Annotated in this window: 42 protein-coding genes and 2 pseudogenes (1 of these 44 running past the window's edge); 26 read left to right on the top strand and 18 right to left on the bottom strand. The window is 72.1% G+C overall.

The window, feature by feature from the left end; translation table 11 throughout:
* On the top strand, positions 1–1,141 hold the 3' portion of the coding sequence (locus AB0M11_RS01290; protein ID WP_365700051.1) for an MOSC and FAD-binding oxidoreductase domain-containing protein. It extends 629 nt beyond the left edge of the window; only the last 1,141 of its 1,770 coding nucleotides appear in the window; the start codon falls outside the window, past its left edge; the stop codon is at positions 1,139–1,141.
* Positions 1,134–1,355 (top strand): annotated as a pseudogene (locus tag AB0M11_RS01285) (hypothetical protein); the annotation flags it as partial. The gene AB0M11_RS01290 and the pseudogene AB0M11_RS01285, both read left to right, overlap by 8 nt.
* Before the next feature lie 27 nt (positions 1,356–1,382).
* On the opposite strand, the gene AB0M11_RS01280 reads toward AB0M11_RS01285, so the two are convergent.
* Complete coding sequence (locus tag AB0M11_RS01280; protein ID WP_365700322.1) at positions 1,383–2,786, bottom strand: HAMP domain-containing sensor histidine kinase; 1,404 nt, start codon at positions 2,784–2,786, stop codon at positions 1,383–1,385.
* Positions 2,787–2,836: 50 nt separating this feature from the next.
* On the bottom strand, positions 2,837–3,532 hold the full coding sequence (locus AB0M11_RS01275) for a response regulator transcription factor (RefSeq protein WP_365700049.1): 696 nt from the start codon (positions 3,530–3,532) through the stop codon (positions 2,837–2,839).
* Positions 3,533–3,683: 151 nt separating this feature from the next.
* Here AB0M11_RS01275 and AB0M11_RS01270 point away from each other — a divergent pair, with 151 nt between their 5' ends.
* From AB0M11_RS01270 to AB0M11_RS01245, 6 genes are all read left to right on the top strand, one after another.
* The gene (locus AB0M11_RS01270; protein ID WP_365700047.1) at positions 3,684–5,021 is read left to right on the top strand and encodes a ferredoxin reductase family protein; all 1,338 of its coding nucleotides are present in this window, start codon (positions 3,684–3,686) and stop codon (positions 5,019–5,021) included.
* A 10-nt stretch (positions 5,022–5,031) separates the two neighbouring features.
* Positions 5,032–5,424 carry an FMN-binding protein gene (locus AB0M11_RS01265; protein ID WP_365700045.1) on the top strand — a complete coding sequence of 131 codons (393 nt, stop codon included), beginning with the start codon at positions 5,032–5,034 and terminating at the stop codon, positions 5,422–5,424.
* A 2-nt stretch (positions 5,425–5,426) separates the two neighbouring features.
* The gene (locus AB0M11_RS01260) at positions 5,427–6,149 is read left to right on the top strand and encodes an FAD:protein FMN transferase (RefSeq protein WP_365700043.1); all 723 of its coding nucleotides are present in this window, start codon (positions 5,427–5,429) and stop codon (positions 6,147–6,149) included.
* A 194-nt stretch (positions 6,150–6,343) separates the two neighbouring features.
* A complete protein-coding gene (locus tag AB0M11_RS01255; protein ID WP_365700041.1) occupies positions 6,344–7,474 on the top strand; it encodes an ABC transporter ATP-binding protein in 1,131 nt (376 codons plus the stop codon).
* On the top strand, positions 7,471–8,121 hold the full coding sequence (locus tag AB0M11_RS01250; protein ID WP_365700039.1) for an ABC transporter permease subunit: 651 nt from the start codon (positions 7,471–7,473) through the stop codon (positions 8,119–8,121). The genes AB0M11_RS01255 and AB0M11_RS01250 overlap by 4 nt, the downstream gene beginning before the upstream one ends.
* Entirely contained in the window at positions 8,118–8,783 is a 666-nt protein-coding gene (locus tag AB0M11_RS01245; protein WP_365700037.1) for an ABC transporter permease, read from the top strand. The genes AB0M11_RS01250 and AB0M11_RS01245 overlap by 4 nt, the downstream gene beginning before the upstream one ends.
* A 68-nt stretch (positions 8,784–8,851) precedes the next feature.
* On the opposite strand, the gene AB0M11_RS01240 is transcribed toward AB0M11_RS01245, so the two are convergent.
* From AB0M11_RS01240 to AB0M11_RS01225, 4 genes are read right to left on the bottom strand one after another with little or no spacing between them, the layout of a single operon-like run.
* Positions 8,852–9,448: an ATP/GTP-binding protein gene (locus AB0M11_RS01240; protein WP_217547088.1), complete on the bottom strand. Its 597-nt coding sequence runs from the start codon at positions 9,446–9,448 to the stop codon at positions 8,852–8,854.
* Entirely contained in the window at positions 9,435–9,851 is a 417-nt protein-coding gene (locus tag AB0M11_RS01235; protein ID WP_089104679.1) for a DUF742 domain-containing protein, read from the bottom strand. Before AB0M11_RS01235 ends, AB0M11_RS01240 begins: the two co-directional genes overlap by 14 nt.
* 52 nt (positions 9,852–9,903) lie before the next feature.
* Complete coding sequence (locus AB0M11_RS01230; protein ID WP_365700034.1) at positions 9,904–10,380, bottom strand: roadblock/LC7 domain-containing protein; 477 nt, start codon at positions 10,378–10,380, stop codon at positions 9,904–9,906.
* The gene (locus AB0M11_RS01225; protein ID WP_365700032.1) at positions 10,377–12,851 is read right to left on the bottom strand and encodes an ATP-binding protein; all 2,475 of its coding nucleotides are present in this window, start codon (positions 12,849–12,851) and stop codon (positions 10,377–10,379) included. The genes AB0M11_RS01230 and AB0M11_RS01225 overlap by 4 nt, the downstream gene beginning before the upstream one ends.
* A 318-nt stretch (positions 12,852–13,169) precedes the next feature.
* On the opposite strand from AB0M11_RS01225, the gene AB0M11_RS01220 reads away from it, so the two are divergent.
* Together AB0M11_RS01220 and AB0M11_RS01215 are read left to right on the top strand one after the other, a co-directional pair.
* Complete coding sequence (locus AB0M11_RS01220; RefSeq protein ID WP_365700030.1) at positions 13,170–14,135, top strand: ABC transporter substrate-binding protein; 966 nt, start codon at positions 13,170–13,172, stop codon at positions 14,133–14,135.
* A gap of 40 nt (positions 14,136–14,175) precedes the next feature.
* Positions 14,176–15,621, top strand: coding sequence for an aromatic amino acid lyase (locus AB0M11_RS01215; RefSeq protein ID WP_365700028.1), 1,446 nt, complete (start codon positions 14,176–14,178; stop codon positions 15,619–15,621).
* 145 nt (positions 15,622–15,766) lie between these two features.
* Here the strand turns inward: AB0M11_RS01215 and AB0M11_RS01210 are convergent, their stop codons facing one another.
* Positions 15,767–16,222: a TerB family tellurite resistance protein gene (locus tag AB0M11_RS01210; RefSeq protein WP_365700027.1), complete on the bottom strand. Its 456-nt coding sequence runs from the start codon at positions 16,220–16,222 to the stop codon at positions 15,767–15,769.
* A gap of 332 nt (positions 16,223–16,554) precedes the next feature.
* Here AB0M11_RS01210 and tatA point away from each other — a divergent pair, with 332 nt between their 5' ends.
* Entirely contained in the window at positions 16,555–16,827 is a 273-nt protein-coding gene (gene tatA, locus AB0M11_RS01205; protein WP_365700025.1) for a Sec-independent protein translocase subunit TatA, read from the top strand.
* 275 nt (positions 16,828–17,102) lie between these two features.
* On the opposite strand, the gene AB0M11_RS01200 is transcribed toward tatA, so the two are convergent.
* Entirely contained in the window at positions 17,103–17,666 is a 564-nt protein-coding gene (locus AB0M11_RS01200) for a hypothetical protein (RefSeq protein ID WP_365700023.1), read from the bottom strand.
* Between the two features lie 23 nt (positions 17,667–17,689).
* Positions 17,690–18,841 carry a S8 family serine peptidase gene (locus tag AB0M11_RS01195; protein ID WP_365700021.1) on the bottom strand — a complete coding sequence of 384 codons (1,152 nt, stop codon included), beginning with the start codon at positions 18,839–18,841 and terminating at the stop codon, positions 17,690–17,692.
* Between the two features lie 270 nt (positions 18,842–19,111).
* Here AB0M11_RS01195 and AB0M11_RS01190 point away from each other — a divergent pair, with 270 nt between their 5' ends.
* On the top strand, positions 19,112–30,073 hold the full coding sequence (locus AB0M11_RS01190) for a LamG-like jellyroll fold domain-containing protein (protein WP_365700019.1): 10,962 nt from the start codon (positions 19,112–19,114) through the stop codon (positions 30,071–30,073).
* Positions 30,067–30,603: an SMI1/KNR4 family protein gene (locus AB0M11_RS01185; protein ID WP_365700017.1), complete on the top strand. Its 537-nt coding sequence runs from the start codon at positions 30,067–30,069 to the stop codon at positions 30,601–30,603. The genes AB0M11_RS01190 and AB0M11_RS01185 overlap by 7 nt, the downstream gene beginning before the upstream one ends.
* A 132-nt stretch (positions 30,604–30,735) precedes the next feature.
* Here AB0M11_RS01185 and AB0M11_RS01180 read toward each other — a convergent pair whose 3' ends face one another.
* Positions 30,736–31,200, bottom strand: coding sequence for a DUF6114 domain-containing protein (locus tag AB0M11_RS01180; protein ID WP_365700015.1), 465 nt, complete (start codon positions 31,198–31,200; stop codon positions 30,736–30,738).
* A complete protein-coding gene (locus tag AB0M11_RS01175) occupies positions 31,200–31,898 on the bottom strand; it encodes a DUF6230 family protein (RefSeq protein ID WP_365700013.1) in 699 nt (232 codons plus the stop codon). The genes AB0M11_RS01180 and AB0M11_RS01175 overlap by 1 nt, the downstream gene beginning before the upstream one ends.
* A 609-nt stretch (positions 31,899–32,507) precedes the next feature.
* Between AB0M11_RS01175 and AB0M11_RS01170 the strand changes: the two genes are divergently transcribed.
* Positions 32,508–33,152 (top strand): Tat pathway signal sequence domain protein, encoded by a 645-nt coding sequence (locus AB0M11_RS01170; RefSeq protein WP_365700011.1) that lies wholly within the window; start codon positions 32,508–32,510, stop codon positions 33,150–33,152.
* A 17-nt stretch (positions 33,153–33,169) separates the two neighbouring features.
* Here AB0M11_RS01170 and AB0M11_RS01165 read toward each other — a convergent pair whose 3' ends face one another.
* Positions 33,170–34,150 (bottom strand): lytic polysaccharide monooxygenase, encoded by a 981-nt coding sequence (locus tag AB0M11_RS01165; protein ID WP_365700009.1) that lies wholly within the window; start codon positions 34,148–34,150, stop codon positions 33,170–33,172.
* Between the two features lie 476 nt (positions 34,151–34,626).
* Here AB0M11_RS01165 and AB0M11_RS01160 point away from each other — a divergent pair, with 476 nt between their 5' ends.
* From AB0M11_RS01160 to cyc2, 3 genes are all read left to right on the top strand, one after another.
* The gene (locus AB0M11_RS01160; RefSeq protein ID WP_365700007.1) at positions 34,627–35,283 is read left to right on the top strand and encodes a ScbR family autoregulator-binding transcription factor; all 657 of its coding nucleotides are present in this window, start codon (positions 34,627–34,629) and stop codon (positions 35,281–35,283) included.
* A gap of 77 nt (positions 35,284–35,360) precedes the next feature.
* Entirely contained in the window at positions 35,361–36,518 is a 1,158-nt protein-coding gene (locus tag AB0M11_RS01155) for a damage-control phosphatase ARMT1 family protein (RefSeq protein ID WP_365700004.1), read from the top strand.
* A gap of 336 nt (positions 36,519–36,854) precedes the next feature.
* A complete protein-coding gene (gene cyc2 / locus AB0M11_RS01150) occupies positions 36,855–39,017 on the top strand; it encodes a germacradienol/geosmin synthase Cyc2 (RefSeq protein ID WP_365700002.1) in 2,163 nt (720 codons plus the stop codon).
* A gap of 4 nt (positions 39,018–39,021) precedes the next feature.
* Here cyc2 and AB0M11_RS01145 read toward each other — a convergent pair whose 3' ends face one another.
* Positions 39,022–39,870 (bottom strand): hypothetical protein, encoded by an 849-nt coding sequence (locus tag AB0M11_RS01145; protein ID WP_365700000.1) that lies wholly within the window; start codon positions 39,868–39,870, stop codon positions 39,022–39,024.
* A gap of 177 nt (positions 39,871–40,047) precedes the next feature.
* Between AB0M11_RS01145 and AB0M11_RS01140 the strand changes: the two genes are divergently transcribed.
* The 3 genes from AB0M11_RS01140 (at position 40,048) to AB0M11_RS01130 (ending at position 42,950) form a co-directional block, all read left to right on the top strand.
* On the top strand, positions 40,048–40,608 hold the full coding sequence (locus AB0M11_RS01140; RefSeq protein ID WP_365699998.1) for a PDZ domain-containing protein: 561 nt from the start codon (positions 40,048–40,050) through the stop codon (positions 40,606–40,608).
* A gap of 204 nt (positions 40,609–40,812) precedes the next feature.
* Entirely contained in the window at positions 40,813–41,940 is a 1,128-nt protein-coding gene (locus tag AB0M11_RS01135) for an aminopeptidase P family protein (RefSeq protein ID WP_365699996.1), read from the top strand.
* A 62-nt stretch (positions 41,941–42,002) separates the two neighbouring features.
* Complete coding sequence (locus tag AB0M11_RS01130) at positions 42,003–42,950, top strand: aminoglycoside phosphotransferase family protein (RefSeq protein WP_365699994.1); 948 nt, start codon at positions 42,003–42,005, stop codon at positions 42,948–42,950.
* A 169-nt stretch (positions 42,951–43,119) separates the two neighbouring features.
* Here AB0M11_RS01130 and treZ read toward each other — a convergent pair whose 3' ends face one another.
* On the bottom strand, positions 43,120–44,865 hold the full coding sequence (gene treZ / locus AB0M11_RS01125) for a malto-oligosyltrehalose trehalohydrolase (protein WP_365699992.1): 1,746 nt from the start codon (positions 44,863–44,865) through the stop codon (positions 43,120–43,122).
* 175 nt (positions 44,866–45,040) lie between these two features.
* On the opposite strand from treZ, the gene AB0M11_RS01120 reads away from it, so the two are divergent.
* The 3 genes from AB0M11_RS01120 (at position 45,041) to AB0M11_RS01110 (ending at position 47,513) form a co-directional block, all read left to right on the top strand.
* Entirely contained in the window at positions 45,041–45,592 is a 552-nt protein-coding gene (locus tag AB0M11_RS01120) for a DUF1707 and FHA domain-containing protein (RefSeq protein WP_365699990.1), read from the top strand.
* 191 nt (positions 45,593–45,783) lie between these two features.
* A complete protein-coding gene (locus tag AB0M11_RS01115) occupies positions 45,784–47,100 on the top strand; it encodes a M14 family zinc carboxypeptidase (protein WP_365700320.1) in 1,317 nt (438 codons plus the stop codon).
* A complete protein-coding gene (locus tag AB0M11_RS01110; protein ID WP_365699988.1) occupies positions 47,097–47,513 on the top strand; it encodes an SSI family serine proteinase inhibitor in 417 nt (138 codons plus the stop codon). The genes AB0M11_RS01115 and AB0M11_RS01110 overlap by 4 nt, the downstream gene beginning before the upstream one ends.
* Positions 47,514–47,702: 189 nt before the next feature.
* Here AB0M11_RS01110 and AB0M11_RS01105 read toward each other — a convergent pair whose 3' ends face one another.
* The 3 genes from AB0M11_RS01105 to glgX all read right to left on the bottom strand — a co-directional run bounded on the left by AB0M11_RS01105 (position 47,703) and on the right by glgX (position 53,884).
* The gene (locus AB0M11_RS01105; protein ID WP_365699987.1) at positions 47,703–48,953 is read right to left on the bottom strand and encodes a M14 family zinc carboxypeptidase; all 1,251 of its coding nucleotides are present in this window, start codon (positions 48,951–48,953) and stop codon (positions 47,703–47,705) included.
* A gap of 304 nt (positions 48,954–49,257) precedes the next feature.
* A complete protein-coding gene (treY, locus tag AB0M11_RS01100) occupies positions 49,258–51,618 on the bottom strand; it encodes a malto-oligosyltrehalose synthase (RefSeq protein ID WP_365699985.1) in 2,361 nt (786 codons plus the stop codon).
* Between the two features lie 157 nt (positions 51,619–51,775).
* Positions 51,776–53,884: a glycogen debranching protein GlgX gene (gene glgX, locus AB0M11_RS01095; protein WP_365699983.1), complete on the bottom strand. Its 2,109-nt coding sequence runs from the start codon at positions 53,882–53,884 to the stop codon at positions 51,776–51,778.
* A gap of 236 nt (positions 53,885–54,120) precedes the next feature.
* Between glgX and AB0M11_RS01090 the strand changes: the two are divergent.
* From AB0M11_RS01090 to AB0M11_RS01080, 3 genes and pseudogenes are all read left to right on the top strand, one after another.
* Positions 54,121–54,309: pseudogene (locus tag AB0M11_RS01090) on the top strand (copper amine oxidase); the annotation flags it as partial.
* A 102-nt stretch (positions 54,310–54,411) separates the two neighbouring features.
* The gene (locus AB0M11_RS01085; protein ID WP_365699981.1) at positions 54,412–55,653 is read left to right on the top strand and encodes an SAV2148 family HEPN domain-containing protein; all 1,242 of its coding nucleotides are present in this window, start codon (positions 54,412–54,414) and stop codon (positions 55,651–55,653) included.
* A 115-nt stretch (positions 55,654–55,768) separates the two neighbouring features.
* Positions 55,769–56,488: a 3'-5' exonuclease gene (locus AB0M11_RS01080; RefSeq protein ID WP_365699979.1), complete on the top strand. Its 720-nt coding sequence runs from the start codon at positions 55,769–55,771 to the stop codon at positions 56,486–56,488.
* A 121-nt stretch (positions 56,489–56,609) separates the two neighbouring features.
* Here the strand turns inward: AB0M11_RS01080 and AB0M11_RS01075 are convergent, their stop codons facing one another.
* On the bottom strand, positions 56,610–57,473 hold the full coding sequence (locus AB0M11_RS01075; protein ID WP_365699977.1) for an aminoglycoside phosphotransferase family protein: 864 nt from the start codon (positions 57,471–57,473) through the stop codon (positions 56,610–56,612).
* Between the last annotated feature and the right edge of the window lie 198 nt (positions 57,474–57,671).

Raw genomic sequence — 57,671 nt, 5'->3', positions numbered from 1 at the left:
GCTCGAACAGGCCGACAAGGGTGCCGCGGTGTCCTCCGGCAGCGCCGGCCTCACCACCGCGTCCAGCGTTCCGCCTCCGGCGTGGAGCGGCTTCCGTCCGCTGACGGTCACGGACGTATACCCCGAGAGCGAGAACGTGATCTCCCTCAGGCTGGCCGCCGCCGACGGCTCCGCCCTGCCCGCCGCCCTGCCGGGACAGTTCCTGACCGTGAGACTGCGCACCGCGGCCGACGAGACGCCCCTGATCCGCAGCTACTCGCTGTCGGGCCGGCCCGGCACGGGCACGTACCGGATCAGCGTGAAGGCGGAACCCCACGGCCTGGCGAGCACATATGTGCGCAGCCGCGTCCGGGCCGGTGACAGCCTGGACTTCGCCGCACCGCGCGGCACCTTCTGCCTGCCCCGCGGCGACACGCCGGTCGTCCTCGTGTCCGCCGGCATCGGGGCGACTCCCGTGCTGGCCATGCTGCACGCGCTGGCGGACGCCTCGCCCAGCCGGCAGGTGTGGTGGCTGCACGCCGCCCGCAACGGCCGCGAGCACTCCTTCGCCCAGGAGGTGCGGGACGTGCTGGCACTGATGGACAACGCGCGGTCCGTCGTCTACTACAGCAGACCCGACGCCACCGACGAGCCGGGCAAGGACTACTCGGAAGCGGGCCGCATCTCCAGCGAGCGGATCACCGCTCTGGGCCTGCCCGCCGATGCCGACGCCTACATCTGCGGACCGGTGGCCTTCATGGACGGCATGACCGACGCGCTGGTCAAGGCCGGTCTGCGGCCGTCCCGCGTGCACACCGAGAACTTCAGCGGCGGCCCCTCCCTCACTCCGGGGATCAAGGGCGCGCCACCGGCCAGGGCGCCGCACCGGCCCGAGGGCGCCGCGGGCACCGGCCCCTCCGTCTCCTTCGCCCGCAGTGGCCTGACCGTTCCGTGGGACGACCGGGACTCCCTGCTGGAACTCGCGGAAGCGTGCGATGTCCCGGTCCAGTGGTCGTGCCGCACCGGCGTCTGCCACACCTGCGAGCTCGCCATGATGTCCGGGGCCGTCGACTACTCCCCGGACCCGGTCGAGCCCCCGGGCGAGGGCAACATCCTCATCTGCTGCAGCAGACCCGCCCAGGACGTGGTCCTGGATCTCTGACGTGGACCGCCGCGAGGACGTGGTGGTGGGGGCGACGTTCGTCGGCGCCGGCATCGCCGAGCTCGTGCACGCGGCGACCCCGGCCGTCGTGGGAGGTGTCCCCGTGACCACCCTCTGGCACGTCGTGCCGAGCTACCCCACCGCGAGTGAGATCTGGCTCCGCCTCCTGGAGACGCTGCGCGGACAGCGTCACGCGGCCCGCCCGGTCCCGTGACGCAGGCCGTGGGGCTGCGGCCCCCGGTCACCTGGGCAGCGTCAGTGTGAACGCCGTGCCGGAGGTGGGGGTGTCGGCCAGGGCGAGGGTTCCGCCGTGGGCCTCCACCAGGGCCCTGGCCACCGACAGACCGAGCCCGCTGCCGCCCCGGTCGCGGCTGCGGGCCTTGTCGACGCGGTAGAAGCGGTCGAAGACCCGGGCGCGGTCGCCGGGCGGGATGCCGGGCCCGTGGTCGGTGACGGTCACCGACGCCGAACCGGCGGCGACCGCGACCGTCACGGACACCGGGGTGCCGGAGGGCGTGTGGACCGCCGCGTTGGTGAGGAGGTTGTCCAGGACCTGACGGACCCGGACCGGATCCAGGCGGACCGGGACCGGAGCCGGGCCCGCGGTCACCGTCAGGGGGTGGTCCGGGTGGGCGGCGCGGAAGGCGTCGGAGGCCTCCCGGACCAGGTGCGTCAGGTCGGCCTCCTCCAGCCGCAGGGGTGCCTCCACCTCGGCCGCGTCGAGGCGGGCGAGGAGCAGCAGGTCGTCGAGGAGGATGCCCATCCGGGCGGCTTCCGCGCGCAGCCTGGCCAGATGGCGGTCGCGCTCTGCGGGCTCGTTGGCGGCGGCGTACTGGAAGAGGTCGGCGTAGCCGCGGACCGACATCAGCGGGGTGCGCAGCTCGTGCGAGGCGTCCGCGACGAAGCGGCGCAGCCGCTGTTCGGCCTCCGCGCGCACGGCGAGGGAGTGGTCGATGTGCTCCAGCATCGTGTTGAAGGCGGTGCGCAGCTCCTCGACCTCCGGCCCGCCGCCCCGTTTCGCCGCGCGCAGCGGCAGCCGCGCCGCCGACTCCGTCAGGTTGTGCGAGGCGATGCCCTGGGCCGTGCGCGCCATGTCGCTCAGCGGTTCGAGGCCGTGCCGCAGCAGTCGGCGGCCGAACACCACCAGCGCCAGCAGCGCCAGCCCGAAGGCGACCACCTGCACGGTGACCAGCTGCCGCACCGTGTCGTCGATGCTGTCCATCGGCGCCCCGCTGACCAGCACCACACCCGGCTCCACCGCGCAGCCGCGCAGCCGGTACTCGCCCTCGCCGGTCAGGTCCCTGGTGCGCAGCACGTCCGTGCCGGCGGCGATCTGCGCCTTCGCCACCGAGGTGAGGGCGCCGATGTCCGGGGGCAGGTCGCCGGCCTCCTCGGGCTTGCGCAGCACCGGCGTGCCGTTCGTGACGTCGTACACGGCGTAGTACCAGCGGTAGTACTTCTTGCCCTGAAGGGTGCCGGTCTGTTCGATGCTCTTCGACTGGGCGGTCTGCGCGAGCCCCAGCTGGTCGTCCAGCTGGGCCGACAGGTAGTCCCGCATGTACGTGGTCAGGGCCGTGCCGACGACCGCGAACACCACCAGCGCCAGCGCTCCGAGCCCCAGCGCCAGCCGGGTGCCCAGGCGCATGGTCCGGTACGAGCGGCGCAGCCGGCCGGCCCCTCTGGAGAGCCCGCCGGTCACTCCGCGGCCTGCTGCCGTATGACGTACCCGAAGCCGCGCACGGTGTGGATCAGCGGCTCCCCGCCGGCCTCGTCCATCTTGCGGCGCAGCCGGCTGACGACCAGCTCCACCACGTTCGAACGGCCGCCGAAGCCGTACTCCCACACGTGGTCGAGGATCTGCGCCTTGGTGAGGACCGTCGGCGACTTGCGCATCAGGTAGCGCAGCACCTCGAACTCGGTGGGGGTCAGCGAGATCAGCCGGTCGCCGCGGCGGACCTCACGGGTGTCCTCGTCCATCGTCAGGTCGGCGATCCGCAGGACCGAGCGCTGGAAGCCGGGGCCCGCGCTGCGCCGCAGCACGGTACGCAGCCGGGCCATCAGCTCCTCCACCGCGAACGGCTTGACCAGGTAGTCGTCCCCGCCCCGGGTCAGCCCCGCGACCCGGTCGGCGACCCCGTCGCGGGCCGTGAGGAACACCACCGGCACCATCGTCCCGGAGCGCCGCAGCCGGTCGAGCACGCCGAAGCCGTCGACGTCGGGCAGCATCAGGTCGAGCACGACGATGTCCGGCCGGAACTCGGCGGCACGGGCCAGCGCGTCCTCACCGGAGTACGCGGTGACCGCCTCCCAGCCCTCGTACCGCGCGACCGTGGCGACCAGGTCGGCGATCGGCGGGTCGTCGTCCACGACGAGGAGTCGTACTTTTTCCACCCGCTCATACTGCGTCACCGGGCCAGGTGCGCCAGACCCCGTCTCACGCAGAAAAGACATCGATAAGCAGTTGAAAGTCGTCCGACAGGAAAACGACAGCGGCCGCGGGTCAAGCTCGACTCCCCGGACCCGATCAAGGAGCTGCCCACCCGTGACGACCGTCCAATCACCCCCTGCGCCCCCCACGGCGATACGCCCCAGGGTGGTGGCCCGCGCGGGCCTGTACGCCGTGCTCGCCGTGAACGCGGCCGTGGTCGCCTGCTTCTTCGCGCAGGCGGGCTTCGCCTCCAACGCGCTGATCGTCATCGGCCGTTTCTTCGGCCTCTACGGCGCCCTCGTCATGGCCTTCCAGCTGGTGCTGGTGGCGCGGCTGCCCTGGCTGGACCGCCGGATCGGCATGGACCGGCTGACCTCCTGGCACCGCTGGACCGGCTTCGCCCTGCTTTGGACGCTCCTCGCGCACGCCGTCTTCATCAGCTTCGGCTACGCCGACGGCGCGGGCGTCGGCCCGGTCACCGAACTGGTCGACCTCGCGGAGACGACGGAGGGCGTGCTCCGGGCCGTGGTCGCGCTGGGCGTCATCATCGTGGTCGGCGCCGTCTCGGCCCGCTGTGCCCGCCGCCGCCTCGCCTACGAGACCTGGCACTTCATCCACCTGTACACCTACGTGGCCGTGGTGCTCGCGTTCAGCCACCAGGTCGCGGTCGGTACGACCTTCACCGCGTCGTCCGCCGCGAAGGCGTACTGGTACGCGCTGTGGGGCGTCGCGCTCGGCGCGGTGGCCCTCGGCCGGGTCGGCCTCCCGCTCTGGCGCAACCACCGCCACCGGTTCCGGGTCTCGGCGGTCGTCCCCGAGTCGGACGACGTCGTCTCGGTGTACGTCACCGGCCGCGACCTCGACCGGCTGGGCGCGCGGGCCGGCCAGTTCTTCCTCTGGCGCTTCCTCACCAAGGACCGCTGGTGGCAGGCGAATCCCTTCTCCCTCTCCGCCGCCCCCGACGGCCGCACCCTGCGCCTGACCGCCAAGGCCGCCGGCGACGGCAGCGCCGCCCTGCGCCACCTGAAACCCGGCACCCGCGTCTTCGCCGAGGGCCCCTACGGCGCCTTCACCACCCTGCACCGGCAGAAGCCCGAGGCCCTGCTCATCGCGGGCGGTGTCGGCGTCACCCCCATCCGGGCCCTCCTTGAGGACCTCGAAGGCCACGCCGTCGTCGTCTACCGCGTCGGCACCGAGCGGGACGCCGTCCTCTACGACGAACTGCGCGACCTGGCCGTCGCCAAGGGGGCCGAGCTCCACCTGGTCACCGGCCCGCCCGTGCCCGACAAGCTGGCCCCGGGCGAGCTGGTCCGGCTGGTGCCGGACATCGCCGACCGGGACGTCTTCCTGTGCGGGCCGCCGCCGATGATGGCCGCGGTGCTGCGCACCCTGGGCGAGCTGGGCGTGCCGGGGCCGCAGATCCACTTCGAGCGTTTCAGCCTGGCGGGATGAGGCGGACACCGTGAAACGAGCCATACCTGTCGTCGCCCTGAGCATCGCGGGCCTGGTCCCCGTCTGGCGCTACGAGCCGTCGGTCGGCGGGACGACGGCCTCCGCCGCCGCACCGACGCCCTCGGTGTCCTCCTCCGCCGCCTCGGGTACGGTCGTCAAGGGCACGACCGTCGACACCGACAAGGGCCCGGTCCAGGTCGAGGTGACCTTCGACGGCGACCGGATCTCCGCGGTGCGGATGCTCCGGCAGCCGAACCACCCGCAGACCACGGCCGCCGTGCCGGTGCTGGTGTCGGAGACACTGAAGGCACAGAGCGCCGACATCGACACGGTGTCGGGCGCCACGATCACCAGCGACGCCTACAAGGAGTCGCTGCAGGCCGCGATCGACACGAAGGGCTGAGCGTGCACCGCGTCGAACACGTCATGGGTTTCCCGGTCTCCCTCCGCGTGGACGACGACGGGGACTTCACCGGGGCCGCGGACGCCGTCTTCGCCTGGCTGCGCGAGGTCGACGAGCGGTTCAGCCCGTTCAGGCCGGACAGCGAGGTCTGCCGCCTCGACCGGGGCGAACTCGCCGAGTCCGGGACGAGCCCGGACCTCGCCGAGGTGCTGGCGCTGTGCGAGGAGTACCGGCTGGCGACCGGGGGCGCGTTCGACGCGCGGCTGCCGGGGCGGGGCCTGGATCCGTGCGCGGTGGTCAAGGGCTGGTCGGTGCAGCGGGCGGCGCGGCTGCTGACGGCTGCCGGGGCGAAGCGGTTCGTGCTGAACGCCGGCGGTGACGTGGTGGCCGCCGGCGGGCCCTGGCGGGTGGGGGTGCGGCACCCCGAGCACGCCGACCGGCTGTGCACGGTCCTCGAACTGACCGACGGGGCGGTCGCCACCTCCGCCCGCTACGAGCGCGGTGACCACATCATCGACGGCCGCACCGGGCGTCCCGCGACCGGGCTGCTCAGCCTGACGGTCGTCGCCTCCTCGCTGACCGAGGCGGACTCGGTGGCCACGGCCGCCTTCGCGATGGGCGCCGAGGGCGTCGCCTGGGCGGCCGCGCGTCCGGGCTGCGAGGTGTTCGCCGTGGACGCCGGACGGCAGGTGCTGCGGACGCCGGGCTTCCCGGTCGCGGCATGACACCGAGGCCGATGCTCGGAATGTGACGCCCTCGCCGTCAACGGCGGCCGACAGGTCACAAACTGAAGAGGATCAGTCAGTCGCCAAAGTGCTGAAACACTTCCGGTTTAGACTCTGTCCGCAACGGCCTGCGCCACGGCGACCGTGGCCGATTACTGGGCACTCGCTGCCAAACCCGAAGGGTATTCGGCGTTTTGATACGGATAGATTCAGTCACCAAGCGGTACCCGGACGGTACGGTCGCCGTCGACCGGCTCTCCCTGGAGATACCGGATCGCTCGATCACCGTCTTCGTCGGCCCTTCCGGCTGCGGCAAGACCACCACCCTGCGGATGATCAACCGGATGGTGGAGCCCAGCGAGGGCCGTATCCTCCTCGACGGCGCCGACATCCAGGCCCAGCCGGTCAACACCCTTCGCCGGTCGATGGGTTACGTCATCCAGAACGCCGGTCTCTTCCAGCACCGCACCATCATCGACAACATCGCCACCGTGCCCCGGCTGCTCGGCTGGACCAAGCAGAGGGCGCGGGCGCGGGCGTCCGAACTGATGGAGCGGGTGGGGCTCGACTCGGCGCTCGCCAAGCGCTATCCCTATCAGCTCTCCGGCGGCCAGCAGCAGCGCGTCGGCGTGGCGCGGGCGCTCGCCGCCGACCCGCCGGTGCTGCTGATGGACGAGCCGTTCTCCGCCGTCGACCCGGTGGTCCGCAAGGGACTCCAGGACGAACTCCTGCGTATCCAGGCCGAGTTGGGCAAGACGATCGTCTTCGTCACGCACGACATCGACGAGGCCATCAAGCTCGGCACGATGGTCGCGGTCATGCGCACCGGCGGCCACCTCGCCCAGTACGCCCCGCCGGCCGAACTGCTCACCGACCCCGCGGACGCCTTCGTCGAGGACTTCCTCGGCGCCGACCGGGGCATCCGGCGGCTCTCCTTCTTCCCGTCCGCCGACCTGGAGTTGCAGACCGCGCCCGTCGTGGCGATCGACGCCGACGCCGGCCGGCTCGGCGCCCGCGCCACGGGCGGCGCCCCCTATCTCCTCGTCACCGACCTGGACGGCAGGCCGCTCGGCTGGGGCGAGCCGCGGGACCTCACCGCCGGATCGATCCGGCCGGAGCACCTGATCCCGTACGGCCGGCCCTTCGTCCCCGGCCGGGACTCGCTGCGCGCCGCCCTCGACGGCTCCGTGCTGTCGCCGACCGGCTGGGCCGTGGCCGTGGACGGCGAGGGCCGCGCGGTCGGCGTCGTCTCCCAGCAGGTCATCGGCGCCGCGATCCGCACCGCCCACGCCGAGGGCCGCGACGACGTGAAGGCCGGGGGATGAGCGGCTTCTTCGACATCCCCAGCGACCTCCAGAACACCTACTTCGGGCTGATCGGCCTGCACCTGCGCGAGGCCCTCATCCCGGTCCTGGCCGGTCTGCTGGTGTCCCTGCCCGTCGCTCAGCTCTGCGTGCGCTTCCGCTGGCTGTACCCGCCGGTGCTGGGCGTGACCACGATCCTGTACGCCATCCCCTCGCTGGCCTTCTTCGTCGTGCTCATCGACTACACGGGCCAGACCGAGACGACGGTGATGATCCCGCTCGCGGTGTACAGCCTGGTGGTGCTGGTCCCGGCCATCGTGGACGGCGTCCGTTCGGTCCCGGCGGAGACCCTCGCCGCGGCCACCGCGATGGGGCTCGGCCCCGTCCGCCGCTACTTCCAGGTGCAGCTGCCGATCGCCGTCCCCGCGATCATCGCGGGCCTGCGCGTCGCGACCGTCTCCAGCATCTCCCTGGTCAGCGTCGGCATGCTGATCGGCAATCAGGGCGCCCTCGGCAACCTGCTCAACGACGCGAACATCTACCACCGCCCCGAACTGGCCGTGAACTCGGTGGTGACCACCGCCGTGCTGGCCATCCTGGCCGACGCCGCCCTCGTCCTCGTACGCCGTGTGCTGACGCCCTGGATGCCGAAGGAGAGCACCCGGTGAACGTCCTCAACTTCGTCCACGCCTTCTTCAGCGACAGCTCCCACTGGCACGGCTACGACGGCATCCCCACCCGCCTCTGGGAACACGTCCAGTACTCGCTGGAGGCGCTCGCCTACGCCGCGGTCATCGGCCTGCCGGTCGGCCTGCTCACCGGCCACTACGGCCGCGGCGGCAACACCCTCGCCCTGATCGCCACGGCGGGCCGGGCGCTGCCCAGCTTCGGCCTGCTGGTCCTGATGTTCATCTGGCTGGGCTTCGGCATGCTGCCGGTGATGATCCCGCTGGTGATCCTCGCCGTACCGCCGATCCTGGTCACGACGTACGAGGCGATGCGCTCGGTCGACCCGTCCCCGGTGGACGCGGCCCGGGGCATGGGCATGCCGGAGGCACGGATCCTCTTCCAGGTCGAACTCCCGGTCGCCCTCCCGCTGATCCTCAGCGGCCTGCGCTCGGCGGCCATCCAGATCGTCTCGACGGCGACCATCGCGGCGTACGTCAGCCTGGGTGGCCTCGGCCGCTACATCATCGACGGCCTCTACCAGAAGAACTACGAGAAGGTCGTGGGCGGCGCGACCCTGGTCGCGGCGATGGCCCTGGTGACGCTGGGCATTTTCTGGGCCATAGCCCGAGTGACGGTTTCTCCCGGAGTGCGGAGGGGATAGCGCCCCTTCAGGGGCGCGGGGAACTGCGCGACCAGCCACACACGGCCCGCAGTTCCCCACCCACCGCACTACCCCCCACTACGCGCCAGCGCCAGCTCCAGCACCACAAGCAGCGCATCCCGCACAGAACCCCGTTCCCGCGCGTCGAAGACGACCAGCGGCGTCCCCTCGGCGACATCCAGCGCCCAGCGCACCTCGTCCAGCGTGTGCTCGACGCGGCCGTCGAACGCGTTGATCGCGACGGCGAACGGAATCCCCTTGTGCTCGAAGTAGTCGACCGCGGCGTAGCAGTCGTCGAGACGACGCGTGTCTACGATGACGAGCCCGCCGAGCGCGCCCTCCACGATGTCGTCCCACATGAAGCCGAAGCGCTCCTGGCCGGGCGTGCCGAACAGGTACAGCTTCAGCGTCGGGTCGATGGTGATGCAGCCGAAGTCCATCGCCACGGTCGTCGTCGTCTTGCGCGGGGTGAGCGAGAGGTCGTCCACACCCGCCGCGACCTCGGTGATCGACGCCTCGGTGGTCAGCGGCTCGATCTCCGAGATCGAGCCCACGGCGGTGGTCTTGCCCACGCCGAAACCGCCCGCGATGACCATTTTCACCGGCAGCGGCGGCCGTACGGCCGTACGCCCGGTGCCCCGGGTCAGCGAGTCAGTCGGTGTCACGGAGTACCCCTCGGGAGTCGGGGATGGCCCGCAGGCCATCGATAACCCTGCGCAGGACGGACGAGTCGTGAGTGGCCTCGAAGTCGGGCACGTGCACCGTCAGCTGCCCGGCCTCGCGCAGGTCCTCGGCCAGCACCCGGACCACGTTCAGGTGCAGCCTCAGCCGGGCCGCCAGTTCCGCGAGCGACTGCGGAATCCGGCACGCGGCGACGATGTCGTGCTGCTCGAAGGAAAGCCGGTCCAGCACGGCGAGTCCGGCGGCGGTGGCCACCACCTGGGTCTCGACGGGCATTGCCGGTCCGGAGGCGCTGTCCGCCACCCGGCCGGCGGTGACCAGGAACGGCCGTACGGCGGGGGCGGGGCCGACCGGGTCCGGGCCCGGGGGCGGGGTGCCGTCCGCCATGGCTGTGTCTTCCTCTCTCGGCCTTCTCGGCGGCGCCGACCGGCGGTGCCGGTCAGCGCGTCTGTGGGATGCCGACGCTGTTCTTCAGTTCCAGGACGAGCTGCGGACTGAGCGCCGCCCCCGCCCGGTTGGCGAACAGCGTCATCTCGTAGGCGATGTTGCCGAGCTTGGCCTCCTTGTCGGCGACCACGCCCAGCACGGCACCGTTGCCGATCGCCGAGACGATCACATGGCCGCCCTCCAGATCGATGATGACCTTGTTGAGGCCGCCCAGGCCGTAGTTGCCGGAGGCACCGGCGGCCAGGCTGGTGATGCCGGAGACGATCGCGGCCAGCCGTTCGGAGTGGGCGCGTTCACGCAGTTCCGAGACGGCGATCAGCAGACCGTCGGAGGACACGGCGATCGCGTCGACCACGCCTGCGGTCTCGGTGGCGAAGCGGTTCAGCAGCCAGGTGAAGTCGGCTGCGGCCGCCTGCAGGTCGGTCGGCGTGACGCCGCCCGTCGGGGTGTCACCTGTCGACGTGCTCACTGCTCGGCTCCTTCCGGAAGGTGGTTCTGGTCCTGCGGGGGGTGCGTGGGGTCGATGTGCGGCCTGAGCGGCTTGTGGCTTCCGGTGTCGCGCCGGGCGCGCTCCACCGCCGCCTCGAACTCGTCCAGCTCGTCCCGCTCGGCCGCGGCGTCGCGGGTGCGCGGTGCCTGGGCGAGGCTCTGGGCGGCGCCGACGGTGGTGCGCAGGGTCGCGCCGCGCACCCGGCGGCGCAGCGGGCGGGTCCCGTCGGCCGGGTCGGAGTCGGGGTCCGGACCGGCTCCGGCCGGGGGCTCCGCGGAGCGGGCGGCCGGGATCAGCGGGGCCTGCGCGGCCGCGGAGTCCGCGACCGGATCACGGCGCGGCAGCCGACGGGGGAGCGGGCTCTCCGGCTCGGCGGCGGCCGGCACCGTGACGGCGGGGGTGGGACCGGTCGGCTCCGCGGCCGGCGCCACCGTGGCGGCGGGAGCCGCCGTCTCGCCGCCGAAGGGGGTGCCGGAGGTGTCCGCAACCGAGCTCATGGTCAGCAACAGGCGTGCGGGCAACGTCACTTCGGCGGTGACACCGCCGCCCGGGGTCCGGGTCAGCTCGACGCCGATCTCCCAGCGCCGGGCCAGCGCACCCACCACGAAGAGGCCGAGCACCTTGGTCGGCACCAGGTCGAGGCGCTCACGGCGGATCAGCCGCTGGTTCTCCTCGGCCAGCCGCTCGGCGCTCATGCCGAGGCCGTGGTCGGTGACGACGATGTGCGCGCCCTGGTCGCTGGAGCGGACGGTCACCTCGACGGGGCTGCCCGCCGGCGAGAACGACACCGCGTTCTCCAGGAGTTCGGCCACCATCAGGGTGAGGTCGCCGATGATGTCCGGCTCGATCATGGCGTCGGTGCCGGCGTACAGCCGTACCCGCTGGTAGCCCTCGATCTGGCCGAGCGCGGCCCGGACCACGTTGGACACCGGGGTCGGGCCCGCGGCCAGCACGGTCTCGCGGATGCCGGCCAGCAGCATCAGGCTGTCGGCGTTGCGGCGCAGGCGGACGGCGATGTGGTCGATGGAGTAGAGGCGTTCGAGCAGGGCCGGGTCGGTCTCGGCCCGCTCCACCGCGTCGATGAAGGCGAGCTGGCGGGTGGTCAGGTTGCTCACCCGTCGGCCGACGTTGCCGAACATCTCGGCGGTGTTGCGGCGGCTGAGCACCTGGCGTTCCAGCAGGGCCGCGGCCGTGGTCTGCACCTGGTTGAAGGCCTCGGCCAGGTCGCCGATCTCGTCGCGGGCGGTGACCGGCATGTCCCGCAGCCGGGGCGGACCGGAGTCCTCGGCGTCGTCGTCGGCGACCCGGGCCAGTTCGCGGCCAGCCACCTCGGCGACCTCGTGCGCGACCCCGGTCAGGGCCTGCACCGGGCGGATCACCGAGCGGCGGACCAGCGCGGCCAGGGTGATCCAGAGGACGAAGCCGAGCAGCGAGGCGGTCAGCAGGTAGACGGCGCGCCACTTGGCGGAGTCGGCGGCGGCGTCGGCCCGTTCGGCGATCTGGCCGATGAGCGAGGTGGTGATGGTCAGCCGGGCGGCGGCCTGGTCGTGGTAGGCCGGGTAGTCGCTGAGCGCGTCCTTGACGGCGACCCGGATGGCGTTCTGGCTGCCGGCGTCCAGCTTGGTCGGGTCGATCTGCAGCTCGGCGAAGGACTCGGCGATGGTGCTCTGCGCCTTCGTGTGCTCGACGTCGGCCAGCTGCCGGGCCTGGCCCTCGGTGGCGAACCGGGTGAAGCGGTCGGCCTGGTGCTGGTAGAGGTCGTAGGCGCCGACCGCGTTGATGAACTCGATCAGGGCGTTGGTGTCACCGGTGGTCGCCGCCAGCACGTTGGTCTCGAAGGCGCCGTGGGCGGCGTCCGCGCGCAGCAGCGAGTCCAGCAGGTTGCCGGTGAAGGTGGCCGCGAGGTCGGTGTCGCGGTCCAGGCCGAGGCCGTCGATCAGGCCGTTGGAGGCGTTGGTGTAGGCCGGGTCGATGTTGTCGGCGGGCAGATAGGACTGCTCGACCGACTGGCGCAGGCTGGACAGGCCCTCGACCTGCCGCAGGGCGTCCGCCTCGGTGCCCGGCAGCCGGTCGCCGAAGGTCTCACGGACCTTGGTGACCTGTGTGTTCACCGCGTCCTGGGCCCTGCGGTAGGCGGCGGCCGACGGCTTGGCGTCGCCGGACTCGTACCGCGCGGAGAGCAGGATCGCCTGCTGGTGCTCCGCCTCGACGTTGTCCACGAGACGGGCCACCTGCGCGCTGTCCCGGACCGTCTGCGCGGCGTCGTTCGCACTCGTGGACTGCCGCACCAGGTCGGTGAAGACGTACGCCAGCAGGACGGCGATGACGGCGAGCGGCACACCGACCAGCAGGTTGAGCTTGCGCCGGAAGGGCCAACGGTCGGCGAATCCCCGTATCCCGCCCCGCGCCTGGGCGGGCCGGACGGGCGCGTCCACCTGGTTCGTGGACACCGGGCCTCCTTCATGAGGGTGTCAGGTCTGGGGGCGTCTTCACCCCGAGCTGCTGTGGAACGACACCGAGTAGCGGGCCCCGTGCACCGCTGTGACCGATATCAACTGCGGTGAGACTACAGCGTCCTTGAAGCTCGGTTCCGCTTGCGCTTTATCAAGAATCCGTTACAAAGAGACCGCTCTCCGTCCACAACTGACCACGGATCGAAGCCAATCGGTGACCCGGAGATACTTGACTGACCGAGAACCGGCTGGATTGGATCGTGCGGAGAGGTTCGCAACACCCCCACCCTTCCCACAGCTCCCGGAACGGCAACCGTGACTTCCAACACCCTTCCCAGCAGGTCAATCCGGACATACCGAGGCGTGGCGGCCGTCGCGCTCGCCGCGACGACGGCCCTGCTGGCGGGCTGTTCTTCTTCTTCCGGCGACAGCAAGTCCGACCCGCTGTCGGACAGCAAGGCGAGCGGGGACACCGTCGTCGTCGGCTCCAACAACTTCGCCGAGAGCATCCTGATCGCCGACATCTACGGCGAAGCGCTCAAGGCGAAGGGCGTCAAGGTCACTTACAAGTCGAACATCGGCAGCCGCGAGACCACCTACGGCCTGCTCAAGAACGGTTCCATCTCGGTCCTGCCCGAGTACAACGGCGCCCTGCTCGCCTACCTGGACCCGAAGGCGGCCCCGAAGACCGTCGACGAGACCACCAAGGCCATCGAGGCCAAGCTCGACTCCAAGCTGACGCTGCTGAACCCGGCGGACGCGCAGGACAAGGACACGGTGACGCTCAACGCGGCGACCGCCGCCAAGTACAACCTCACCGAGAAGTCCTCCATAGCCGACCTCAAGAGCATCGCCAAGGACCTGGTCCTCGGCGCCTCGCCGGAGTTCCAGACCCGCCAGCAGGGCCTGGTCGGCCTGAAGTCCGTGTACGGCCTGGAGTTCAAGTCCTTCAAGGCGCTCGACGCGGGCGGCCCGCTCACCGAGGCGGCGCTGAAGAAGAACGCGGTGCAGGCCGGCGACATCTTCAGCACGGACCCGACCATCACCAAGGAGAAGTTCGTCGTCCTCCAGGACCCCGAGAACCTCTTCGGCTTCGAGAACGTCCAGCCGCTCGTATACAAGAGCGCCCTGAACCAGACGGCCACCGACGCCCTCAACGCCGTCTCCGCCAAGCTCGACACCGCGACCCTGCTGGACCTGGACACCCAGGTGCAGTCGGACAACAAGGACCCGCTGGACGTCGCCCAGGCCTGGCTGAAGAAGGTCGGCCTCAGCAGCTGATCCGCGTCCGGCCTTCCGCGGATTCCTCCCTGGACGTTCCTTGGACCGTGTCGTACTCGACGGCAACGGCCTCGGCCTGACCGGACTCGTCCGGCTCGCCGACGCCGTTGCCGTCCCCGTCGTACCTCCCGAAGCGCTGGACCGGGTCCGCCTGGCCCACGAGCGTGCCGAGCGGCTCGCCGCACAGGGGCGCTGGTACGGCCGCGGCACCGGCGTCGGCGCGCACCGCTCGGTCGCCGTCGACCCGTCCGACGCGGCCGGCCACACCCTGCGCCTGCTGCGCAGCCACGCCGGCGGCGCCGGTCCGCTGCTGCCCGCCCGGCAGGCCCGCGCCCTCCTGGCCGTCCGGGCCAACCAGTTGCTCGCCGCCGGCTCCGGCATCCACCCCTCCTTCGTCACGGCGCTGACCGAAGCCCTGCGGCTCGGTGCACACCCCGCCGTCAACGAGTACGGCGGTGTCGGCACCGGCGACCTCACCGCCCTGGCCCAGACCGGCCTGACCCTGATCGGCGAACGCCCCTGGCTCACCGGGTCCCCCGACGCCGAACTGCCCGCTCCGGTCACCCTCCGTCCCGGCGACTCGCTCGCCCTGCTGAGCAGCAACGCCCTCGCCCTGGGCCGGGCCGCCCTGGCCTGTCACGACCTGGACGTGCTGCTGCGGGCCACCCACGCGGTGGCCGCGCTCTCCCTGGCCGCCGTCTCCGGCTCCCCGGAGGCCTACGCCCCCGAGGTGCACGCTCTGCGCCCCTACCCCGGCCCGGCCAGGGCGGCCGCGGAGGTACGGCGCCTCCTGGCGATCCCCGACCACCCGCTGACCACCGGCCGCCGCATCCAGGACCCGTACGGCTTCCGCGCCTTCCCCCAGGTCCACGGCGCGGCCCTGGAGGCGGCCGACAGGCTCCGCCACGTCGTCGAGACCGAGATCAACTGCCCCACCGAGAACCCCGTCCTGGCCCCCGACGGCAGCCTCTACCACCACGGCGGCTTCTTCGCGGCCCCGCTCGCCCTGGCCCTGGACGGCCTCGACCTCGCGCTCCTGCAGACCGCCCACCTCTCCGCCGCCCGCCTCCAGGCCCTGACCCGCGCCGACCTCACGGGACTGCCCGCCTTCCTGACCGCGGGCCCGGCGAGCAGCTCCGGCACGATGATCCTGGAGTACACCGCCAACTCGGCCCTGGCAGAGCTCCGTTCGAGCGCTGCCCCGGCATCGGCAGGCCACACCGTCCTCTCCCACGGCCTGGAGGAGGCCGCGAGCTTCGCGGGCCAGGCGGCTAAACAGGCCGAACGGGTGGTGGCCGCGTACCCGGTGGTCCTGGCCTGCGAACTGGTGGCGGCGGTAAGGGCGTTGCGGCTGGGCGCGGTGGAACCGGCGGTGCCCGCCTTCCGAGTGGTCGCGGCGGTCCTGCCCGGGGACATGGAGGACCGTGCCCTGACCGGAGACGTGGCGGCGGCGATGGAGCTGCTGCCCCTGCTGGCCGACGTCTGAGCGGCGCCCTGCCCGGGGGGCGTGGCGTTGTGCGGCCGAGAGCCTGATCGACGCGCCCGTGGCCCCGGCCCTCACCCCGCCCGGCGGGACCATGAGCCGGCGGATGCGAGTCGCCCCCGCTCCGCCGGCCCCGGCTCCGGCACGGTCAGAGATCGAACTCGTGGGGCGGCAGGTCGAGGGTGTAGCACGCCTCGCGGACCACGGCCTGCTCGGTCTTGTCGAAGTCGCCGTCCGCGCCGCCGATCACGATGCCGATCTGGATGACGGCACGCGCCTCGGCCGGCTTCTTCTTCGCCTTGGCGACCTCCTGGAGCACGCTCACCTTGCCGAAGGCGAAGTCGGCGGTCAGTTTGTTCAGGTTCTCGTCGAAGCGGCGGCGCAGGTCGTCCGCCGGGAAGTTCTGCAACACCTCGTTGGTCGCGATGAGCTGGGCGACCCGCTGGCGCTCGGCCGGGTCGATCGTGCCGTCGGCGGCGGCCACGAGCGCGCACATCGCCATGCTCGCGTCGCGGAACGCACCGCTCTTCAGGTCGTTCTTCTTCGAAACGAGCTGGGTCTGCATCTGCGTCGCGGACTCCTTGATGCGGTCCCACAGGGCCATGCGCACTCACTCCTCGGTCGGTTGGAGACCTGCTTGCCAAGAAATTACTTCTCCAACACCGTAGAAACCTGCTCGGCGGCCGATAAGTTCCCGCGTCCTGAGCTGTCCCCGCGGCCCGTGACGGGTCGCTTCGACCCGGGCGAGTCACGGCGGGTCCTCGACGCGGTGGACGGGACGGCCACGACGGCGGGAACACTCGTTGGGTCGGGTTTGACCACTGTTTTCCAAGTGGGTTGTACAGTTGCGCAACGTAGCAATCGTCGCTGCCCGGCCGAGGCGCGTGAAGCACTCTCCGTCGGCACGAGACAACGTGAGAATGGGAGGGGGCGGTCATGCTCCGCAACGGACTCGAACCCTGGCACCTGCTGATCGTGGCGATCGTCTTCATCGTGCTCTTCGGTTCCCGGAAGCTGCCCGACACCGCCCGGGCCCTGGGCAAGTCGATGCGCATCCTGAAGAGCGAGGCGAAGGCCATGAAGAGCGACGACGCGGCCGCGGCGGCGCCGGTGGAGCCGACGGCGGTCCAGATGGCGGCGGAGCCGGCCGCCGCCCCCGTGCAGCCGGAGGCCAGGACGGTCGGCGAGCCGACCGCGACCACGATCTGACGCCATCCGGCCCCGTGCCTCACGGGTCTCCTACGCGTGTGGGATGACCGGTCCGGGCGTCCCCTGGACCGCTCACCCGCAGGGCAGGGCGTCACGCCGCCGCCCGACTCCGGCCGCCGGCTCCTTGGGCCCTCCGGCCTCCTGGTCCGGCCGTCGGCTTCGGGCGCGGGTTCTGCTCGTCGGCGTCGGCCGTCGGCGTCGGCCGTGGGCTCCGGCCTCCTGGTCCGGCCGTCGGCTTCGGCTGCCGGCCGGCTCCGGCCGTCCGCTTCGGGTGGTCAGCGCCTGGCGGCGATGAAGGCGCTGACCTTGTCGGCCAGGTCCTCCTCGGCCTGGTCCTTCCCCGGGTCGTCCGGCGCGGCGATGGCCGCGATGTGCGGGCGTGCCGGGGCGGCGCCGATGATCACGAACTCCTGGTGCGGATTGGCGCGGGCCGCGGCCTCGGTCGCCGGCCTCATGCCGGTGCCGACGGTGACGATCAGCCGGCAGTGGTGCTGCACGGCGCCGTTGAAGTACGGCAGCGCCGCCTTGGCGTCGACGGTGGGGGCCGGGAACCGCTGCGCGTTGACCCCGCCGGAGCGCGCCGCGTCCTGCATGCCCCGCCAGGACGCCTGACTGAGCCGGGCGTCCGTGGCCCCCGCGGGGGAGACGAGCAGACACGCCCGGAAATTGCGGGAGACGTTGGCGGCCCGGGGCTGCGTGCTCCCGTCTCCCGGCAGCAGCACGGCGAGTGACAGGACCGCCAGCAGGGCGGCGGCCGTGACCGCCGCGATGACCGGATGGCCGCGCACCAGACCGGCGAGGCGGTGCAGGGGGCGCGCGGGGAGAGCCGGGAGCCGCATGCTGATCAGGTTCCTCCTGGGGATCACGTACGACGGCGGGAGCGGCGGCGGACGAGGAGGCCGCCCGCCCCGGCGGCGACCACCCCCGCCACGGCGCCGATGACCGCGACGGTGCCGCCGGGAACGCCGCCCGTGGTGTCTGCCGAGCTGCCGGCTGCCTTCGGGGCGCCGCTCCCGGCCGCGGTGAGCAGCGGATCGGCGGTGGCGGCCGGTGCCGGTGCGCCCAGGGCCTTCAGGGGATCGACGACGCCGTAGCCGAAGCGGTCGTCACGGCCGGAGCTCCCGCCGGGGCGGTCGGCGGTGCTGATGAGCCGGGCGATGATCTGCCCGGCGCGCTCCTTCGGATACGCGGACCGCAGCAGCGCGGCGGCCGCGGCGACATACGGGGCGGAGTAGCTGGTTCCGTCCTTGGTGAGGTAGCCGCCGCTGTTCCGCGTCGAGTAGATGCCCACCGCCGGGGCGGCCAGCGCGATGTAGGAACCCGACTCACCGGAGGCCCAGAAGCCGCCGGCCCGGGTGGTGCCGGAGACGGCGACCACTCCGGGGAACGCGGCCGGATATCCCACCGGGTTTCCCGTCAGGCCGTCGTTGCCCGCCGCCGCGACCACGACGGCGTCGTGGCGACGGGCGTAGGTGACCGCGTCCCGGATCTGCGGGTCGGGGTCGGTGGTCACCATCGAGATGTTGATGACCGAGGCCCCGTGGTCGGCGGCGTAGACGATGCCCCGGGCGAGGGCCAGCGGATCCGCGGCGTTGTCGGCGCTGACCCGGACCGGGAGCACCGTCGCCCGGGGGGCCAGCCCGGCCATGCCCTTGCCGCCGCTGCCGGCGATGACCCCGGCGACCGAGGTGCCGTGCGAGTCGGTCGAGACGTCGACCCGGCCGTCGGTGGCCTGGCCGGTGACATCGGCACCGGGCAGGACCCGGCCCGCCAGGTCGGGGTGCCGGGCGTTCACCCCGGTGTCGACCACCGCGACCGTGACGCCGGCCCCCTGACTGAGCCGCCAGATCCGGGCGGCGTCGAAGTGCCGGGCATCCAGCGGCCATTCGGCGCCGAGTGGGGTGGGCGCCGCGGACTGCCGGGCGGTGGCCGCGGGTGCGGTGCCCAGCAGGAGCAGCAGTGGCAGGCCGACGTATGCGCAGGCTCGTAACGCGCCCGACTGTCCCCGTCCCATCTGCCCCCGCAGCCCCTCTGATGTCCTGTGAGAGCAGCCTTCCTCCGCAACTGGAAAGTGTGGGGCGCAAGTTGGCCAGGAAAGACACAAGGACTTGCAATGTACCGGTCAACCCTGGCGCGCAATGCCGGTCTTTGGTGCCAATGGCCCGGGATATACGGCTGTCCCCGGACGTCGCCGCGCTGATAGAAGATCCGGCTGTCCGGAGTTGGATGTGGGGCATCACGGGGGGCAACGATGACGGGCCGTTTGTGGAGATCCGTCCGGCATGTGCCGACGGCACTGAGAGCGACGGCGTTGGTCGCGGTCGCCGCGCTGATCGGCGTGCAGGGCGGCCAGGCCGCCCAGGCGTTACCGGCAACGGCGGCCGCGCCCGCCACCCCACGGCAGCAGACCGGCACCGCCGCGGGCAAGAAGCACGCGGTCCCGGCCTCGGCGACCAGGAGCAGAGCCGCGACCTCGCTGCCCGGCTCCGGGCCCGGCCGGGTCAAGGGCGCGGTCGGGTCCTACAAGCCCCACGGTGCGAAGAGCGTCCCGGTGAACTCCGGCAGCCGGATCCACAGAGCCCCGAAGCCCGTCGCCGCACCGGCGACGACGAGGCATCGGGGCTTTGTCGCGTCCACCAGCGTGGAGCAGCCGAGGCTCGACACCGCCACCACGACCGTCTTCAAGAACGCCGACGGCACCTACACCGCCCAGATCCACACCCACCCCGTCAACTACCGCAAGTCCGACGGCACCTGGGCACGCATCCCCGCCGACGCCTCCGGCACCCGTACCGCGGCCCATGCCGCGGCCCCGGGAACGGCCTCCACGGCCTCCTACCGGACCGCGTCCGCCGCGGGCAACCCGACCGGTCAGGCCAACGCCTCCTCCTCGACCTACGTCGAGTCCGGCGTCACCCAGAACTTCCACGGCAACGGGCAGCTGTACGTCGGCAAGTACCAGAGCCACGACTACAACTCCTTCCTCCAGTTCAGCGGCTTCGGCACCCAGTTCGCCAACGACTACGTCGTCAACTCGACGCTCTGGCTGGACACCGAGTACTCCGGCCTGGACACCACCGGCGCGTGCTCGGCCGAGGCGGTGAACGTCGCTCCCGTCTCCGCATCCTGGGACCCGGCGAAGATCGACACCTACCCCGGGCCCGCGGCCGGCGCGCAGATCGGCACCGCCGCCTTCGCGGCCGGCACCGACTGCTCCAACGGCCGTCAGTGGGAGGGCATCAGCCTCGACACCAGGACGGTCATGAACTGGGCGCACGGCTGGGCGGCCAACTACGGTCTGCGGCTCAGCGCGGCGTCCACCGCGGCGGCCGCCAAGGAGTTCTACGCCGACGACCCCTACCTGGCGATCGAGTACACGCCCAACGGTGCCGGGGCCTCCTACTCCGAGGTCAGCTACGCCTCGCCGTGGAACAACCAGCCCGGCTGGGGCAAGGTCACCGTCCAGAACCGTGGCACTGCCACCTGGACACCGACCAACGGCTACAAACTCTCGTACCAGCTCTACACGGTCTCCGGCACCACCCGCACCCTGCTCACCAGCCCCGCCGCGACCCCGGCGGCGATGCCCTCGACGGTCGCACCGAACAAACCGGTCACCGTCACCGCGTCGATCCCCGCACTGACGGCCGGCAAGACGTACCTCATCTGCTGGGACATGTCCTACAACGGGACGCTGTTCTCCACCTACGGTGTCCCGCAGACCTGTTACTCGCTGCCGGTCGTCAACAACCCGCCGATCATCGACACGTTCACGCCGGGCAACAACGGCTCGGTGTTCAGCCTCACCCCGACGCTGGCCGTGACCGCGCACGACCCCGACAACTACCCGGGCACCGGACTCAGTTACTCGTTCAACGTCTACGCCGACGGCTCGACGACCGCCCTGGCCAGTTCGGGCTCGCTGACCACGCCGGTGTGGACCGTCCCGGCGGGCAAGCTCGCCTACGGCAAGACGTTCTACTGGACCGCCCAGGTCAGCGACGGCAACGCCGCCTCGCTGTGGTCCGCGCCCGACTACTTCACCATCCCGGCCGCGCCCCAGCCGCTCGTCACCGCACACCTCGGCGCGGCCCCGTACGACGCGACCGTCAAGGGCGTCGACCCGCAGCTCGGCGACTACTCGACCCAGACCACCGACGCGACCGTCCCGGGCCCGTCCGACGGCCCGACGCTCAGCGTCCAGCGCACGTACAACAGCCTCGACCCCGGCGTCTTCAAGGCGTTCGGCGCGGGCTGGTCGTCGTTGCTGGACATGCGCGCCACCGAGGACGCGGACGGTTCGGGCAACGTCGTGATCACCCTGGCGGACGGCCGCCAGGAACGGTTCGGCGCGAACGGCGACGGCACCTACAGCCCGCCGGCCGGCGACTACGCCGTCCTGTCCCCACCGGCGGACGGCTACGGCACCTCCGGCTTCATGCTGACGGAGAAGTCGGGCACGCGGTACTTCTTCACGAACCAGGTCACCGATCCCGTCACCGGCCAGACCTACTGGGGGCTGACCCAGTACGGAAACCGCGACGGTCACGGCCTGGACGTCCAGTGGACGCCCGTCACCCTCACCCTGCCGGACGGCAGCACCATCAAGCCCGAGGAGCCGACGGGGTTCGGCTACAACCTGGACCAGGACAACGGGTACAACTCCGGAGACCACAACACGGCCGACATGCCCGTCACGCTCCAGCTCACCTGGGGCGTCCAGCAGGTCACCGCCTCGGACGGCACCGTCAAGAACGTCCCGCACGTCGACAAGGTCACCTCCAAGCCGGGCCTGTTCGCGACCACCCGCAACCCGTGGACGTACGGCTACGACTCCGCAGGCGACCTCACCTCGGTCTGCCCGCCCGACTCCAGCAGCACCACCGCGACGGCCTGCACCCAGTACAGCTACACCTCGGGCGCCGCCTCCGGATCGCACTTCGCCTCGATGGTCATGGACTCCAACCCCACGGACTACTGGCGACTCGGCGACGCGACCGGCTCGGCCACCGCCAGGGACGGTGTCGTCGCCAACGAGGGCACCACCGACGCCACCGCCGCCAACCTCACGTTCGGCCAGGCGGGCCCGCTGGCCGGCACCCCCGCCACCGCTGCCTCCTTCAACGGCACCAGCTCCTACCTGGCGCTGCCCGACAGCCTGCCGGCCAACGCGAGCAACCTCGCGGTCGCCATGTGGTTCAGGACCACGCAGGCGGGCGGGACGCTCTTCTCGTACCAGAGCGGAAAGCCCGGTACCGCCGTCTCCGCGAACTACACCCCGTCGGTCTACATCGGCACCGACGGCAAGCTCCATGCCGAGTTCTGGGACGGCAAGGCCACGCCGATGGCGTCGCCGGCGGCCGTCAACGACGGCAAGTGGCACTACGTGGTGCTGTCGGGGGCCCGCACCAGCCAGACCCTGTTCCTCGACGGCGCCCAGGTCGCCACCCGCACCGGCAGCACCATCGCCGTGAGCGGCCAGCCCTACACCACTGTCGGTGCGGGCGAACTCGCCGGGTCCTGGCCGTCGATCCCGTCAGGCAACGCGCTGGGCTGGTTCAACGGCCAGATCGAGGACGTCTCCTTCCTCCAGCACCCGCTCGGCCTGCCCGCCGTCCAGCAGGAGTACGCCTCCGCCACCCTCGCCTCCCGCGAACTGACCGGCACCACCCTGCCCTCCGGCAAGACCGCGCTCGCCGTCGGCTACGACGCGCTGACCGACCGCGCCTCCTCCGTCACCGACGCCGACGGCGGCACCTACCAGCTGGCCACCCCGGTCACCACCGGCAGCAACGACTACTACTACGGCGCCGTCCGGGGCACCCGGCCCGCCCACGACTACCCGATGACCGAGTCGTCCGGCCTCACCGCCGCCGACCAGTACGGCGTCGACAAGCCGGCCGGCGGCGCGTCCGACGGCATCTACAACGACGTCATGCTCGGCGAACCCGGCATCTTCGGCCCCGGCGGGGACACCGCGGCCGGTTTCAACGGCACCGACTCCTCCCTGTCGCTGCCCGCCGGAGCCCTCGACGACAGCAGTGGAACCGCCTCCGTCGCCCTCTGGTTCAACACCAAGCAGGCCGGCGGCGTCCTCCTCTCGTACCAGAACGCTCCGGTCGGCTCGGTGCCCACCAGCTACACCCCGGCCCTCTACATCGGCACCGACGGGCTGCTGCACGGCCAGTTCTGGGACGGCACCCTCTCCCCGATGGCCTCCAAGGCGGCGGTCAACGACGGCAACTGGCACCTGGTCGTGATGACCGCGAGCGGCACCGGTCAGACCCTGTGGCTCGACGGACAGAGCCAGGCCACCCGCACCGGCAAGTCCATCGCGGGTCAGGTGAAGACCTGGGGCGAGACCACGGTGAGCGTCGGCGCCGGATACGTCGCCGGATCCTGGCCGAAGCCGCCCACCAACGCGCAGGGGTACTTCAGCGGCGAGATCGGCCAGGTCGGCATCTACCAGACCGACCTCGGCCAGAGCAGCGTGGAGGCCCCGCTCGGGCTGTACACGGCCAAGGGCTCGGCCACCCTGCTCATGCCGTCGACCGTGCTGACGGTCACCGACCCGGCGCAGCACACCGAGACGTACACCTTCGACCCGTCCAACGGGAACCGCACCACCTCCGTCACCGACGCGGGCGGCGGCCGGACGACGTACGCCTACGACTCCCTCGGCTTCCAGGACGCCGTCACCGACCCCGACGGGCACTCGACCAGCCGCCGGCACGACGCGTACGGCAACGTCCTCGCGACGACGACCTGCCGTCAGGTGAACTCCTGCCAGACCTCGTACTTCAGCTACCACACCAACGCGGCCGACCCGATGGACCCGCTCAACGGCAAGGTCCTCTACGCGGCCGACGCCCGCTCCGGCGCGACCGGCACCGCCAACCCGGCCTACCGGACGGCCTACACCTACACCCCGTTCGGCGCCCTGGCCTCCGTCACCACGCCCCCGACGCCGGACTACCCGAACGGCCGCAAGACCAGGTACACGTACTACAACGACCACGAGACCTTCACGGACTACACCGGCGTCGCGTACACCGAGGTGTACGGGATGCTCGCCACGGTCACCGACCCGAGCGGCAGGGTCACCCGCTACCACTACTGCGGCACCGACCACCTGGGGAAGGTCTGCAGCGAGACGGCCCCGTCCGGCCAGGTCACCTACTACCTGAACGACACCCTCGGCCATCTCACCACCAAGGTGGTCAGCTCCGACACCTACCCCGCGACACTCTCTTCCACCGGCGCGCTGACAGGCGGTGCGCAGACGAAGTACACCTATGACCCGCTGGGCCGCACCGTGACCGAGACCGGCCCGGCGACCACCGACGCGGTCAGGGGCGTCACCCACACCCCGAAGACGACCTACACCTACGACGCCGACGGTGACCTGACCGGCACGTCGACCGCCGACACCACCGGCAACGACGCCACCCGCGCCACGACCTACGTGTACGACGACAACGACCGCGTCAAGACCGTCACCGACCCGGCAGGTCAGGTCACCGCGTACACGTACGACACCTTCGGCCGCCGGACGACCGAGACGAACCCGGCCGGCACCACCTACCGCTACGCCTACTCGCCGACCGGCCAGCTGCTCACCACCACCCTGCTCGGCTGGATCGGCGACCCGACCGCCCCCTCCGACCCGACCGACCTGGTCGTGGAGTCCCGGGCCTACGACCCGGCGGGGCGGCTCGCGTCCGTCACCGACTCCATGGGCCGGACCACCGCCTACAGCTACTTCGACGACAACCTGCTCCAGTCCCGGACCGACGCCTCCGGCACGTCCATCGCGACGACCACCAAGGCCTACGACTACGACGCCGCCGGCAACATGACGTGGGAGTGCGACGTCTGGTCCGGCACGGCCTGCCTCAAGCAGACCCAGTACACCGTGGACGCCGCGGACCGGACCGCCAAGACCGTGGTCGACCCGTCCGGCGTCAACCGGATCACCGTCAACAGCTTCGACCCGGACGACAACGTCCTGTCCCGCATCCTCACCGGCGGCGGCCAGACCCGGCAGATCGGCTACTCCTACGATGCCGCCGGGCGCCGGATCGCCCAGACCGTACGGACCGACACCACGGGTCCGACCGGTTACTGGCCGCTCAACGAGGGCGCGGTCGGCGCCGCCGACTCCTCGGGCAACGGCTTCACCGGCACGCCGTCCACCGGCACCTCATGGGGGCCGCCCGGCAGCAACTACACGTCGTTCAACGGCTCTTCGGGCGCCATCCTCACCAGCGGCACCCCCGTCGTGGACACCACCAAGGCCTTCTCCGTCTCGGCGTGGGCCTACCTGAGTGCCACCAGCACCACCAAGGACTTCACGGTCGTCAGTCAGCAGGGCGCCCAGAACAGCGCCTTCCAGCTGGAGTACAACCACACCACCAAGTCCTGGGCGTTCGTCCGAGCGAGCAACGACACCAGCACGGCCACCAACTACGTCGCCGGCGACCCCACTCCGGCCACCGCGGGCACCTGGACCCACCTGGTCGGCATCATGGACGCGCTCGGCAACATGAGCCTGTACGTCAACGACGTCGAGGTCAGCGGCATCTGCCAGAACTGCACCCTCGCGACCGACCCCACCCCGATGGCCAGCACCTCGGGCGTGGCGATCGGCCGGGGCAAGGCCGCCGGTGCCTCGGTCAACTGGTTCGCGGGCCGGGTCCGCGACGTCCAGCTGTACGGGCGCGAACTCAAGCAGAACGAGATCAGCCAGCTCTACACCTCCTCCACCACCACCGGAGAGTCCCCGGTCACGGTGGGCGCGGCCGGCTGGTGGAAGCTCGACGACGGTGAGAGCCCCTCCGCCGGTGACCACTCCGGCGCCGGGAACGCCGGGACACCGAACGCCTCGACGAGCTGGTCGACGGAGAACGGCGGCTCCGCCGTCTTCGCCGGGGCCGGACAGATCGCCACCGGCGGCCCGGTGGTCGACACCACGAAGAGCTTCTCGGTGTCCGCCTGGGCGAAGATCACCAGCACTCCGACCGGCACCTGGCAGACGGTCCTGGCCCAACAGGGCACCCAGGCCGCCGGGTTCTCGCTCGACTACAACCCGACCGCGGGCCGGTGGGCGTTCGACCGGGCCACCACCGACGTCGCGTCCCCGACCCTCGCCGGTGCCACCTCCACCGCCGCCCCCACCCTCAACACCTGGACCCACCTGGTCGGCACGTACGACGCGAGCAGCGGCAAGATGACGCTCTACGTCAACGGCACCGCCCAGAACACCGCGACGGACACCACACCGATCGCGAGCTCCGGGGCGTTCGTCATCGGCCGGGGCTACACCGCCGGCGCGGCCGCCCAGTACTTCAACGGCTCGGTGAGCAACGTCCAGACGTACAACCGCGTCCTGTCCGCCACCGAGGCCGCCGCGCTGCACACCTCGGCGGCCGCCACCGCGGGCTCCGCGCCGCTGACCACCAGCTGGACCTACGACCAGCGCGGCCTGCCGGTCACGATGACCGACGCACGCGGCAACGCCGCCGGTGCCACCGCGTCCGCGTACACCACCACCTACGCCTACGACGAGGACGGCCGGCTCACCACCACGTCCTCGCCGCCCGTCAGCACCGAGACCGGCGGGGGCGCCGCCCAGCAGACCGTGGCGATCGCGAAGTCGGGCTACGACACCTTCGGCGAACCGGTCGAGACCGACGACGCCGACGGCAACATCGTCACCACCACCTACGACCTCGACGGCCGTGTCCAGGCCGTCTCCCAGCCGGCGTACACCCCACCGGACGGCTCCGGCACCGTCACCCCGACCACGTCCTACACGTACGACGCGCTCGGCGACGTCCACACCGAGACCGACCCGCTGAACCACACCGCGTCGTACGTCTACGACCAGCTCGGCGACCGCGTCCAGCAGACCCTGCCGGGCGGCCTGGTCACCCACGTCGGCTACGACACCGACGGCGAGGTGCTGAACACCACCGACCCGACGGGCGCCAGGACCGAGGCGACCTACGACGCGCTCGGCCGCGAGGCCACCAGCACCCAGGTGGAGCGCAGGCCCACCCCGGCGGCCTACACGACGAAGTACGGCTACGACGGCCTCGGTGACCTCACCTCGATCGAGGACCCACTGGGCAACACGGCGACCGCGGGCTACGACGCGCTCGGCGAGATCAGCACCGTCACGGACTCGTTGCACAACACCACTTCGTACGCGTACGACGTGGCCGGGCAGGTCACCAAGACGACCGCCCCCGACTCCACGGCGACCACACAGGGCTACGACCAGGCGGAGCGGCTCGTCTCGGCCGCTCGACTCGACGCGAACGGCGCCACCCTCAGCTCCACCTCGTACGGCTACGACGCGGCGGGCAACCAGACCTCGGCCACCGACGCCCGGCAGCACACCACCACCGCGACCTTCGACGCACTGAACCGGACCGTCAGCCAGACCCAGCCCGTGGACGCCACCACCTCGATCACGACCTCCTTCGGCTATGACGCCGCGGGCAACGAGACCCGCTACACCGACGCCGACAAGAACGCGACCTCCTACACGTACAATCCGCTGGGGCTGCAGGAGAAAAGCATCGCTCCCAGCGTCACCGGTCTCACCTCGGCTGCCGACCGCACCACGACCTTCTCCTACGACGCCGACGGCAACCAGCACACGCTCACCCGCCCGGGCGGAGTGACGATCACCGAGACCCACGACGAGAACGGCCTGCTGACCGCCGAGTCCGGCACCGGTGCCGAGGCCGCCACAGCGGCCCGCTCCTTCGGCTACGACGACGACGGCCGTCTCACCTCCGTCTCCGCGCCGACCGGCACCGACATCTTCGCCTACGACGACCGCGGCCTGCTCCTCACCATGGCCGGCCCTGGCGGTACCGCGAGCTACGGCTACGACTCCGACGGCGACATCGCAACCCGTACCGACGCCACCGGCACCGCCGCCTTCGGCTACGACGCCGACGGCCGGGTCAACAGCGAGACGGATCCGCTGACCGGCACCACGGCCACGCTCACCTACAACCAGCTCGGTCAGACCAAGTCCGTCACCTACGGCTCGGGCGGCGCGACCAGGTCCTACGACTACAACGCCTCCCACCAGCTCTCCTCCGATGTCCTGAAGACCCCCTCGGGGACCACGGAGGCGTCGGTCGCGTACACGTACAACGCCGACGGCCAGATCGCCACCCAGACCACCACCGGCACGGCGGGCTCCGGCACCAGCACCTACGACTACGACTACGCCGGCCGTCTGAAGTCCGCGGCCACCGGCTCGGCCACCACCAACTACGGCTACGACGCCAACGGCAACCGCACCAGCGCCGGTGCCGCCACCGCCACGTACAACGCCCGCAACGAACTGACCTCCGTCACCAGCGGGTCAGCCACCACCACGTACGCCTATACCGCGCGCGGAACGACGTCGAGCGTCAGCTCCGGTGGCTCAACCACCACCTACACCTCCGACGCCTTCGACGAGCTGACCGCCATCGGTAGCGGCGGCACCTACAGCTACGACGGTCTGGGCCGGCTGGCCACCGCGAGCTCGGGCGGTCGCAGTGCCGCCTTCAGCTACGCCGACGGCACCAACAACCCCGTCTCCGACGGTACCCAGAAGTTCGCCCGGGACGGGGACGACGGTGTGCTCGCGGTGAGCGCGGCCGACGGTACCGGCGCCGGCCTCGCCCTGACCAACAGTCACGGTGACGTCACCGGCACCTTCACGGCCACCGGCACCGCGCTCACCGGCTCCACCGCCTACGACCCCTACGGAACGCCCACCGCGACCACGGGCAGCCGGAGCGACCTGGGCTACCAGTCCGGCTGGACCGACCCGGCCACGGGCTACGTCAACGCGGCCGCCCGCTGGTACAACCCGGCCAACGGCGACTTCACCAGCGCCGACACGGTGAGCAACCCGCCCACCCCGGCCGTCGACGCCAACCCGTACGCGTACGGCAACGACGACCCGCTCGACGCCACGGACACCTCCGGCCACGACGCCTGCACCAGCGACGACATCAAGGCCCAGGAGGAGGCGTACGAGGCGCAGCAGGCCTATCTCAAGCAGTGGCAGGCGGGCGCCTGGGACCGGATGGAGAAGTACTCCCAGGACCAGCACAAGGCCTGGGAGCGCGAGAACGCCCGGAGGATGGCCCAGAACGAGGCCGACGAGCGGGCCCTGCAGCAGCAGATCGCCGATCAGGAGCGGCAGTTCGAGAACGAGTTCAACGACGCCATGAACTGGGAGCCGTCGGGTCGTTCGGGCGGCCACGGTTCGGGCTCGGACTCGGGTTCGTACAGCGTCTCCTACGGCAACTCGTACGGCTCCTACGGCTCGTCCGGGGGCTACTCGTCCCTCTACTACGGAGTCGCTCTCGGCGGCGCGCTGACCTACGGCTACGGCGCCGCGAGTTCCGCGGGTGGCGGGGCTGCCGCCGCCGAGGGGCTGGAGGCGGCCGGCGACGTCATCTGGGAGGAACTCGCAGGGGCCGGTGCAGAGGAACTCCTCTTCGGTCTCGTCCTCGCCGCCTCGGCGGACGACGACTGCGGCGCCCACGGCATCCCCACCCGCCCCAAGAACCAGAACCTCGGCGGCGTCAACACCACCCCGGTCATCGGCACCACCCCGGACGAGGACGCGGCAGCGGCCGCCGCGCACCAGGCGGTCAGCTCGTCGGCGGCCACGGACACGGACGTCGCCACGGCCACGAACGGCGCCGGCGGCAATGGGACGGGGACCGACGAGGACAGCCAGTGCGGCAACGTGCCGCGTGACATCCGCTACCAGTACGAGGACCTCGACGCGGAGAACCGGGCCCAAGGGGCGACCGCGTTGATCTGCCCATCGGACCTGAAACCCAGCGGCAGTAAACGGGACAGCATAGCCTCTGTCCCCGTGGCCGGGTTCCCGGACGGCCCCACGAACAGCCTCGGCCCGGGAAGGGCGACCTACAACAAGACCCACATCATCGGTGACCAGTTCAACGGGGCACCGAAGTCCGAGAACCTCTTCACCGGATACGACCGTATGAACAAGAGCGGCATGCGGCGGTGTGAGAAGAGGATGGAGGCGCAACTCAAGCAGGGCAACTGGGTCCAGTATTCCGCGACCCTTGAGTACTCCGACGACACGAACCCCATACCCACCGGAATACACATGACGGCCACTACCAAGGCAGGACCGCTGTTCGACGTGACAGTGGAGAACAACTCAAGCTGGCAGGACACATGCTGAACCTTTCGGACCTCGAAGGCACGATCCGTGGGCTGCGGGCGGTGCGTCCGGCGTCGCCCCGCCGGGTCGACTGGGCCGCCCTGGAGCGCTCCCTGGGCATTGGTCTGCCGGCGGACTTCAAGGAGTTCGCCGAGGTCTACCCCCCGGTCGAGATCGACGAGTTCCTCCGGATCTGGAGTCCGGCGCCCGGACGGGAGGAGGAGTTCGTCGAAGGGGTGCGGTACGGCCTCGAAGTCCTACGGGATCTGGAGGAGTCCGGCGACACCGAGGAGTACACGGCCTACCCGGAGCCGGGAGGGCTGCTGCCGTGGGGTGAGTCGCTCGAAGGGGATGTCTTCTACTGGCGTACGGTCGGGCCGGATCCGCAGCAGTGGCCGGTGGTCGCCAGCGGGCGAAACGGCGCCTGGTGGGAGTGCGCGGGCGGCATGCTCGCGTTCCTGGTCGGGGTGGCCGACGGGACGGCCGAGAGGTCCGAGCTCCCCGACGGCGTACTCGGACCGGCCGCGTCCGTGGTCCCGCTCGGTCCGTGACGTCGCCTGCGGGTGGCTTCCCCCTGCACGTGGACGGAGAAAGACCATCGCCCTCCTCCGGTCGGCCGTGCCGGCCCCCGCGCACACGGAAGAGGCGGACCGTAACTCGTCGGTCCGCCTCTTCCGGTTGCTTCAGGCAGGCTCTCCCGCACCTTCCCCGAAACCCTGCGCCTGCTGCGCGGCGACCCGCGCTGCCTTGCGCCGCTTGCGCCGGCTCACCCGCGGTTCCTGGTCCGGCAGCCAGCCGAAGATCATGCAGCTGCCGACGACCCCGAGGATGAGGCCGACGAAGAAGCCGCCCAGGTTGGAGGTGACCCAGGTGCCCAGGGAGCACAGGAGACCGACGATGGAGTAGAAGAGCCGCTGCGAGGGGCTGAAGAGGGTCAGCAGGCCGCACAGCAGCATCAACGTAGGCAGCAGATAGCCCGCCACGCCCTGCATACCTATATGTACGACGACCTTCAGCGAGGCCTTTTCGGTGAGCAGGATCCACCCGCCGCCCAGGGCGAGCAGCAGCCCGCCCCAGAACGGCCGACGGGCCCGCCAACCGCGGAAGGCGGGCCGCCACCCCTGATGTGGAGTGTCTGTGCCGGACATCAGCAACCCGTGTCGCTGAAGCTGAGTTTCAGTCCGGGAAGCGTGAACACGCCTGCCGTGGTCTGGTAGTTGGTCTGGCGCAGGTTACCGATGTCCACGGTGTCAGCCTGCTGGCCGAAGACGCCGATCCGGCCCTGCACGCCGGCCTTGTTCAGCGTGCTGGCGTCGTTGCCGATCTCGATGCCGTGGAACGACGCGTCGCCCGTCAGCTCGGTCGAGTCGGTGGTGAGGTCGGTGGCTTCCACCTTGTTCGCGCCGCTGCCTGCAGTGATCTTCAGGTTGGTGCCGCCGAGGTCGACGCTCTGGCAGAGCTTGGTGAGCGTGGCCTCCTTGATGGCGGAGGTCACGACCAGCACCTGGCCGCCGGTGTCGCCGGTGTTGGGGCTGCCGTCGGCCATGGTGTCGAGGTTGCCGAACTGCTCGAACCCGGTTCCGTGCAGATTGGTCGCGGTGACCGTGAACGGCATGCCGGAGATGGACAGCTGTACTCCCAGCGCCCCCTGGGCGGTCAGGACCGCGAGGCCGGCGAGGGCCACGGTGGCCGGCACGGCCATCACGGCGGCCCGGCGTGCCCGGACCCGACCCCGTCTCGGTGTCCCCCCGGTGTCCCCGGTGGTGTCTGGTGTTGCGGAAAGAGAACCGCTTCCCGGGTTCTCAGGCGTGTTGTCGGCGGACGGAACGTCCGGGGACTCGGCCATGTCTGCTCCCATGCATTAGTCACGCGGGTTGGGCTTCAGCGGCACGTTGTCCTGGCGCGGACAGCGGCTGCCGCGCACGCCTCCTCGCAACTCCCGGCGGGTGCAAGGGCTTTCTCGTTACGCAGCAGTAGCCAAGCCGAAAGTTACCGGCGGTTACTTTTCAGGGTCAAGACAGTTGTGAAAAAAGAGTGTTGAATTCGCGTCAGTCGTGTCGCGACCATGCATTCCCTTGATCGATTGCCCAACTTCCTTGATCGGTCTTGACGTTGACGAGCAATCAGGTCTACAACTCTCCCTGTTTCCTTCGGGTCCGTGGCGCCGGACCCGCCGAGCGGCATCGACCGCTTCCCGGCCTCTTCGATCACCGCTCCGATCAGCGGCGTCGGCACGGTCGCTTCCCCCCAGGGGCCGTGCCCGAACGCCTATGACCGGCCCGGTCGGAGGCCTAACCCCCCCAGGCTTTCGGCCGGTGTCCGGCCCGACCGCCGTTGCCGGCCCGTCACGTACGGAGAAGGCGTGACGAGCCGGCAACGGCCGGCGCTGTCCGCGCGCCTTTCACACCCCCCACCTCACCTCACGCAAGTCCCCCAAAGAAAGAGGCAAACCCGCATGCGTACGCGATCCCTCCTCGCCCTCGCCGGTACCGTCGTCGCCCTCTCGGTCGCCGCCACCGTTCCGGCCTCCGCCGACGGCGCCGTGCTCACCACCGGCAGCGCCGGCGGCACCGCCGTCGCGGTCGGCGACACCCTCACCGCGGCGCTGGCCAGCGGCACCACCGCCACGCTCTACTCCAGCGCCACCAGCACCAGCGGCATCACCTGTGCGGCCTCGACCTTCACCGCGACGGTCACGGACAACCCGGCCGCCTCCGGCACCGCCACCGAGTCGGCCACCGCGCAGACCTTCAGCAACTGCACCAGCAACGTGACCGGTGTGACCGGCGTCTCCAGCATCACGGTCAACAACCTGCCGTACACCACCGCCGTCTCCTCGGACGGCACGGTCGCGGTCACCCCGCCGAGCGGCTCGACCATCCAGACCACGGTGAAGCTGACCACCCTCCTGGGCAGCATCACCTGCGTCTACCAGGCCCCGAGCCTGGCCGGTACCAGCTCCAACACCGACAACAGCCTCGCCTTCAGCAACCAGGCGTTCACGAAGTCCTCCGGCTCCATCCTCTGCCCCTCCGCCGGCTACTTCACCGCCAAGTACGCCCCGGTCAGCGACAACGGCGCCGCCGTCTTCGTCAACTGACCGTGTGACACAGGGCGTCAGCGTCGACGCAGACGTGACGCCAGGGCGGCGCCGCCGGTGAGCACCAGCACCGCGGCGGCGCCGCCCGCCAGCAGTGGCGCCGACGGACCCGAACCGGAGTCCGTGTCGGAGGCCACAGGAGTGCTGTCGGCGGCGGTGGTTCCGGTCGTTGGGGAGACCGGGGTCGCCGCCGCCGTCCGCTGTGCCCCGGCGGCGCCGGCCGAGGCCCCGGCAGCCGGCGTCGTACCCGGCCCCGGCCTCGCACCCGCCGTCGCCCCGCCGTCGTTCTGCGCGCCCTTTTGCGCGCCCTTTTGCGCATCCGCCGGCGCGCTCTTCCCCGCGGCCTTCCCGGCGGCCTTCTTCGCCGTGAACACCACGTCGGAGCACGAGTAGTACGTGTCCGGCGTGCTGCTCGTCTGCCAGACCGTGTACAGCACCTGACGGCCCGTCCGGTCGGCAGGCAGTGTCGCGCTGAAGTGGTACGCCCCGTTCGTCAGCGCCGGGTCCTTGACCTCCGCGAAGGGCTGCGCGGGCAGGTCGGACCAGCTCAGCGGCTTCGTCGGGTCGTAGCCCTGCTCCGTCAGGTACAGCCTGAAGGTGCCGGAGTGCGCGATCGTCGCGGTGTACGTCATCGTGATCCGGGCGCCCGGAGTCAGCCGGGTCGCGGGCCAGTCCGCGCGCGCCAGGTCGAGCCCCTTGTACGCCGGCAGACCGCCGCCGCACAACCTGCCGTCCGGAATCACCTGCCGGTCCCGGCCGTCGACGCCCGCCACCCGCACGTCGTCCCACGCGACGAAGTTCTGCCCGCTCGCCGCGATCGCCGCCTTGCAGACCGCCGTCGAGGCGCTCCCGCCGCTGGGGGAGCAGGCGTAGGCCCGGCTGGCGGGATAGGTGGGCGCGCCGTGCGCCTGGGCGGACCCCGCCGCCCACGACAGAAGCAGCAGCGGGGCCGCGGTGGCGGCTGCCGCGACTCTCAGGCGGGCGGTCGTCCGAGTCATCGGGAAGTCTCCTCGGCGGGCGCGGGTAGGGGCTCTGCCGAGGTGAGTACGGGAATCGGGGCCGCACTGTTCAGTGTGGTTGATCACAGGGCCGGTCGAAGTGTGGTGCACCGACCGGCTCGTCCGTTTTGCGGATGTGCCGAGCGCCGTTGAGAACCAACCGTCCGGCTCGTATTGTGGCGATCACCGATGGTCGCCCGGCCGTCCGCATCCCTTCCGGAAACCGGCGCGAACACCAGGGAGGGGCGTGTTCCGATCTCGTCCGTTTGCGCACTGCGCGACCCTGTTCGCGTGGTCGCACGCGGGAGTTGTACGAGTGCCTCACCAGGTCCGCACAGTTGCCTCCCCTTGCCGCACGGTGAGCTATCGTGTGCACGGGGTGAGAAACAAACCGCATGCCCCGTCGGTTTGGTGGCCGTGAAGCCCCGAAGCCGTGTGCCGTGCACGACATGGAGCCGTGAAGGAGCGTCGAGTAGATGGCGAGGCAGTTACGCGCGGAGCAGACCCGTGCCACGATCACCGCCGCCGCCGACCTTTTCGACCGGCACGGCTACGAATCCACCAGCCTGAGCGAGATCGTCGAGCACGCGAAGGTCACCAAGGGCGCGCTCTACTTCCACTTCGCCGCCAAGGAGGACCTGGCGCACGCCATCATGGAGCTCCAGTCCCGCACCTCGAACCAGTTGGTGCGGGAGATGGACAGCCGCGGCTACTCCTCGCTGGAAGCCCTGATGCGCACCACGTTCGCGATCGCCCGGCTCGCCGTCGACGGCCCGATCCCGCGCGCCGGCCTGCGCCTCGCCACCGCGGACGTCACCGTGCGGCCACCGCTCAGACATCCCTTCACCGAGTGGCTGGAATTCGCCACCCGCAAACTCACCAGCGCGGTCAAGGAGTCCGACGTCCACCCCGACATAGACGTCGGCGCGGTCGCGCACTCCCTGGTCTGCTTCTTCGTCGGCACCCGGGTCGCCGGCCGCAACCTGGAGCCGGTGGGGCGACTGCCCCGCAGGGTCGCCGAGATGTGGCACCTGATGATCCGCGGCCTGGTCCCGGTGCACCGGCGCGCCCGCTACCTGACCCTCGCCACCCAACTGGAGCGCGAGATCAGAACGGTGGGACAGGCGCCGTGACCGGCGGTCCGGCCGACGGCGTGACGACCGCCCAGCGGGGCGGCGGAGCCGGGCGGCCCGCGCGATAGCGTGGCGCCATGTCCGACTCCGCCGCCGCACCCGTGATCCTCGGCACCACCGGCCCGTTCCCGCGCAGCGTGCTGGCCGAACGGCACCCCGCGATCATCCGTCAGGTACGCGACGCCTTCCCGTACGGCCCCGCCCAGCACCGCGCCCTCGACGCGCTGCTGCACAACTGCACCGAGGGCACCATCGAACCCCTGCCCGGCGACGCGGACGGCTGGCGGGGCTGGGGCTTGGACGCCTACACCGGCCGGTCCTGGTTCGACGTGCCGTGGCTGTGGTCCGAGAGCTACTTCTACCGCCGGCTCCTGGACGCCGTCGGCTACTTCGCCCCCGGGCCCTGGCGGGGGATCGACCCGTTCCGTCCGTTCAAACTCGCCGAACTCGACGCCAAGGAGACCGACGAGGAGCTGGCCGCGCTCGACGACCTCGGCGACGACCCGGACCGGGCCCTGCTGCACGGCTCGCTCTGGGGCAACCGCGCCGACCTGGGCTTCCGGCTCTCGGCCGCGGAGTCCGGCGAGGCCGTGGCCGCCCTGGTCGCCGACGACAGCGCCGAACTGTGGCCGCTGCTCCACGGCGGCACCCTGTGCCTGGTCGCCGACAACGCGGGCCGCGAGCTCGTCCCCGACCTGCTGCTGATCGCCCACCTGCTGGAGACCGGCCGCATCGCTCGCGCCGTCCTGCACGTCAAGCCCTACCCGTACTACGTCTCCGACGCCACGACCGCCGACGTGCTCGACGCCCTGCGCAGACTCACCGCGGCCCCGGGCGCCGCCGCCGGGTACGGCCGTGCTCTCTGGTCGGCGATGACCGACGGCCGCCTCGCCGTGCGCGCCCATCCCTTCTCCTGCGCCCCGCTGCCGTACGCCGAGATGCCCGGGGACCTGCGCGCCGAGTTCGCCGCCGCCGCGCTGACCCTCTTCAAGGGCGACCTCAACTACCGCCGCCTGGTGGGCGACCGGCTCTGGCCGCCGACCACGCCGTTCGCCGACGTCACCGCCTGGTTCCCGGGCCCGGTGGCCGCGCTGCGCACCCTCAAGTCCGATGTGATCACCGGGCTTTCCGCCGGCACCGAGGCAGCCCTGGACGCGGCCGAGCCGGAACACTGGCGCACGGCCGGCACGCACGCCCTGATCCAGGTCAACCCGCACCCCGCGGCAGCGGTTTGAGTCCATTGGCGGAGTTCGGCCGACTCGCCCGGGGGGGGCGAACGCCGGTGGAGCCGGTGGGGCCGGTGAAGGGCCTCAGGGCGGGCGGCGCGCGCGGGCAGGGCGCGCGGGGCCTGGGCCGGGCGGAGTGGGCGCCCGGGCGGTCCTGCGGCCGGTCCCCGCAGGACACCTGCCGGTGCGGCGCCGGGCGGCCACGCCGGGCGGACCACGGCGAAAACCGCCGCCGAACGCCACGCGGACCGGCCCGAGTTGCGGCATTCCGCCCCGGTTCACGCGATGGTGTGATCATGCGCCCTGGGGTGGATGCTGTGCGCGGCGCGCGGGTAGGGCCCGGCCATGACGCAGCCGTTCGAACTCCCGCACTTCTACATGCCGTATCCCGCGCGGCTCAACCCGCATCTGGCGGAGGCCCGCGCCCACTCCACCGAGTGGGCCCGCGCGATGGGCATGCTGGAGGGCTCCGGGATCTGGACCCAGGCCGACCTGGAGGCACACGACTACGGCCTGCTGTGCGGCTACACCCACCCGGACTGCGACGGTCCCGCCCTCTCGCTGATCACCGACTGGTACGTGTGGGTGTTCTTCTTCGACGACCACTTCCTGGACATGTACAAGCGCACCCAGGACCGCGCCGCCGGCAAGGCCCACCTCGACCGCCTCCCGCTGTTCATGCCGCTCGACCTCGCGACGCCCGTGCCTGAGCCGCGAAACCCGGTCGAGGCGGGCCTCGCCGACCTGTGGGCGCGCACGGTCCCGTCGATGTCGGTCGACTGGCGGCGCCGCTTCGGGGTCGCCACCGAGCACCTGCTGAACGAGTCGATGTGGGAGCTGTCCAACATCAACGAGGGCCGGATCGCCAACCCCGTCGAGTACATCGAGATGCGCCGCAAGGTCGGCGGCGCCCCCTGGTCCGCGGGGCTGGTCGAGTACGCGACGGCCGAGGTGCCCGCGGCCGTCGCCGGCACGCGGCCGCTGCGGGTGCTGACGGAGACCTTCGCCGACGCCGTCCACCTGCGCAACGACCTCTTCTCCTACCAGCGCGAGGTGGAGGACGAGGGCGAGAACAGCAACGGCGTGCTGGTCCTGGAGACCTTCTTCGGCTGCACCACCCAGGAGGCCGCCGACACGGTCAACGACATCCTCACCTCCCGCCTGCACCAGTTCGAGCACACCGCCCTCACCGAGGTCCCCGCCATCGCCGCCGAGAAGGGCCTCACCCCCGACCAGGCCGCCGCGATCGCCGCCTACACCAAGGGCCTGCAGGACTGGCAGTCCGGCGGCCACGAATGGCACCTGCGCTCCAGCCGCTACATGAACCAGGGCGCCCTCCCCTCCACCCCGTGGCAGCAGCTCACCGGCCCCGGCACCTCCGCCGCGGACGTCGGCGCCCTGCTCGCCGCGGCGGCCGCGGAGCGCCTGCGCGCCTACTCCCACGTGCCCTTCCAGCAGGTCGGCCCCTCCCTCCTGCCCGACTTCCACATGCCGTACGAGGTCGAGATCAACCCGCGTCTCGACGCCGCCCGGCCCCGGCTGACCGCCTGGATGCACAGCACCGGCATGCTCTCCGAGGGTGTCTGGGACGAGGACCGGCTCGCCGCCTCCGACCTCGCGCTCTGCGCTGCGGGACTCGACCCCGACGCCACCGGCGAGGAACTCGACCTCAGCGCCCAGTGGCTGGCCTGGGGCACCTACGCCGACGACTACTACCCCCGCTGCTTCGGCACCCGGCGCGACCTGGCCGGCGCCCGGCTCGCCACGGCCCGCCTCTCGGCCTGCATGCCGCTCGCCGGCGAGCCCGTGCCGGTACCGGCCACCGGCATGGAGCGCGGCCTGGCCGACCTGTGGGCCCGCACCACCACCGGGATGAGCCCCGAGGACCGGGTCGCCCTCAAGGAGTCCGTCGACAGGATGACCGAGAGCTGGCTCTGGGAGCTGTCCAACCAGCTCCAGCACCGCATCCCCGACCCGGTCGACTACCTGGAGATGCGCCGGGCCACCTTCGGCTCCGACCTCACCCTGAGCCTGGCCCGCCACGGCCACGGTCCCGCCGTCCCGCCGGAGGTGTACCGCAGCGGCCCGGTGCGCTCCCTGGAGAACGCGGCCATCGACTACGGCATGCTCGTCAACGACGTGTTCTCCTACCAGAAGGAGATCCAGTACGAGGGCGAGCTGCACAACGCCATCCTCGTCGTCCAGAACTTCTTCGGTGTCGACTACCCGACCGCGCTCCATGTCGTCCACGACCTGACGACCCAGCGGATGCAGCAGTTCGAACACGTGGTGGCGAACGAACTCCCGCTGGTCCATGACGACTTCGCGCTCACGGCCGAGGCGCGCGAGGCCATGGACGCCTATGTCCGCGACCTGCGCAACTGGATGGCCGGCATCCTGAACTGGCATCAGCACGTCGACCGCTACCGAGCGGACCACCTCGCCCGCCGGACCCACGGCTTCCTCCCGGACCGCCCGGCACTCGCGCCGTCGCTGCCGGTCGGCTGACCGCTCAGCGCGCGGGCCCCCGTTGCAGACGGGCGTGCAGGCCCCGGGCCCGCTCGGCCTGGGGCAGGTCGCCCAGCCGCTCGAACTCCTCGGCCAGCCAGGGCAGCGGCGACAGGTCGAGCTCCTTCCTGCTGCCCGGCCGGAGCAGTGAGCTCTGGTCCATGGACATCTCGTCCAGCCGGCGGATCAGCGCGACCCGGGCGAGCTCGGTCATCCCCTGCTCGGCCGCCAGCCGGATCCAGGTCGACAGCGGTTCGTCGGCCGGGTCGCCGGGGACCTCGTGCCGCACCGAGTCCCACAGGGGCGGCCGGGGGTGCGGGTCGAGCAGGTCGTAGGCGCAGCCCTCCTCCGCGTTCAACAGGAGGAAGTCGGGCTCGGTGCGCAGCAGGGCGGTGTGCAGCATGCCGAGCAGTTCCACGGGGGAGCGGTCGGACAGGCCCAGGGCGGCACGGAGTTCGGCCCGCTCGGCGTCGATGCCGTAGTACTCCCTCATCTCCTCCTCGATCCCGGTCACGCGCGCGAGGATCGCCGCCTCGCCGTCCGCCGGCGTCAGGTGCAGGCAGTCGCGCCAGCCCGGCAGGCCGATCAGTATCTCCAGCGCCTCGTCGACGGACGACCCCAGTGTCCCGGCCGAGCCTTCCGAGTCCGCGTACAGCAACGAGCCGTCCGCGCACACGAAGTACGTGCCGCCGGTGTCGCAGCCCGCCACCGCCTCCAGAGAGGCCCCGGAGGCCAGGCGGACCGGCTCGGCATGGCCGTCGGCGGCCCGGTCCAGGTCGAAGTTGAAGGGGAACGCCGCCAGTTCGGCCAGACGGCGGTGCTGCCGGAGCAGCCGCAGGCAGTGATCGGTCATGTCACAGAACGTAACAGCCACCACTGACAACGGCTCCGGATCACGGCAGGGCCAGCCGCTCCGCAGCAGGGGCGGGCGAGAGGTGAGGCTTCCCGCCGCCGCCCCACCGTCAGTCTCACTCGTTCGAGTCTCGTCGCGCCCGCGTGCGCCGGGTAGGGCTCGGGGCGGAGGCGAACCATGGAACAGATCGCATTGCGTCCCAAGCCGATTCCCGGTCAGGACCGCGGGGACGGCGACGGCCCCCTGTCCGATCCCGCCCGGCGCCCGCACGCCGCGCGCCGCCGCGGCAGCCGGGTCAGGACCCTGCTGTCCGGCACCCTCGTGGGCACGGTCCTGCTGCTGTCCGGGGTGGGGCTCGGCACGGTGGGCGCCACCGTGATCGGCATGAGCAGACTCGCGGAACTGCGGCAGCAGGCCCCGCCGACGACACCGGGCACCGCACTCCCGGCCACCCCGGCGCCCTCGCCGCAGGCCGCCGCGACCCTGGGCGTGGAGGCCGTGGACGCCGAGAAGGTGGGCGCGCTGGTGGTGGGCGTCCATGTGCCGGGGCCCGGCTACACGGCGGGGCTGGTCAGGGGCGACGTGCTGCTCCAGTTCGGCGACACCCGGATCGACAGCGCGGCCGACCTGGTCCGGGCAGTGGCCCACGCCCACCCGGGCAAGGAGGCCAAGCTCACCGTCCGGCACGCGAGCGGGGGGTACCAGCAGCTGACGGTGGTTCCCGGCGTCGTGACGTGACCGACCCAGCGGCAGGGGCGCGGGGCGGCATCGAGATGCGGCTCCGCCGCGTGGGCGCGATCAGCCCCCGCACGCCTGTACCGGCGGCCCCACCGCACGTCACAACGGCGGCTCTGCCCAAACCGGCTCGCGCGGCCACGCCGCACCCGGCAGGATGCATGCCAAGGCCGATACAGCTCCGTCACGCGTGCAAGGAGGCCATGGATGACCGGCACCGCCGCCGCGCCCTTCACCGCCGGCGACTACCGGGCCCGTATGACGCGCGCGGCGCACTCCGCCGCGGACGCCGGCCTCGCCGGCCTGCTCATCGCCCCCGGGCCCGACATGGTGTGGCTCACCGGCTACACCCCCACCGCCGTCACCGAACGGCTCACCCTCCTCGTCCTGACCCCCGGCCGGGACCCCGTGCTGATCGTCCCCACCCTGGAGGCACCGGACGCCGAGAAGGCCACCGGCGCGGCCGTGCTGACCCTGCGGGACTGGACCGACGGCACGGACCCCTACGCCGTGACCGCCGAGCTGCTCGGCAGGGACGGCCGGTTCGGGGTCAGTGACAACGCCTGGGCCATGCACCTGCTGGGGCTGCAGAAGGCGCTTCCCGACACCTCCTACGCCGCTCTCACCGACGCGCTGCCCATGCTCCGCGCCGTGAAGGACACCGCCGAGCTCGAACTCCTCGCCGCCGCAGGAGCGGCCGCCGACGCGGCCTTCGAGGAGATCCGCAAGGTTCCCTTCGCCGGCCGTCGCGAGTCCGACCTCGGCCACGACCTCGCCGACCTGCTGCGCCGCTTCGGCCACGAACAGGTCGACTTCACCATCGTCGGCTCCGGCCCCAACGGCGCCAATCCGCACCACGAGGTCGGCGACCGGGTCGTCCGGGACGGCGACATGGTCGTCCTCGACTTCGGCGGCCTCAAGGACGGCTACGGCTCCGACACCACCCGCACCGTGCACGTGGGCCCCCCGACCGCCGAGGAGCGCGAGGTGCACGACATCGTGCGCGCCGCCCAGGAGGCCGGCTTCCGGGCGGTACGCCCCGGTGCCGCCTGCCAGGAGGTCGACCGGGCCGCCCGCGCGGTCATCACCGACGCCGGGTACGGCGAGTTCTTCATCCATCGCACCGGGCACGGCATCGGCGTCACCACGCACGAACCGCCGTACATGATCGAGGGCGAGCAGCAGCCGCTCGTGCCCGGGATGTGCTTCTCCGTGGAGCCCGGCGTCTACCTGCCCGGCCGCTTCGGCGTGCGGATCGAGGACATCGTCACGGTGACCGGGGACGGCGGCCGTCGTTTCAACAACACCACCCGCGAGATGGTCGTCGTGGGCTGACCGGTCCGGCCCGCCACCTCCTGCTCGCCCCTATCCGACCCCGAACGGCAACGGCGCGATCCATGACCCAGCCACCGACTCCCACCGCGGACACCGTCCGCCGACTGGTCCGCTCGCTGCTCAAGGAGAGCGCGGACGACAGCTCGGGCCCCGAGGTACGGCCCGTCGCGGCGGGCGGAGAGCACTCGACCTGGTGGGTCGGCACCCGCCACGTGCTGCGCCTCGCCCCCGACCGGGACGCCGCCGTCCGCCAGCGCCGCGAACTGCGCCTGCGCGACCTGATGCGGCCGCACCTGCCGGTCGCCGTCCCGGCCGGCGTGGCGCACGGCGAGTGGGCACCGGGGCTGACGTACACGCTGGACACGGTGATCCCCGGTGGTACGGCCGAGGAGCACGACGTCTCCGCGGTCGGCGAGGCGGACCTGGCCGGGCTGCTCACCGGACTGCGTGAGGTGCCGGTACGGCAGGCCGAGACGCTGGGCGTGCCGCGCACCCCGCCGCGTTCCCTGGAGGCGCTGCGCCGGATGGCCGTGCCGGCCGCCCAACGCCTCGCCGCGGCGGACGAGTTCGACCCCGCCCGGCTGCTCCAGCTGACCCCGCCGGGCGCCGCCCAGCTCGCCGCCCAGCCCGGTACCGCCGTGCTGGTCCACCACGACCTCAAGGGCGAGCACCTGGTGGTCAGCGCCGACGGCAGGGTGCGCGGTGTCCTCGACTGGACCGACGCGGCGGTGGGCGACCCCGCCGAGGACATCGCCGGGCTCGCCCTCGCGGTCGGCTCCGGCGCCGCCGTCCGCGCGGCCACCCTGGCAGGCTACGGCGCCCGCCCCTGCCTGCGCGGCCTGTGGCTGGCCCGCTGCGACACCGTCATCCGCCTCACCGACCGCCTCGAAGGCCGCGACGACAGCCCACTGCCGCTGCTGCGCACCCAGCTCAGGCGCGCCTGGGAGGCCATCCTGCTGGAACGGGCGACGGAGCTGCGCGAGGACGCGAAGGACGACGACGAACTGTAGACCCGCGCGCGCGTGCCCGCGGTTCGCCCCGTCGCCGACCACACGCGCGTGCGCCACCCCGGTCCGTGCGTCACTCCGCCCCGTACCGCGGCGCCTCCGGCCCGGTGGCCCGCGTCGTGCGTCTTGCTTCGCGCTCGCGCGTGCCCGCCGGCGCCCGCCCCGGGTCCGCTCACGCCTGCGTCAGCACCACGCACGACTCGCCCGGCACGTGCAGGACCCCGTCGGTGTCCGGTGCCGCCACGGGGTCCCACGCGGCCAGTACCTCCACGACTCCGGTGCCCAGGGGGATCGCCGCCGGCTCCTTGCCCAGGTTCACCGCCACCCGCACGTCCCCACGCCGGAACGCCAGCCAGCGTGCCGCCTCGTCGTAGGCCACCTTGGTGTCGGCGAGGTCGGGGTCGGTGAGGTCCGGCTGTTCGCGGCGCAGGGCGAGGAGCCGGCGGTACCAGGCCAGCACGCGCGCGTGCGGTTCGCGTTCCGGCTCGGACCAGTCCAGGCAGGACCGCTCCCGGGTCGCCGGGTCCTGCGGGTCGGGCACGTCCTCCTCGGCCCAGCCGTGCGCCGCGAACTCCCGTCGCCTGCCCCGCCGTACGGCCTCCGCCAGGTCCGGGTCCGTGTGGTCGGTGAAGAACTGCCAGGGGGTGCCGGCCGCCCACTCCTCGCCCATGAAGAGCATCGGCGTGAAGGGCGCGGTCAGGGCCACGGTGGCGGCGCAGGCCAGCAGGCCGGGGGAGAGGGCCGCCGAAAGCCGGTCGCCCTGGGCGCGGTTGCCGACCTGGTCGTGGGTCTGGGTGTAGCCGAGCAGCCGGTGTCCGGCCACCCGCGCGCGGTCCAGCGGTCGGCCGTGCCGGCGGCCGCGGAAGCTGGAGTAGGTGCCGTCATGGAAGAAGCCGCCGGTGAGCGTCTTGGCGAGGGCGGCGAGCGGGGCGCGGGCGAAGTCGGCGTAGTAGCCCTGGGACTCGCCGGTCAGCGCGGTGTGCAGGGCGTGGTGGAAGTCGTCGTTCCACTGCGCGTCCAGACCGAACCCGTGCTCCTCGCGGGGAGTGACGACCCGCGGGTCGTTCAGGTCGGACTCGCCGATCAGGAACAGCGGCCGGCCCGACTCGGCCGCCAGTTTGGCCACGGCCGCCGACAGCTCCTCCAGGAAGTGGCACGCGCGCGTGTCGCACAACGCGTGCACCGCGTCCAGCCGCAGCCCGTCGATCCGGTAGTCACGCAGCCAGGCCAGGGCGCTGCCCAGCAGGTACGCGCGCACCTCGTCCGACCCGGGCGCGTCCAGGTTGACCGCGGCGCCCCAGGGCGTCTGGTGCGCCTCGGTGAAGTACGGCCCGAACGCGGGCAGGTAGTTGCCGGACGGTCCGAGGTGGTTGTGCACCACGTCCAGGACGACGCCGAGGCCCAGCTCGTGAGCCCGGTCGACAAACCGTTTCAGCGACTCGGGGCCGCCGTACGGCTCGTGCACCGCCCACAGCGAGACCCCCTCGTATCCCCAGCCGTGCCGACCGGGGAACGGGCACAGCGGCATCAACTCCACGTGGGTGACGCCCAGTTCCCGCAGGTGGTCGAGGCGGGCGGCGGCCGCGTCCAGGGTGCCCTCGGGGGTGTACGTGCCCACGTGCAGCTCGTAGAGCACCGCGCCCGGCAGCGCCCGCCCCGGCCAGGCGGCCCGCCAGGTGTGACGGGTGTGGTCCACGACGGCGCTGAGCCCGTCCGGGCCGTCCGGCTGCCGGCGCGAACGCGGGTCGGGCAGCACGGGGCCGTCGCCCAGGGCGAACCCGTAGCGCGTGCCGTCCTCGGCGTCCGCCTCCCCGGTCCACCAGCCGGGCCGCGTCCGGTCGCGCTCCAACGCGATCGCGGTGCCGTCGCAATGGAGCGTCACACGGTCTGTCTGCGGTGCCCACACCTCGAACTGCACGGACGGTCCCCTTCGTCTGGCTCCTCGTGAGGTAGTGCGTCCATCGTGCCGTGAAAGAGATCAGTCCGCTTTTGAATCCCGGCTTTCCGGGCGGGTGTCGTCGTACGTACGCGCGCGTGACGGCCGTTTTCCCGTTTTCTGGACACCCGGAGTTCACTGACTCAGAATCGGCAGCGTGACGTCGTCCTTCGAGTTCCACACCTACCCCGCGCGGCTGTCCGACGCGGAACGTGACAAGGCACTGAGCGTGCTGCGCGACGGCGTCGCCATGGGACGGCTGTCGCACGACACGTTCGTGCGCCGCATGGAGCTGGCGCTCGCCGCCCGCCGCGCCGAGGAACTCGCCGCGCTCACCGCCGACCTGCCCCAGGAGAGCCGCTTCGCGCGCGTGCTCTTCGGCACCGTCGAGGCCGTCTCCGGCTTCACCGTACGGCTGCGCCGGGCGTGGCAGGCAGAGCGGCTGCCCAAGCTGCTGCTGCCGCACCCGGGCAACGGCCACCCGTTGCGCATCGGCCGCGACCCCGCCAACGGCCTGCGGCTCAACCACGAGACGGTCTCCCGGGTGCACGCCGAACTCCGTCACCAGGGCGGTGTGTGGATCCTGCGGGACCTCGGCTCCACCAACGGCACCACCGTGAACGGCCGCCGGGTGACCGGCGCCGCCGTCGTCCGCGAGGGCGACCAGGTCGCCTTCGGCCGGACGGTCTTCCGGCTCGCGAGCGACTGACCCCGGGCAGGCCCACCCCGGCCCCCCGGACGTCTTCCGCGCGGTGGCCGAAAAACGGTTGTCCGTCGTGGTGTTGACGTACCCCTCAAGTCGTGACTGACTGTGCGTAGGCCGTGCACAGCATGTGAACCGACACCGCATCGTGGAGGTGTGACCTGCCGCCCCTCCTCCGCTATCCGACCGTCGACGAGCTGGCCTCGTGGGCGGCCGCGCTGGTCGTCGGCCACCCCCGGGACGCCCGGCTGCGCAGGGTAGGCGTCTCCCGCGCCGGGACACCGATGTGGCTGCTTTCCATCGGTCACGGCACCCGCCACGTCCTGGTCGTCGCGGGCCCGCACGCCAACGAACCCGTCGGCGGCGCCACCGCGCTGCGCCTCGCCGACCGGGTCCTCACCGACCCGCGGCTCACGGAGGACGCCGACGTCACCTGGAACCTGCTGCTGTGCCTGGACCCCGACGGCTCCCGCCGCAACGAGGGCTGGCTGGCCGGGCCGTACACCCTGGGCCACTACTTCCGGAACTTCTTCCGGCCCGGCTTCCTGGAACAGCCCGAGTGGCTGCCCGACGGGGCGCAGGCCGCCGCGCTGCCCGAGACCCGGGCCCTGCTCGACCTCCAGGACGAGCTGCGGCCCTTCCTGCAGTGCTCGCTGCACGGCGTCGACGTCGGCGGCGGCTTCGTCGAGCTGACCCGTGACCTGCCGGGCCTCGACCGGCGCCTCGCGCACACCGCGACCCGGCTCGGCATCCCCCGCGAACTGGGCGCGTACGACACCCTGTACTGGCCCGTGCTGGGCGCGGCCGTCTACCGCGTCCCGCCGCCCCGCCGCGCCGACCTCGCCGCCGCCCTCACCGAGGCCGCCGTCGAGTCCACCTGGTACCACCCGTACCGGCACGGCACCGTCACCGCCATCGTCGAGGCGCCCATGTGGGGCGTGGCCGCCGTCCAGGACGGCACACCGCCTGCCGACCGGGACGCGGCGCTGCGCTCGGTCAGCCGGACCCTGCGGCGCGACACCGCCCTCCTGGACGGCGTCCTGGCCCGGGTCCGGCCGCAGCTGGCCACGGCGCCGGACGCCGCCCGGCTGTTCGCGCCGGTCGACGACTACCTGCTGGTCTGCCCCGGTCTGGCCGAGGCCTGGGATCCCGACACGGACGCCGGCAGCGCCCGCCCGCTGCCCCCGCTCAGCTCCGCCCACCTGGCCGCCCTGCGCCTCGCCGGGCGCCGGCTGGCCCTGCGCGCCGCCGGGCTGCTGCACCAGCTCCTGCGCAGCACCGGCCACGACCCCGCCGCCGCCCTGCCCGACCTGGACCGGCTGATCGACACCTGGTGCGCGGACTTCCACGACGCCCTCGGCGCGCGCTGGATCCCGGTCGCACGCCAGGCCGAGTACCAGACCCGCGTGGTCCTGAGCGCGTTCGAACTCGCGCACCGCCGCACGCGCGGGCTTGCCCGATCGGGTGAGACGGGCTGGGGGACCGAGCCGGTCGTGCCGATGCACGGGGAATGACGCATCTCAGCAAAGCGACAGCGGCCGCCGGTGCCCTGCTGGCGGCCGCTACCCTGCTTCTCGCCGGGCCGGCCCAGGCCGCGCCGGGCGGGACGCACGACGGCGACTACCTCTACCTGGCCGTCACCAAGGGCGACAGCCGGTCCAGCGACACGCGCGGCACGCTGCTGCTGTGCGACCCGCCCCAGGGGCACTCCCGCGCGGCCGAGGCCTGCGCCGCCCTCGACGCGGTGGGCGGTGACATCACCCGTGTCGCACCGGTCGAGGGCGCGATGTGCCCGATGGTCTACGCCCCGGTGACCGCCCAGGCGCGCGGGCAGTGGAACGGCCGGCCGATCGAGTACCGCGAGACGTTCCCGAACTCCTGCCAACTGTTGGCCCGGACCGGCCCGGTCTTCGCCCTCGACGGCTGAGCGGGGTCGGCGATGCGTGCGGCCCCCGGACACGCCGGTGGCCGCACCACCCCGCCCGCGCCCCGCCCGCGCTCCGTCCGCAGGGCGTCCTCGCGTAGCCCTCGCGCAGCCCTCGCTCCGTCGGCATGGTGCCCTCGCGCCGTCCGGGCTCCGTCGTCACGCCGTCCTCGCGCTGCCCTCCGATCGTCCTCATGCCGCCTGTTCACGCGCGTGCTGCGCGGCCGCGAGCACCGTCCGGGACTGATGTTCCACCTGGCGCTCCAACGGCACCCAGCGGGCCTGGAAGCGCTCCGCGTAGGCCTGGCACCAGCAGGCCACCAGTTCCTCCAGCCGCGGCGCCGCGCGGTCGTCCGCCTCCCGCAGCACGCGCAGCAGCATCGACGCGGCTCGTAACGGCAGCCGCCGTCCGAAGGCGTCCACGCTGCCGATGTACGCCATGGTCGTGTCGACCGGCGGCCGCTGGATCCAGTCCTCGGCAAGCCCCGGGATCAGCCCCATCGCCCAGCGGGCCGCGCGCAGCAGCGGCCCGTCCGGGCCGTCCAGCCGGGGCAGCGCCTCGGCCAGCACCCGCTCCACCTCACCTGAGTCCCGCAGCAGCCGGTGTGCCAGCCTGCGCATCGCCGCCGCCGGCGCCGGGTGCGGAGCCGGGTCGTCGACCAGGTCGCTCGCCCACATCGGCACCTCGACCACCGCCGTCAGACCGCCGTAACGATGCGCGTGGTACCAGGTGCTGTGCCGCGCGTCGTCCGGCATGCTCGGGTAGGCCACCCCCGTCTCCGGACCGGGCATGACCCGGACGCCGGGTCCGGAGTGCGGCCAGCCCGCGGCGTCCGAGGCGCCCGTCTCCACCGGGATGTGCAGTTCCGCCGCCGACTTGGCGAACGGCTCGGCCAGCCCCGGTACGTCCCTGGTCAGCTGCACCCAGCTGCCGCCCAGGTCGGTGCCGTGCAGGGTCACCTGGAGGTAGGGGCGCAGTTCGTCGATCACCCCGAGCAGGGCGACGGTCTCCGGCGGCAGCCTGTCCGGCGGCAGCACCGAAGGCGACCACTCCGGCTGCTCGGGGCCCGCCGGGCGGTAGAAGCCGAGGTGGTAGTCGAACAGGCTGCGCGGGGCCGGGGTGATGTGCAGGCTCGCCCCGTCCGGGTCCGCGCACAGCAGGAAGTGCCAGGAGGTGTCCGCCCGCAGCGCCTGTTCGTGCAGCACCCGTTCGGCCAGTGAGAGGAGGGTGCCGCCCCCCGTCGGCTCGTTGGCGTGTGCGCCCGCGACGACCAGCACCGCCCGCCGGGCGTGCCCGACGGAGAGCAGGTGCAGCGGTCTGCCCCCGCGGGAGAGGCCGATCTGCCGCAGCGTGCACAGGCCGGGCCGGTCAGCGGCCAGCGCCCGGGCGGTCGCGACGAGTTCGGGAACACTGGGGTAACGCAGCTCCGGCAGGAGACTCACCCCCGACTTGTCCGCCCGGCTTCGCATTCCCCAGTCCCGCACGGCATAGGTGAACTGTCAAGAACCTGCCGGGGGAGGCTCCAGGGGGCGCCCGGAGGCATGTGCTGTCGTCCGCCGGGGCCGGTGGGCGCGGATGGGGGTGCGAAGTCACTACGGGGCGCGGAACCGCTCCACGCGCCGATAACGGACGCGGCCCGCGTCCGTCGAGTTTCAGCAAACCTCCGAATGGGCCTCATATTCACTCGTACGAGTGAATATGCCGTCCCTGTGCAGCCGTTTCCAGCCGATTTCGTTCAGTTTTCGTTCAGTCCGCGTCGGCCCCGTCTTCCACCCGCTCCAGCAGCGCCACCGGCAGCCCCTCGAACAGCTCGCCCACCGGCACGTGTCCCGTGAACCGGCGCCCCGGCGCCAGCACGTCGGCCCACCGCCCCGGCGGCAGCGCCAGCACCGTGTCCCGCCAGCCGCCCGCCTCGGCCAGCCGCAGCGACAGCCGGGTCACCGCCGTGACCACCCGGCCGGACCGGGTGAACGCCAGGCAGTGCGCCGCGGCCGGCCCCGCGGCCGTCAGCGGCGCGTACGACGCCGTCTCGCCGAAGGCGTCCGGACGCCGTGCCCGCAGCCGCAGCGCCGCTGCCGTGACCGCGTCCTTCTCGCCCGGGTGTGCCGGCGGGAAGGAGACCGGCCGCCGGTTGTCCGGGTCCACCAGCGCCCGGTACTCGCCCTCCGTGCCCTGGTACACGTCCGGCACCCCCGGCATGGTCAGCTGGACCAGAGCCGTCCCCAGCACGTTCGCCCGGACGTGCAGCTCCAGCTCGGCCCGGAAGGCCGCCACGCGCTCTCCTGGCACCCCGCACGGCCCCGCCGCGACGAACGACACCACCGCCTCCTCGTACGGCGGCTCCTGCTCCGTCCAGCTCGTGTACAGGCCCGCCTCCCGCACATGCTTCACCAGCGCCCCGCGCACCCGCTCGGGGGCCGCCGGACCGAGCCCGAACACCGTCTGCCAGGCCGCCCAGGCCAGCTGCGCGTCCGGCACCCCCTCCGCGTCCCGCGTCACCTCGGTCAGCACCTCCGCCCAGCGCTCCGGGCACTCCGTCAGCACCGCCAGCGCGGCCCGCACGTCCGCGCTGCGCTTGGTGTCGTGCGTCGTCACCACCGTCCCGGTGAGCGGCCAGTCGCGCTGCACGCGCGCGCAGTATGCGTGAAAGGCGTCCGGGGACACCCCCGGGCTGCCCGGGTCCCCGCCGACCTCGGTCGCCGCCAGCAGCGGCACGTAGCGGTAGAACGCCGTGTCCTCCACCGACTTGGCCCGCAACGCCGAGGCGGTCTGCGCGAACCGCGTCCGGAACTCCGCGACCTCCGGCCCGTCCCCCGCCAGGAGCAGTCCGCGCACCACGTCGACCGCGCCGCCCTCCTCGGGCACCACGAAGGCGCGCCGGGCCTCCCCGGCGGCCTCCTCGGTCACCACGGCGGCCACGTCACCGGAGGCGTACGGCCGGTACACCCGCATCCGCACCAGCAGCTCCTCCAGCGCGGTGCGCAGCGCCCAGGGCGCCCGGTCGCGCAATGCGGGATCCGCCGACGCCGTGCACGCGCGCGTGGCCGCCCGGGTCAGCCGGTCCGTCTCGGCCGCCAGCTCGTGGGTGATCACCTTGTACGCGGCCCGCCGGACCGTCGCCGCCCAGTCGCCGCCGCGGTCCGTCTGCGGGGCCGCGAACTCGCGGTACTGCTGGAGCAGTTCACCGGCGCCCGCGGGGTCCGTGAACAGGCCGTCCACCTGCCGCAGGGCGTCGTACCCGGTGGTTCCGGCGACCGGCCAGGCGGCCGGCAGCCGCTCGCCGTCGGCCAGGATCTTCTCCACGACCGTCCACCGCCCGCCGGTCGCCCGGTGCAGCCGTGCGAGGTAGCCGTCGGGGTCGGCGAGGCCGTCGGGATGGTCCACGCGCAGTCCGTCCACCACGCCCTCGTGCAGCAGCTGGAGGATCTTGGCGTGGGTGGCGTCGAACACCTCCGGGTCCTCCACCCGCACCCCGATCAGCTCCGAGATGCTGAAGAAGCGCCGGTAGTTCAGCTCGGTGCGGGCCAGCCGCCACCACACCGGGCGGTACCACTGGGCGTCCAGCAGCTCCGGCAGCGGGAGCTCCGCGGTGCCCTCGCGGAGCGGGAAGGCGTGCTCGTGGTAGCGCAGCACGTCACCGTCGACCGCCAGCTCCCCGAGCACCTCGCCGACCGGGCCGCCCAGCACCGGCACCAGCAGCTGACCGCCCTGCGCCTCCCAGTCGATGTCGAACCAGCGCGCGTACGGCGACTTCGGGCCCTCCCGGAGCACCTCCCACAGGGCGTGATTGTGCCGGGGGGACATCGCCATGTGGTTCGGCACGATGTCCACGACGAGGCCGAGACCGTGCTCCCGCGCGGTGCGCGACAGGGCGCGGAGCCCCTCCTCGCCGCCGAGTTCCTCGCGCACGCGCGCGTGGTCGACGACGTCGTAGCCGTGCGTGGAGCCGGGGACGGCCTCCAGGACCGGGGAGAGATGCAGGTGGGAGACGCCGAGCGAGGCCAGGTACGGCACGGCCGAGGCAGCCGCCGAGAAGGGGAAGCCGGGCTGGAGCTGGAGTCGGTAGGTGGCCGTGGGCGGGGCGGTGGAGGTTCGCACAGCTGTCATGGGAACCACGTACCCGCCCCGTCGCGTTCTCTGTCACCGGGCAGGGCGGAGCGCCCCCGAAGGGGCGCGGTGCCGCGTCCGGCAGCGGCCGCGCCGCGGGGCGCGACCGGCTCCCACCGGTCCGCGCCGGCCCCACGGTCCGTCGGAGCACGCATCCCTAGGCCGGCCTCTTCAGCACGGCCAGACTCCGGCCCACCAGTGTCAGCCGTGCCCCCGCGTCCACCTTCGGCCCGGCCGGCACCCCCTCGGCGTGCGCCGTGTCGACCACCACCTCCCACTGCAGGCCGTGATTGACCGGCACCACGAACTCCAGCGGCTCCGGCGACGCGTTGAACATCAGCAGGAACGAGTCGTCGGCGATGCGCTCCCCGCGCGGGCCCGGTTCCGAGATCGCGTTGCCGTTGAGGAACACCGTGAGGGCCGACGCGGGCGCGGAGTCCCAGTCGCGCTGGGCCATCTCGTGGCCCTCCGGGGTGAACCAGGCGATGTCGGAGAGCTCGTCGTGGGTGCCCTCCACCGGGCGGCCGTGGAAGAAGCGGCGGCGCCGGAAGACCGGGTGCTCCTTGCGCAGCCGCGCCATCGCGCGCGTGAAGGCGAGCAGCTCGCTGTCGTCCCCGGGGGCCGGCCAGTCCACCCAGGACAGCTCGTTGTCCTGGCAGTAGGCGTTGTTGTTGCCCTGCTGGGTGCGGGCGAACTCGTCGCCGTGGCTGATCATCGGCACGCCCTGGGACAGCATCAGCGTGGCGATGAAGTTCCGCATCTGGCGCTCGCGCAGTTCGAGGATCCCCGGGTCGTCGGTGTGCCCCTCCACACCGCAGTTCCACGAGCGGTTGTGGCTCTCGCCGTCCCGGTTGTCCTCGCCGTTGGCCTCGTTGTGCTTGTCGTTGTAGGCCACCAGGTCGTGCAGCGTGAAACCGTCGTGGCAGGTGACGAAGTTGATGGAGGCCAGCGGGCGGCGGCCGTCGTCCTGGTAGAGGTCGGAGGAACCGGTCAGCCGGGACGCGAACTCGGCCAGCGCGCGCGGCTCGCCGCGCCACAGGTCGCGCACGGTGTCCCGGTACTTGCCGTTCCACTCGGTCCACAACGGCGGGAAGTTGCCCACCTGGTAGCCGCCCTCGCCGACGTCCCAGGGCTCGGCGATCAGCTTCACCTGGGAGACGACCGGGTCCTGCTGCACCAGGTCGAAGAACGACGACAGCCGGTCCACCTCGTGGAACTGCCGGGCCAGGGTCGCCGCGAGGTCGAAGCGGAAGCCGTCGACGTGCATCTCGGTCACCCAGTAGCGCAGCGAGTCCATGATCATCTGGAGGACGTGCGGGGACCGCATCAGCAGCGAGTTGCCGGTGCCGGTGGTGTCCATGTAGTAGCGCGGGTCGTCGGTCAGACGGTAGTAGGACGGGTTGTCCAGGCCGCGGAAGGACAGCGTGGGGCCCAGGTGGTTGCCCTCGGCGGTGTGGTTGTAGACCACGTCGAGGATCACCTCGATCCCGGCCTCGTGCAGCGCCCGGACCGCCGACTTGAACTCCAGGACCTGCTGGCCGCGGTCGCCCCAGGAGGCGTAGGTGTTGTGCGGGGCGAAGAAGCCGATGGTGTTGTAGCCCCAGTAGTTGTTGAGGTCCATGTCGACCAGCCGGTGGTCGTTCACGAACTGGTGGACGGGCATCAGCTCCAGGGCGGTGACGCCCAGCTCGGTCAGGTGGTCTATGACGGCCGGGTGCGCCAGGCCCGCGTAGGTGCCGCGCAGTTCCTCCGGCAGGCCGGGGTGGCGCATGGTCAGGCCCTTCACATGGGCCTCGTAGATCACCGTGCGGTGGTACTCGGTGCGCGGCCGACGGTCGTCGCCCCAGTCGAAGTACGGGTTGATCACCACCGACGCCATGGTGTGCGGTGCCGAGTCCAGGTCGTTGCGCCGGTCGGGGTCGCCGAAGTGGTAGCCGTACACCTCCTCGCCCCAGCGCACCGACCCGCTGACCGCTTTCGCGTACGGGTCGAGCAGCAGCTTCGCCGAGTTGCAGCGCAGCCCGCGCCCGGGATCGTACGGGCCGTGCACCCGGAAGCCGTACCGCTGCCCCGGCATCACGCCCGGCAGGTACGCGTGCCGTACGAAGGCGTCGCTCTCCCGCAGTTCCACCGCCGTCTCCGAGCCGTCGTCGTGCAGCAGACACAGCTCCACTCGGTCCGCGGCCTCCGTGAAGACCGCGAAGTTGGTCCCGGCGCCGTCGTACGTGGCGCCGAGCGGATATGCCTCTCCAGGCCAGACCTGCATGAAGTCGACTCTTCCAGGTGGGTCCTGCGCCCGGGGGCGCCTTGGTCATGAGTCTGCCCGAAAGTAATGGAACCCCTCCTGACTTAGGCCCCTGTTGTCCGGCGACCAGTGCACACAGCGGCCCCCCGGACCGTCGACGTGGACACCGGCGGGATCGCGCGGACCACCGGCCGCACGGGCGCCCGGCCGGCCGTGCTCGGCGCGTGCGGAGAAGACCGCTGCGTGCGGCTCTTCGGCAGCCCCTCACCGGCCCCGTGGCCTGGGTGAACGCCGGATTCCACCACGTCGCGCGCGCCGAGGACCAGCAGCCGGTGCCGGTCCACCGGCAGGGCTTCTCCGTCGCCCCGCGCGACGTCACCGCCATGAACCCGCTCACGCCGGCCGCCCTCGCTGATCAGAACGGACATCGCGGAAACGGTAGTTGAGAAACGACCTGTCCATCCGGCTGCACCGCCGACCACTCCCGGAGTACCCTTCCTTGATCGTTGGCTTGGGGAGAGCTCGGGGGAGCGGAAGGCGGTGCACGGGTGGGCTCGGGAGGCCTGGAGCTGCCCCCTGGTGACGAGGGTCACGAGGGGAACTCCACAGACGTCCCGCCCGGCGCGGTGTCCCTGGCCCGGCCGATGGACGCCACCGGCTCCATCGGGCCGGAGCTGGAGTGGGACGCCGACGCCTGGCTGGAGGTGCGTACGCGCGCCCAGCGGGCCGGCCGGGCCTACATCTGGCTGAACCTCGTCGAACAGCGGATGCGCGCGGTCGTGGCCGCCGTGCTGCGCCCCATCTACGAACCCGTCCACGGTGACGAGTGGGTGGTCGCCGCGGCCGGCCCGGCCGGGCAGGAGTGGGTCCAGCGGGCGGTCGCGGTCCGCGAGGTCAGCCGCCGCAAGGGCTACCTGCTCGACCCCGCCGACGACAACGTGCTCAGCTTCCTCACCCTGCCCCAGCTGCGCGAGCTGATGGTGCAGCACTGGCCGTGCTTCGAGCCGTACTTCGACGAGCGCCGGGACGTCGAACTCGCCCTGGACGAGCTGGAGGTGACCCGCAACGTCGTCTCCCGCAACCGGGCGCTGTCCGGGGCCGTCCTGGACCAGGCCGAGCGCGCCTCGGCCCGGCTCCTGGAGATGCTCGGCGCGGGCGGCGACGTGCCCTCGGCGCGCCGGCTCCCCGTGGACGCGGTGGAGGACCTCGTCGGCGACCGCTACGCGGACGTCGTCGCCGTCCACCCCGACCGGGTCCGCCTCATGCGCCAGTTCCCGGCCGAGGACCTGTTCGGCGGCGCCCGCCGCCTGGACGCCATCGGCATCGGCCTCAACCTGCTCGTGCAGAACTTCTCCGGCCGTCGCCTGGTCCGCCTCGCCGAGACCGGCTGCCGGGTCCGCCTCCTCTTCCTCAACCCCGCGTCCAGCGCGGTCAAGCGCCGCGAACGCGAACTCGGGATGAAACGTGGCGAACTGGCGCGCTCGGTCGAGATGAACATCCTCCACATGCGCCGGGTCCGCTCCCGGCTGCGCGACCCCGGCGCCTTCCAGATCCAGGTGTACGACGACACCCCCCGCTTCTCCGCCTACCTGGTGGACGGCGACGGCGCGGACGGCGTCGCCGTCGTCCAGTCCTACCTGCGCGGGGCGCGGGGGATGGAGTCGCCCGTGCTGGTGCTCCGCAACAGCGGCAAGGTGGTCAAGTCGGACGACGTCGTGGAAACGGGACTCTTCCCCACGTACCGCGAGGAGTTCGAGATGGCTTGGGCGGATTCGCGCCCGGTGTCCTGACGTGCGGGTGCGACACCGGTGCGCCGGTAAGCGGAACGCGGTCGTCTGATTGTCAGTGGCGCATGCGAGGGTGGAGACCACTGGGGGAAAGCACCACCAAGAAGGGGGGCCGCCCATGGGCTGGCACCAGGAGCTCCTGATCGGCTTCGACCTGGAGACGACGGGTACGGATCCGCGCGAGGCACGGATCGTCACGGGGGCCGTGATCGAGGTCAGGGCCGGGCGGGAGCTGGGCCGCCGCGAGTGGCTGGCGGACCCGGGCGTGGAGATCCCGGCCGACGCGGTGGCCGTGCACGGCATCAGCAACGAGCGTGCGGCGGCCGAGGGCAGACCGGCCGACCAGGTGGCGGACGCCCTCGCGGACGTCCTCACCGGCTACTGGAAGACCGGCGTCCCGGTCGTCGCCTACAACGCGACCTTCGACCTCACCCTGCTCTCGGCGGAGCTGCGTCGCCACGGTCTGCCGTCCCTCTCCGACCGCCTCGGCGGCCTCGACCCCGCGCCGGTCGTCGACCCGTACACCATCGACCGCTGGGTCGACCGCTACCGCCGCGGCAAGCGCAACCTGGAAGCGGTCTGCGCCGAGTACGGCATCACTCTCGCCGCCGCCCACAACGCCTCGGCCGACGCCCTCGCCGCGGCGCGCCTGGCCGGTGCGATAGCCGAGCGCCACCCGAAGATCGCGGCGCTGGGTCCGGCGGAGCTGCACCGGCGCCAGGTGGAGTGGTACGCGCAGTGGGCGGCGGACTTCCAGCAGTTCTTGCGGCGCAAGGGGGAGGCCGACGCGGTGGTGGACGGGGCGTGGCCGTTGCGGGAGCTTGTCGACGCCGTCTGAGTACCGGCGTACGTGGTTCGCTTGCCGCGGGCCGGTGGGGGCTGGTCGCGCAGTTCCTCCCCCAGCCTTCGGCCGGGGGTACCCCCAGCGCCCCTTCGGAGCGCTCCTCGGCAGGGGGTCGTCAGAAGGGGTACCACCTCACCGACTCGTCGCCCTCGCGCAGCGACGTGACCCGGCGTTCGAACTCGGCCAGGGCCTTCGGGTTGCTCGGGGCGTGCTGGGCCGCCCAGGCGCAGCTCGCCGTTTCGCGGGCGCCGCGCAGCACGCCGCACCCCTCCCACTCGCGCACATCCCATCCGTAGGCCTCGGTGAACGAGTCGTACGCCTCGGCGGGCAGCCCGTACCGGTCCCGGGACAGGGCCATCACCACCAGGTCGTGCTCGCGCAGGTCCGCGGAGAAGGTCTCCAGGTCGACCAGGACCGGGCCGTCCGGGCCGACGTGCACATTGCGGGGGAGTGCGTCGCCGTGGATCGGCCCCGGTGCCAGGCGGGGCGTCAGCGCGGCCGCTGCCGCCGCGAAGCCGTCCCGGCGCTCGCGCAGATACGCCGCGTCGGCGGGGTCGATCGCATCCCCGGCCAGCCGGAGCCAGCGCTCCACACCGCCCAGCAGCTCGCGGGACGGCAACGCGAAGGGGGGAGCGGGCAGTGCGTGCACGATCCGCAGCAGCTCGGCCAGATCCCGCGGTTCGGCCGGCCGCACCGGATCCGGCAGCCGGTGCCACACCGTCACCGGATGGCCCTCGACGAGCCGTGCCTTCGGTTCGGCGGCCCGTACGGCCGGTACGTCCGCCTCCGCCAGCCACCCGGCGATCTCCAGCTCACGCCGGGCCCGGTCGAGGAGTTCCGCGTCCCGGCCGACCTTCACCACCAGGTCCCCGGCGGCGAACACCGCGTTCTCGCCCAGGGCCAGCAGCGGGGCGTCGGCCGCCGCGCCGGGCAGCACGTCCGCCGCGGCCAGTACGTCCCGCGCCCTTGCCTCGTCCATCGCCCGCCTCCGTGTCCGTGCGCGAAGCCCGCGCACCCGTGGCTGTGCGGGTGCACACGGCGTCGTCTTCTCGCCATCCGGCGTCAGTCTCGCATCCACCCTTCTGTCCGGGCCGGGTGCACGGTTCTTCGGGGCCGGGGTGGATGCCCGCTCCGCGTAGCGGGGCAGGGGACGCGGGGGTGCCGCCCCGGGGCGGGC

This window comes from Streptomyces sp. NPDC051987, assembly GCF_040680735.1.
In the GTDB taxonomy this organism is placed as follows: Bacteria; Actinomycetota; Actinomycetes; order Streptomycetales; family Streptomycetaceae; genus Streptomyces.
The sequence above is the reverse complement of the archived record's forward strand: the minus strand, read 5'-3'. Positions and strand labels throughout refer to the sequence as shown.

Coding starts and splice junctions, on each gene's coding strand:
- treY (WP_365699985.1), bottom strand. CDS start 51,618: ATGACAGCTGTGCGAACCTCCACCGCCCCGCCCACGGCCACCTACCGA.
- AB0M11_RS01075 (WP_365699977.1), bottom strand. CDS start 57,473: ATGGACGAGGCAAGGGCGCGGGACGTACTGGCCGCGGCGGACGTGCTG.
- AB0M11_RS01155 (WP_365700004.1), top strand. CDS start 35,361: ATGTCCGACTCCGCCGCCGCACCCGTGATCCTCGGCACCACCGGCCCG.
- AB0M11_RS01185 (WP_365700017.1), top strand. CDS start 30,067: ATGCTGAACCTTTCGGACCTCGAAGGCACGATCCGTGGGCTGCGGGCG.
- AB0M11_RS01145 (WP_365700000.1), bottom strand. CDS start 39,870: ATGACCGATCACTGCCTGCGGCTGCTCCGGCAGCACCGCCGTCTGGCC.
- AB0M11_RS01280 (WP_365700322.1), bottom strand. CDS start 2,786: ATGCGCCTGGGCACCCGGCTGGCGCTGGGGCTCGGAGCGCTGGCGCTG.
- AB0M11_RS01250 (WP_365700039.1), top strand. CDS start 7,471: ATGAGCGGCTTCTTCGACATCCCCAGCGACCTCCAGAACACCTACTTC.
- tatA (WP_365700025.1), top strand. CDS start 16,555: ATGCTCCGCAACGGACTCGAACCCTGGCACCTGCTGATCGTGGCGATC.
- AB0M11_RS01170 (WP_365700011.1), top strand. CDS start 32,508: ATGCGTACGCGATCCCTCCTCGCCCTCGCCGGTACCGTCGTCGCCCTC.
- AB0M11_RS01130 (WP_365699994.1), top strand. CDS start 42,003: ATGACCCAGCCACCGACTCCCACCGCGGACACCGTCCGCCGACTGGTC.
- AB0M11_RS01180 (WP_365700015.1), bottom strand. CDS start 31,200: ATGTCCGGCACAGACACTCCACATCAGGGGTGGCGGCCCGCCTTCCGC.
- AB0M11_RS01110 (WP_365699988.1), top strand. CDS start 47,097: ATGACGCATCTCAGCAAAGCGACAGCGGCCGCCGGTGCCCTGCTGGCG.
- AB0M11_RS01200 (WP_365700023.1), bottom strand. CDS start 17,666: ATGCGGCTCCCGGCTCTCCCCGCGCGCCCCCTGCACCGCCTCGCCGGT.
- AB0M11_RS01210 (WP_365700027.1), bottom strand. CDS start 16,222: ATGGCCCTGTGGGACCGCATCAAGGAGTCCGCGACGCAGATGCAGACC.
- glgX (WP_365699983.1), bottom strand. CDS start 53,884: ATGCAGGTCTGGCCTGGAGAGGCATATCCGCTCGGCGCCACGTACGAC.
- AB0M11_RS01080 (WP_365699979.1), top strand. CDS start 55,769: ATGGGCTGGCACCAGGAGCTCCTGATCGGCTTCGACCTGGAGACGACG.
- AB0M11_RS01175 (WP_365700013.1), bottom strand. CDS start 31,898: ATGGCCGAGTCCCCGGACGTTCCGTCCGCCGACAACACGCCTGAGAAC.
- cyc2 (WP_365700002.1), top strand. CDS start 36,855: ATGACGCAGCCGTTCGAACTCCCGCACTTCTACATGCCGTATCCCGCG.
- AB0M11_RS01235 (WP_089104679.1), bottom strand. CDS start 9,851: ATGGCGGACGGCACCCCGCCCCCGGGCCCGGACCCGGTCGGCCCCGCC.
- AB0M11_RS01160 (WP_365700007.1), top strand. CDS start 34,627: ATGGCGAGGCAGTTACGCGCGGAGCAGACCCGTGCCACGATCACCGCC.
- AB0M11_RS01140 (WP_365699998.1), top strand. CDS start 40,048: ATGGAACAGATCGCATTGCGTCCCAAGCCGATTCCCGGTCAGGACCGC.
- AB0M11_RS01195 (WP_365700021.1), bottom strand. CDS start 18,841: ATGGGACGGGGACAGTCGGGCGCGTTACGAGCCTGCGCATACGTCGGC.
- AB0M11_RS01165 (WP_365700009.1), bottom strand. CDS start 34,150: ATGACTCGGACGACCGCCCGCCTGAGAGTCGCGGCAGCCGCCACCGCG.
- AB0M11_RS01135 (WP_365699996.1), top strand. CDS start 40,813: ATGACCGGCACCGCCGCCGCGCCCTTCACCGCCGGCGACTACCGGGCC.